The following is a 57,671-nucleotide window of genomic DNA, read 5'->3' as shown; positions in this document are numbered from 1 at the left end:
CGTTGTCGAGCTGACCGGGCGTGCGGTTCGGCCAGGTGAAGGTGAAGCCGTTCCACGTCACCGGCTGCCCCGGCTTGAGCCCGGCCGCCGCCAGGGCCTGCGCGGAGTAGCTCCAGCCGCCGCCGTCGAAGTTGGCCGTCCCCGCCTTGCCGTCGTCGGAGATGCCGGCGTTGTTCTGGTACCACTCGATCGTGCCGCGCTTCGCGACGTTCAGCGAGATGCCGGTGGTGCCCGCCGACCGCCCGGAGGCGGTCAGCTCGAACGGCACCGAGTAGTAGTCCAGCTTCTGGTCGGCGGCCACCGACACGGTGACCTTCTGGTCGGCGTGCCCGGCGTCGGCGACCTTCAGCGTGCCGGAGGACGGCGTGACGGTGATGCCCGTCGGCGGCTTGGCGGTCCAGGTGACGGTGTCACCCGCGCCGACGGCCTGCACGCGCAGGGTGGCCTCGGTGGAGCCGCCGGGCTCGACCGACGCGGTGCCCGGCTGGAGCGCCGACAGGAACGGCCGCGCGCCGGTGCCGAAGGAGGGCGGCGCGTCCTTCGGGTCGCCGCCGAACTTCGTGTTCGGCTGTGCGCCGAGCGTGTAGTCCAGCTTGCCGCCGGAGGCCACGAAGGACTCGGGCAGCCAGGCGCGGCTCGTCGCCGTGCCGCCGACCTTGAGCGACTGGACGTACTTGTTGGTGTCGGAGGCTCCCGGCGCGTTGATCGTGATCTTCTGGCCGCTCGACCGCTTGACCGTGATCTGCGGGAACTCCGGGCTGTTCAACACCATCTCGGCGCGGCCCGGGATCGCCGGGTACATGCCGAGGCCGGCGAACACCCGCCACGCCGACATCGTGCCGAGGTCGTCGTTGCCGACCAGCCCGTTCGGGGTGGACTTGAACAGCTCGGTACGGGCCCGCGCGACGACGTCCTGGGTCTTGTACGGCTGCCCCGCCCAGGCATACAGCCACGGGGACTGCAGGGACGGCTCGTTGCCGAGGTAGGCGTACGCCTCGTGCGAGCCGGCGTTGAGCTTGGTGAAGAACGTGTCGAGCCGCTTGACCGCCTGGTCCCGGCCGCCCATCGCGTTGAACAGCCCGGCCACGTCCTCGTAGACCATCCAGTGGTACTGCGCGCCGTTGCCCTCGACGTACCAGTTGGAGTCGGCGGGGTCGAACGGCGTGAGGAACGAACCGTCGCCGAAGCGCGGCTGGATCCAGTCGTTCAGCGGGTTGTAGATCGTCTCCCAGCCGTGTGCCCGCTTCATGAACTCCTGGTAGGTGTCCTTCTCCCCCAGGCGCTGGGCGAGCTGGGCGATGCCGAAGTCGGCCATGCCGTACTCCAGCGTGGTCGCCGGGTCGCCCGGCACGTAGCCGAGCTTGAGGTAGTCGGCGTTGCCGGGGCGCTCGGTGTATCCGGTGGCCTTGTCCTCGCCGACGCGGTTCGCGCCCTTGACCATGGCGGCCAGCGCGCCGTTCGCGTCGAAGCCCCGGGCGCCGAAGGCGTACATCGTCGCGATGATCGAGTGGTACGGGTCGCCGTTCATCACGCCGGTGATGGTGTTCTGGTGCGACCAGCGGTCCCACACGTCGCCGACCGAGTGCGCGTCGTTGTACATCGACTGGGCGATGTCCGCGCCGACGTCCGGGGCGAGCAGCGCGATGAGCTGCGCCTCACTGCGGTAGATGTCCCACCCGGAGAAGGTCGCGTACTGGTGGTGGCCCTTCTTGACCTTGTGGGTGCGGTAGTCGAACCCGGTGTAGGTGCCGTCCACGTCGTCGAAGACGTACGGCTGCAGCAGGGCGTGGTAGAGCGCGGTGTAGAAGGTCCGCAGCCGGTCGGCGGTGCCGCCGCCGACCTTGATCTGCCCGAGCCGCTTGTTCCACGCGGCCCGTGCGGCGGACCGTACGGAGTCGAAGCCCCGTCCGCCGATCTCCTTCTTCAGGTTCTGCCTCGCGCCGTCGATGCTCACGTACGACACCGCGGTGCGCATCTGCACCGGCTTGGCCTTGCTGGTGTCGAACTGCAGGTAGACGCCCGATCCGGGGCCCTTGACGGTGACGTCGCGGGTCAGGGCCTGCGCGGAGCGCTGCGGCATCGGCCTGCCCTCGGGACCGTTGTTGAGCCGCCCGAAGGTCTTCCGGGTCTGCTGGGGCACCTTCGCCGGGGCGCTGCCGCGCACGGCGTCCTCGCCGGGCTCGACCGAGTCGTCCTTCCATGTGCCGTACGCCTGGAACGGCCGGTCGAAGGTCGCGGTGAAGTAGACGTAGTACTTGGTGTCCGCGCCGCAGAACCCGCCGGTCTTCGCCCAGCCCGACACGGTGTTGCCCTTGACGGTGGCCTCGGCGTCGTCCACGCCGTTGATCGACCCCGTCACGTTGAGCAGCAGCGTGCCCACCTTGTCCGTCGGGAAGGTGAACCGCGCGACGCCGGCCCGCTGCGTCGCGGTCAGCTCCGTCTTCACGCCGCTGTCGAGCGTCACGGCGTACGAGCCTGGGGATGCCTGCTCGTTCTCATGCTTGAAGGTCTGCACGTAGTCGGTGCCGTGGGTGGCCGGCGAGTTCTTGATCGGCCCGGAGAACGGGATGACGGGGAAGTCCTGCGCGCCCGTACAGCCCGGCCCGGAGATGTGGGTCATGCTGAACCCGCGCAGGCGGTTGTCCTCGTACTTGTAGCCGCCGCCGGACGAGCGGACGGTGTCGGGGCTCCACTGCATCATCCCGAACGGCGCGACGGCGCCGGGAAAGTTCATCCCGGCGCCGCCGCCGTGCCCGAAGTCGGGCCCGCCGTCCTGGGTCCCGACGAACGGATTGACGTAGGAGGCGAGATCGGGGGCCGCCGCATGGGCCGGTAGGGCGGGGAGGGCGGGGAGGGCCAGGGAGGTCAGGGCGAGACCGAGCAGGCCTGCCAATCGGGGGCGGACGCGTCTGGACACAGCTGCTCCTCTGGGGGGAGGTCGCGGCGCGCTGGCGGAGGGACCATCGCAGCGCGATGACAACGTTGTCACGGCTACCGGCATTGTCAGTGCCTGTCACTGCGGAGTCAATGGGCAAAACCGGTCACAACTGCATCAACCACTCACTTGACCGCGCTGTCCACTGATCGGGTCAGTCGAACGCGAGCGCGCCGAAGGCGCCGTAGACCGCGGACAACCCGCACCTGCCGGTCCCGCCCGTGCGCAGCCCGGCAGGATCCGGTCACCGTTCCGGTACGGTTCGGGGCCTCAGGAGCCCGGTGGTGGGCCCCAGGGTCGTCCCCCCGGCCCGGACGTACCGTCGCCGCCCTGCGGACCGTACGGGCCCGGCGGCCCGTAGGGGCCCGGCGAGCCGGAAGGCCCCGGAGGAGCCGGTGGCCCCGGTGGTCCGGGTGGTCCGGACGGGCCCGGCGGGCCGTAGGGACCGCCCGGCGCGGCGTACGGGCCCGGTGCCGAGAACGGGCCCGGCGGCGGCGGGCCGTACGACGCGCCCGGGTGGAGGAATCCCGACTGGCCCTGCCCGGTCCACGGTGGGACGAGCGGGCGCGGCTGCCTGCCCTGGAACGCCTGCCGGGCCAGGTGCATGAGGTTCAGCAGGTCCTGGCGGCGCCGGTAGAACCACGCCGGCTCGGCGACGTTCCGCTCGGCCCGCTGGTGCAGCAGGGCCAGCTCCGTCGCGGCCAGTTGGTAGTCGGCCATGGCCCGGCTCGCCCCGGTGCCGCCGGCCATGCGGGCCCACTGGCGGGCCCGGCGGCGCAGCTTGAGGTTGCCGAGCATGTGGACGTCCTGCGGCGTGACCAGCCCCGTGCCGGCGTACATCGGCAGGTGCCGCTGGATCAGCCGGACGGTCTGGCGGCGCTCCCAGCGGACGATGACGATCAGCCCGATGAGGATGCAGAAGTCGATGCCGTAGGCGACCATCAGGCCCTTGAGACCGAACGCGGTGGAGAAGTTCCACGCGCCGTGCAGCAGCATCGCCGTGCAGAGGCCGGCGACGGGCGCCGCGACCCGGGCGGCGCCCCGGTGCAGCGCGGCGTAGGCGACGCCCAGCCCGGTCATCGAGGTGAACAGCGGGTGCCCGAACGGCGAGACCACCCCGCGCATGATGAACACGGCCTCGAGGTTGTGCTGGTGGAACGCCCGGATGTAGTACCCGACGTTCTCCATCATGGCGAAGCCGAGGGCGACCATCGCGGCGTAGATGATCCCGTCGGTCAGCCCGTCCAGCTCGTTGCGCCGGAACCACAGGAACCCGAAGAGCACCGCGCCCTTCAGCGACTCCTCCACCAGGGGCGCGCCGACGGAGGCCGTCACCAGCTCCCCGCGCTCGCCGAAGACCGGCTTGGTGAGCAGTTCGTACCCGGCGGTGTTGAGGATCAGCGCGCCGAGGACGGCGACGCCGGCCCCCCACATGAAGGCGAACAGCAGGGCCCGCCACGGCTCGGGCTCGAGCCGGTCCAGCGTCAGGACGAGCGCGACCAGCAGCGGAACGGGCAGGATCGCCAGAACGAACCCGACGATGAACGGCGCTCCGTTCATCGCGTCGAGGCCCAGGACGACGATCGCACAGGCCGACGAGACGACCAGTCCGATGATCAGCCCGACCGGTGCCCGGCCCGGCATGCGTCCTTCGAGGATCGCCTTCGGATCGACACGCGCCATGCCGGGAGATTAACCGTCAGTGCAGCAGCGGGTCGATCGCCACCGCGAGGAAGAGCAGCGCCAGGTAGGCGTTGGACAGGTGGAAGTAACGCATCGGCTTGAGCACCGCGCCGGTGATGCCGGCCCGGATCCGGCCGAGGAGGCGGTAGGCCTCGACGAGGCAGGCGGCGCCGAGGACGGCCGCGGCGATCGGATAGAAGATCGTCGTGTGCGCGATCGGCCAGAGCGCGAGGGAGCAGGCGATCGTGATCCAGGTGTAGACGATGACCTCGAGGGCGACGCGGCGCTCGGTGGCCACGACGGGCAGCATGGGCACGTTGGCGGCCGCGTAGTCCTCGCGGTAGCGCATGGCCAGCGTCCAGGTGTGCGGCGGCGTCCAGAAGAACACCACGAGGAACAGAACGATCGGGGTCCAGGACACGCTGTTCGTGAGCGCGGACCAGCCGATCAGGACCGGCATGCAGCCGGCGATCCCGCCCCAGACGACGTTCTGCTTCGTGCGCCGCTTCAGCACCAGCGAGTAGACGAAGACGTAGAACAGGATCGCGAACACCGACAGGCCGGCGGACAGCGGGTTCACGGCGAGGGCGAGGAAGACGGTGGAGGCGACGGCGAGGGTGATCCCGAAGACCAGGGTCTCCTTCGGCGTGACCTGCACCATCGGCAGGGGCCGCCGGCGGGTCCGTCGCATCTTCGCGTCGATGTCGCGGTCGATGTAGCAGTTCAGGGCGTTGGCGCTGCCGGCCGAGAGCATGCCGCCGACCAGAGTGGCGACGACGGGCCACAGCGGCGGCAGGCCGCCGGCCGCCAGGAACATCACCGGGATCGTCGTGATCAGCAGGAGCTCGATGATCCGCGGCTTGGTCAGCGCCACGTAGGCGCGCACGAGTGCGCCGAACGGTCGACGGCCGGACGTGGGCGGCGCAGGTGTCCTCGCCGGACGGTTGATGACCACCGTCACCGGATGTTCACCTGCGCGTTCACGACGTTAAGGGACACTGTGTCTGATCCTCGGATTTCCTGCCGCCAGTCGGCTCTGATCGGGCACCGGCCACGTGGGCTCCACCGCGCAATCACTGTAGTGCCGGTCCCCGTGGACCCCGTCACCGGGGTAGGCGCGGCAGATCGGATAACCCCGGCGCCTGCGGGAAATTCGACACAAGGTCGCGGCGTTGAGATAGAGGAGCACCCGTCAAAGCGGTGGGAGCGCGGGCGATAGGCTCGCATTCGGGCCCCGGCATGGCCTGGTCATGGGTTCTTTTCGGCTGGGGTCGGGTCTGGGGACATGACAGAAGTCGAGAGGAGCCTGGAGCGTCTCGTGAGTACGCAATCCAATAAGTCATTCGAGTGGACCGACCTGGACCGGCGGGCGGTGGACACCATCCGCGTGCTGGCCATGGACGCGGTGGAGGAGGCGGGCTCCGGTCACCCGGGCACCGCGATGAGCCTCGCCCCCGCGGCCTACCTGTTGTTCCAGCGGGTGATGCGCCACGACCCGACCGACCCCGACTGGACCGGTCGCGACAGGTTCGTCCTGTCCGCCGGTCACTCGAGCCTGACCCTCTACATCCAGCTGTACCTGTCGGGGTACGGCCTCACGCTCGACGACCTGAAGCACCTGCGCAAGTGGGGCAGCCTGACGCCCGGTCACCCGGAGCACGGGCACACCATCGGCGTGGAGACCACCACCGGGCCGCTCGGCCAAGGTCTCGGCAACGCCGTCGGCATGGCGATGGCGGCCCGCCGCGAGCGCGGCCTGTTCGACCCGGAGCCGGCGATCGGGGACAGCCCGTTCGACCACTACGTCTACTCGATCGTCTCCGACGGTGACATCGAGGAGGGCATCAGCCACGAGGTCAGCTCGCTCGCGGGCCACCAGAAGCTGGGCAACCTCGTCGTCATCTACGACGACAACCACATCTCGATCGAGGACGACACCAACATCGCCAAGTCCGAGGACGTGGCGGCTCGGTACGAGGCGTACGGCTGGCACGTCCAGAAGGTCGACTGGACCGCGGACGGCGACTACAAGGAGGACCCCGAGGCGCTGTACCGCGCGCTCGAGGCCGCCCGCGAGGTGACCGACCGGCCGTCGTTCATCTCGCTGCGCACGATCATCGGCTGGCCAGCGCCGAACAAGCAGAACACCGGCAAGATCCACGGCTCGGCGCTCGGCGCCGACGAGGTCGCCGCCACCAAGCGGGTCCTCGGCTGGGACCCGGAGCAGACCTTCGAGGTCCCGGAGGACGTGCTCGAGCACACCCGCGAGGTCGTCGAGCGGGGTCGCGCGGCGCACGCCGCGTGGGACAAGCCGTACGAGGCGTGGCGGGCGGCCAACCCCGAGCGCGCCGCGGAGTTCGACCGGATCCGCGCGCGGCGGCTGCCGGACGGCTGGACCGCCAAGCTGCCGGAGTTCCCGGCGGGCAAGGACCTGGCGACCCGCGCGGCCTCCGGTGAGGTGCTGAGCGCCATCGGCCCGGTGCTGCCGGAGCTGTGGGGCGGCTCGGCCGACCTCGCGGAGAGCAACAACACGACGATGAAGGGCGAGCCGTCCTTCATCCCCGACGAGTACCAGACCAAGTCGTTCCCCGGCGACCGCTACGGCCGGACCCTGCACTTCGGCATCCGTGAGCACGGCATGGGCGCCATCATGAACGGCATCGCGCTGCACGGCGGCACCCGTCCGTACGGCGGCACGTTCCTGGTGTTCAGCGACTACATGCGCCCGTCGGTGCGGCTCGCCGCGCTGATGAAGCTGCCGGTGACCTACGTCTGGACGCACGACTCGATCGGCCTGGGCGAGGACGGCCCCACCCACCAGCCCGTCGAGCACCTGTGGGCGCTGCGCGCCATCCCCGGCCTCGACCTCGTCCGGCCGGCCGACGCCAACGAGACCGCGGTGGCCTGGCGGACGGTCCTGGAGCACACCGACCGGCCCGCGGGCCTGGCGCTGACCCGCCAGAAGGTCCCGACGTTCGACCGCGAGGAGTTCGGCTCCGCCGAGGGCACCGCCAAGGGCGGATACGTCCTGGCCGACGCCTCCAACGGGCAGCCGGAGGTCATCCTCATCGCCACCGGCAGCGAGGTGCAGATCGCCGTCGAGGCCCGCAAGGTCCTCGAGGAGGAGGGCACGCCGACGCGTGTCGTCTCGATGCCCTGCGTCGAGTGGTTCGAGGAGCAGGACGACGCCTACAAGCAGCAGGTGCTGCCCCCGGCCGTGCGCGCCCGGGTGTCCGTCGAGGCCGGCATCGCGCTCGGCTGGCGCGGCTACGTCGGCGAGGCCGGTGAGAGCGTGAGCCTCGAGCACTACGGCGCCTCCGCCGACTACAAGACGCTGTACCAGCAGTTCGGCTTCACCGCCGACCGGGTCGTGGCGGCCGCGCGCGCCAGCCTCACGAAGGCGAACGCCGGCGGCCGGGGTTCGACGACCGGCAACTGAGGAGAGACATGAGCGACATCCTGAAGAAGCTCTCAGGCGAGGGCGTGTCCATCTGGCTGGACGACATCAGCCGGGAGCGCCTCCGTTCGGGCAACCTCGAGGCCCTGATCCGCGACAAGCACGTCGTGGGCGTGACCTCGAACCCCACGATCTTCTCCAAGGCGCTGAGCCAGGGCTCGGCGTACGACGAGCAGGTCCGTGATCTGGCCGTCCGCGGCGTCGACCTCGAAGAGGCCGTCCGGGCCGTCACGACGTACGACATCCGCTGGGCGGCCGACGTGCTGCGCCCCGTCTACGACCGCACCGAGGGCCTCGACGGCCGGGTGTCGATCGAGGTGGACCCGCGCCTGGCGCACGACACCGAGAAGACCGTCGCCGAGGCCAAGGCCCTGTGGTGGCTGGTCGACCGGCCGAACACCATGATCAAGATTCCGGCGACCCTCGCGGGCCTGCCGGCGATCACCGCGACCCTGGCGCAGGGCATCAGCGTGAACGTGACGCTGATCTTCTCGCTGGAGCGCTACGGCCAGGTCATCGACGCCTTCTTCGAGGGCCTGGAGAAGGCGCGGGCGGGCGGCCACGACCTGTCGAAGATCGCGTCCGTCGCGTCGTTCTTCGTCAGCCGCGTCGACACCGAGATCGACAAGCGTCTCGACAAGGCCGGCCGCTCCGACCTGGCGGGCAAGGCGGGCATCGCCAACGCCCGGCTGGCGTACGCGCTGTACGAGGAGAAGTTCGGCACCGACCGGTGGAAGGCGCTCAAGGACGCGGGCGCCCGCGTCCAGCGTCCCCTGTGGGCGTCGACGGGCGTGAAGAACCCGGACTACTCCGACACGATGTACGTCGACCAGCTCGTCGCCCCGGACACGGTCAACACCATGCCCGAGCCGACGCTCGACGCCGTCGCCGACCACGGTGAGATCACCGGCGACACGATCCACTCCTACGACGACGCGCGGGCGCACATGGCCGCGCTCAAGGAGGCCGGCGTCGACTACGACGACGTCGTCCGGGTCCTGGAGGAGGAGGGCGTCGAGAAGTTCGAGGCGTCCTGGACCGAGCTGCTCGACACGATCAAGGGCGAGCTGCGCGACAAGGCCTGACCGCCGGTACGTCGTACGTGCCCGGCCGGTTCCCGCCATGCGGTGGGTGACCGGCCGGGCACGTTCCGTTATGGGCGCGTACTGTGAGTGACACGCGCCGGGCCGGGTACTGCCGGACGCGAGAAGCGAATCAGGACACGTCACGGCCCGCGTGGCGCGCCGGCGCACGCGGCGGGAGGGACTGCGCCCCGCCGACGGCGCCCACCGCGCGGGGCGGGGCGGAGGCATTGGGGCCAGGAGACGCCGTGACCTTGCGAGTGACCGCCGGACGCCTGTCCGTGACCGTCCAGGACGACGCCGTCGCGCACACCGACGAGGCGCTGGGGCGTCTCACGTACGACGGGGTGCCGGCGGCGCTCATGGCCAAGAACGCCAGCCTCTGGGGACCCGACGCGACGGGCCGGACGGCCGGGCGGCTCGGCTGGGTCGACGCGCCGGAAACGTCCCGCCACCTGCTCCCCGAGCTGGCCGAGGCCGCGGACCGGTTCGCGGATCTGGACCACGTCGTGCTCGCGGGTACCGGCGGTTCCGCGCGCGCCGCCGAGCTCATCGCCGGCGCGGACGGCGCCGGCCTGACCGTCCTCGACGGCACCGATCCGCACGAGGTGCGCCGCGTGCTGGACGACCGGCTGGACCGCACGGTCCTGGTCGTGTCGAGCAAGAGCGGCCGCAGCCTGGAGGCCGACGTGCTACGACGGATCTTCGAGCACGCGTTCCAGGCTGCGGGCGCCGACCCGGCGGACCGCATCGTCGTGGTCACCGACCCGGGCTCGCCGCTGGAGGCCACGGCCAAGGAGACCGGCTACCGGGTGGTCCTGTCCGATCCGGAGGTGAACGGGCGGTTCGCGGCGCTGTCGGCGTCCGGGCTGCTCCCGGCGGCGCTGTGCGGCGTGGACGTCGAGCGGCTGCTCGACGAGGCCGCGGCGATCCTGCCCGCGCTCCGGCTGCCGTACGACAACGCGGGTCTGACGCTGGGTGCGGCGCTCGGCGCGGCCGCGTCCCACGGCAGGGACAAGCTCGTCATCGCCGACGGCGGCTCGGGCATCCCCGGGCTCGCGGGCTGGGTCGAGCAGTTGGTCGCCGCGACGACGGGCAAGGACGGCAAGGGCATCGTCCCGGTCGTCGTCGAGGATCCGGCCGCGCCGGGGGCCCGCCCGGGCGGCGATCTGCTGCCCCTGACCCTGGGCGGGCGGACCGCCGGCGCCGGGTTGGCGGTGGCCGGCCCGCTCGGCGCGCAGATCGCGCTCTGGCAGTTCGCCGTGGCCGTCGCCGCCCGGGTCGTCGGCGTGGATCCGTTCGACGAGCCGGCGCTGCGCGAGTCCCGGGCCGCGGCGGCGTCGCTGCTCCGCGGTTCGGAGGACGGCGCCGCCCCCACGCTGATCGCCGGGGAGCCCGCGCTGGTGGACGGCGACGTCGAGGTGCACGGCGCCGCCGAGCTGTTCCACGGCGTCAAGGACCTGCGCGGCGCTCTCGACGCGGTGATCCGCGCGGTCCCCGACCGAGGCCATCTCGCCGTCGTCGTCCACCTGGACCGGGTCGGGGACGCGGCCGCCGAGCGCCTGCGGCCGCTGCTCGCCCGCCGGCTGCGCGGGGCTCCGGTCGGCTTCGGATGGGGCGCCCGGACCCTGCACTCGACCGGTCAGGCGCACAAGGACGGCCCTTCGGGCGGGGTCGTCCTGCAGCTCACCGGCGCGGCGCGGGAGGACGTGCCCGTGCCCGGCCGGCCGTACGGGCTGACGGCCCTGCAACTCGCCCAGGCGTTCGGCGATCTGCGGGCGCTGCGCTCTCGTGGCCGCACGGCCGTCCGGCTGCACCTGCGGGACCGCGCCGCGGGCCTCGCCCAGTTGGAGAGCGCCCTCGGCGACTGATGGGGAGCCCGGCGTGCGATCCTGGGACCCACCGGGGATTCGCCGGGTCATCGGGGTCTTTCCGGCGTCTCCGGGGACGATCGAAGTATCGTGCCATTTCGGTTCACCGAGCCTCCGGCGGAGAATGAAGCAGTCGAGGAGCCGAATACGGACTGTGTAGATCGTCCGGTGACGGGAAGATCGCGCACCGTGCGAGGGTTACCGAAGGTGGCCGTCGCCTCGCCAGCGCGCGGATGATCGGTCCGAAACGAGAGAATACGAACGCCGAGCGGCCCACCGCCCGGCCGGAGCGCCGCCAGGCGCGCCACTAGGAAGGACGGGGAAGTTGGGCATGAGATGGCCCTCCGGGACACATGAAGCCCATGGAAACGGAGATACGCGATGAACACGGGTCAACAGCCACCGAACCCGCTTCGCGACCCCCGGGACAAGCGGCTGCCGCGGGTGGCCGGGCCGTGTGTGCTCGTGCTGTTCGGCGTCACCGGTGATCTGTCCCGCAAGAAGCTGCTGCCCGCCATCTACGACCTGGCCAATCGCGGCCTGCTGCCGCCGGGCTTCTCGCTGGTCGGCTTCGCCCGCCGCGACTGGGAGCATCAGGACTTCCGCCAGCTCGCGCACGACGCCGTGAAGGAGCACGCCCGCACGCCGTTCCGCGAGGACGTCTGGAACCAGCTCGCCGAGGGCATCCACTTCGTGCCCGGCACGTTCGACGACCCGGGCGCGTTCGAGGCGCTGGCGATGGCGGTCAAGGAGCTGGACGAGCAGCGCGGCACCGGCGGCAACTACGCCTTCTACCTGTCGATCCCGCCGAAGTTCTTCCAGGAGGTCGTCCAGCAGCTGCAGGCCAGCGGCCTGTCGCAGCCGACGGAGGGCTCCTGGCGCCGGGTCGTCATCGAGAAGCCCTTCGGCCACGACCTGGCCAGCGCCCAGGAGCTCAACGGCATCCTGCACGAGGTCTTCCCCGAGGAGTCGATCTTCCGGATCGACCACTACCTCGGCAAGGAGACGGTGCAGAACATCCTGGCGCTGCGCTTCGCCAACAACCTGTTCGAGCCGATCTGGAACCGCTCCTACGTCGACCACGTGCAGATCACGATGGCCGAGGACATCGGCATCGGCGGCCGCGCGGGGTACTTCGACGGCGTCGGCACCGCGCGTGACGTGATCCAGAACCACCTGCTGCAGCTCCTGGCGCTGACGGCGATGGAAGAGCCGGTGTCGTTCGCGGCCGAGTCCGTACGCGCGGAGAAGGCCAAGGTCCTGTCCGCCGTGCGGCTGCCCAAGGACCTGGGCGCCAACACCGTGCGCGGGCAGTACGCCGCCGGCTGGCAGGGCGGCGTCAAGGTGCGCGGCTACCACGAGGAGGAGGGCATTCCGCCGAACTCCCGTACCGACACCTACGCCGCCGTCCGGGTGGACGTCGACACCCGCCGCTGGGCGGGCGTGCCGTTCTACCTGCGGACCGGCAAGCGGCTGGCGCGGCGCGCCACCGAGGTCGCGCTGGTGTTCCAGCGCGCTCCGCACCTGCCGTTCGCCGCGACGGACACCGAGGAGCTCGGCCAGAACGCCCTGGTCATCCGCGTGCAGCCGGACGAGGGCGTCACCATGCGGTTCGGCTCGAAGGTCCCCGGCACCTCGATGGAGGTCCGGGACGTCAACATGGACTTCGACTACGGCGAGTCGTTCACCGAGTCCTCCCCCGAGGCGTACGAACGGCTGCTGCTCGACGTGCTGATCGGCGACCCGCCGCTGTTCCCCCGGCAGGAGGAGGTCGAGCTGTCCTGGGAGATCCTCGACCCGATTGAGGAGTACTGGGACAAGCACGGCAAGCCCGAGCTGTACAAGTCGGGCAGCTGGGGGCCGAAGGCTGCGGACGAGATGATGGCCCGCGACGGCCGGGCGTGGAGGCGGCTCTAGATGAACATCGATCTCACCGACACCACGACCCGGAAGGTGCTGGACGCGCTCAGCGCGGCCCGGCACCGGATGGGCGGGCCCGCCACCGGGAAGGTCCTCACCCTCGTCGTCTACACCGAGGAGGCCGCCCAGTACGACGCCGTGCGCGCCTCGACCGAGGCCGCCCGTGAGCATCCCTGCCGGATCATCGTCGCCATCCCCCGCAGCCCGCACGGGGAGTCCCGCCTCGACGCGGAGGTCCGGGTCGGGGAGACCGGCCCGGGCGAGACCGTGGTCCTGCGGCTGTACGGCCAGCTGATCGAGCACGCCGACTCGGTGATGCTGCCGCTGCTGGTGCCCGACACGCCCGTCGTGACCTGGTGGCCCGGCCTCGCTCCGCACAAGCCCGCCGACGAGCCGCTCGGCGCGCTGGCACAGCGGCGCGTCACCGACGCCAAGGGCGGCACCGACCCCCTCGCCACCCTGCACCGGCTGGCCGAGGCCTACCAACCGGGCGACACCGACTTCGCCTGGACCCGCATCACCGGGTGGCGCACGCTGCTGGCCGCGACCCTCGACCAGCCGCACGACGACATCACGCGCGCCAGCGTCGAGGCCGAGTCGCAGAACCCGAGCGCCGCGCTGCTCGCCGCGTGGCTGTCGGTGCGCCTCGCGGTGCCGTGCACGGTGACCGAGTCGCACGGGCCGGGCATCACCGGCGTCCGCCTCACCACGACCGCCGGCGACATCGCCATCACGCGCCCCGACGGCCGCGTGGCGACGCTGTCCCGTCCCGACCAGCCGGACCGCCAGGTGGCGCTGCACCGCCGGCCGACGTCCGAGCTGCTGGCCGAGGAGCTGCGCCGCCTCGACCCGGACGAGGTCTACCGCGACGCCGTCCTGCGGTTCGCCAAGGGTCTCGACGAGCCCGCGGGGACGAAGGAGACCGCCGAGGCCACCGAGACCGCCGAGGCCACCGAGACCGCCGAGGCGACCGAGGCCCCGGCCGCTCCGGCCAAGGCCTCGCGCGGCGGGGGCAGGGGCAAGAAGTCGTGACCGCTCCGTCCGTTCTGATCCACCGCGACCAGTCCCTGCTGGCCAAGGCCGCCGCCGCGCGCCTGGTGACCCGGCTGGTCGACGTCCAGGCCGCCGCCGGAGGGGCGCATCTCGTCCTCACCGGCGGCGGCGTCGGCACCGCCGTGCTGGAGGAGATCGCGGCGACCCCGGCGCGGGACGCCGTCGACTGGGGTCACCTGGACATCTGGTGGGGCGACGAGCGCTACCTGCCGTCGGGTCACGAGGAGCGCAACGAGACCGGGGCCCGCAGGGCCCTGCTCGACCATGTCGACGTCGATCCGAAGCGGGTGCACCCGATGCCCTCCTCGGACTCGGGTCTGAGCCCCGAGGACGCGGCGGAGCAGTACGCCGCCGAGCTGCGGGCCGCGACCCGGCCGGAGGACCACGGGGTCGTCCCGTCCTTCGACGTGCTGATGCTCGGCCTCGGCCCGGACACGCACGTGGCCTCGCTGTTCCCCGGCATGCCCGCGCTGTACGAGGAGGAGCGTCCGGTGGTCGCCGTGCACGGCGCGCCCAAGCCGCCGCCGACCCGCATCAGCCTGACCCTGCCCGCGATCCGTACGGCACGCGAGGTCTGGATCGTCGCGGCGGGCGAGTCGAAGGCCGGCGCGGTGCACCTCGCGCTGTCCGACGCCGGTCCGGTCCAGGTCCCCAGCGCGGGCGCTCGCGGCCGGCAGCGCACGCTGTTCCTGCTCGACCGGGCGGCGGCGGGCGGGCTGCCGCCTGAGATGGGCCGCATCGCCTCACCCTGAGCCGCGTGCGGCTCGCCTGGCTCTCGCGCTCTGACGCGAGCGCGAGAGCCCTCCCGCACGCCGGCGGCCTCGTGCCCCTCGTACCGTGCGGCCATATCTCGGAAGACCGATGAAACTGTCCATTACCATTCACCGAGCACGTCTCGGAGCAGTGGAGTTCAAGGTCATCCGACCCGCCCATCCGCTGGTCCACGCCGTGCTGGTCGACCACGATCGGCATCTGGACGCCTATCTCGATGAGGACGCCGCACGTCGAATCGGCGGCCTATGGACGCTCGCCGCCTCTTCACCGCGCTCGCTGATCCACCTGCCGATGCGCGGCAACCAGGCCCCCTCTCTCGAACTGCCCGAGAACGGCACCCGCCGGCTTGATCTCGTCTTGCTTCATCATTCGCTCCAGTTCGCGCCCGCCCGCTGGAAGGAAGTCCGCCGGCGACTCGGCCCAGGCCGTCCGAAGACCGTGACGCTGCCCGACTCAGGACGCACCACCGATGCCGTGATCGACCACGAGGCACGGCGTTACCGGGAGAATCGGGATTTGTTTCACCAGCACCTCCACGCCGAGACCCTGTTCATGACCGGCAGCGCGAACGTGTTCGGGGAGACCGCCCGCCATTTCCACGATGTCGCCCGAAACGGTCCCGGCTACGTCCCCGTCCATCCGAGCTACCCGCACTTCTGCGCGGAGCTCCACTCCAACGACGGCATCCTCGGCAACGCGCGAGAGATCCACATCGAGTACTGCGACCAGTGGGACTCATGATCCAACAGCCTCACCGGCCTCGGGCGGCGTCAGCCGGATGAGGGCCCCAGGCCGGGCGCTCTGCGCAGCAGCGTGAGCATGCGCCAGGCCTCGGGAGAGTCCAGCGGCACGCCCGGGTCGAAGTCGCCGAACTGCGCCTCCACCGTCAGCCCGCCGGCGAGGCGGAGGGCGGCCTCCAGCTCGGTCGCCGTCCAGAACCGGTAGGGCACCACGCCCTGAATGACGTCACCGCCGTCGATGGCGATCGTCACGTGGTCGCGCACGATCTGGGTGATCGGGTCGATCTCGTCCGACGGCTCGCCCCACCGTACGCGGGCGCTGACGCCGTCCTTCTCCACCGCCCAGGCCGCCGAGACCCGGGGCGTCTCGCTGAGCCGGTCGGCCGGGTGGCTCATCTCGATCACCGCCAGTCCGTCGTCGGCGAGGTGTGCGGCGACGCACCGCAGGTACGCGACGAAGGCGTCCAGCGTCATCAGGTGCGCCGTCGAGTCGAGCATGGTGATGACGAGGTCGAAGCGGCGGCCGAGCCGGAAGTCGGTCATGTCGGCCTCGACGACCTCCAGGGGGAGCCCGCTCCCCCGCTCCCGGGCGTAGGCGCACATCTCCGGGCTGAGGTCCAGGGCGGTCGCCGCCACGCCCCGGCGGGCGAACTCCCGGGCGTGCTCGGCGGGGCCCGCCGCGAGTTCGAGGACGTCGCGCGCGTCACCGGCCCAGCGCCGCAGCACGTCCACCTCGGCGCGCACGTCACGGAACGAGCAGGCCAGCTCGTACGCCCATGGATGGTCGTAGATCACCACTCCATGCTCCCAGACCCATGGGGTGGCGCGGTTTGACCGGGTCCGGCGCGCCCGGCAGGCTCGACCCCGATGGAACGCCCCGCGCACCTGACGACGGACACCGCCCTGGCCGACGTGGCCCGGGTGGGGCCGTACTTCGCCGTCGACACCGACCCCGGCATCCCCGACCATCCGCTGTGGCGGCCGCTGACCGCGCTGTACGGCCCGGCGCTGCCCGACCAGGTCGCGGCCGTACGCCTGCGGCTGGGCACGGCCGAGGACCGGGTCGCGGCCTCCCTGTTCTTCCAGGGCGTCGCGGGCCGCCTGTGGTCCCCGGCGCTGGCGACGGCCGTCCTCCACGGCCGCGTCCCGGAGCTCGATCCGGCCCGGACGTACTGGCGGGCCGCCTCTCCCGGCCCGGTCCTGCTGGCGGCGCCGGGCGCACCGGCCCTCCCCGCCGACGCGGCCACGCTGCGCCGCGTCGTCGTGGACGGTCACCTGGCCCCGCTGGTGAGGGCCGTCCGCGCGGTGATCCCGGTCGCGGAAGGGCTGCTGTGGGGCAACGCCGCCTCCGCCCTCGTGGGCGCGCTCACCGTTCTCGCCACGGCCCGCCCGGCGCAGTCGGCCGCGGCGTCCCGGCTGGTCGAGGAACTGCTGGGGACGCCGCCGCTCCAGGCCGCCGGCGACCTCGGCCCGTACGGCTTCCGCCGCCGGAGCTGCTGCCTGTACTACCGGGTCCCCGGCGGCGGCAAGTGCGCCGACTGCGCCCTCCTGTGAGCCGACAGCGCTGATCCGCTCCCGATCCGGCGGAGGGAGATCTGGAAGAGGCTTTGTTCTCCAAGAGAACAAAGTCTGCATGGATGGGAAGATAAGTCTTCCCGAACCGGATAAAGCTCTGTAGCGTGCAGGCCACCAGCTCCTGGAGGACGGCGTGACACGCATGACGGCCCGGCCGGAGAACGCGCACCAGACCCGACTCCTGCGACTGCTCCGCGATGACGGCGCCCGGTCGCGCGCCGAGCTCGGCGAGGTCGTCCGGCTCTCGCGGTCCAAGCTCGCGGTCGAACTCGATCGGCTCGCCGAGCTCCGGCTGGTCGAGCCGGCCGGTCTCGCGGCGTCCCGCGGGGGCCGGCGGTCGAGCATCGTGCGGCTCTCCCCTCGGCTGCGGGTCGTCGGCATCGACATCGGCGCCACGTCGATCGACGTGGCGGTCACCAACGGCGAGCTGGAGATCCTCGGCCACGTCTCCGCTCCCTGCAACGTGCGCGAGGGCCCGGACGTCGTCCTCGATCGGGCGCTGGACCTCCTCGGCAAGCTGCGCGGCGAGGGTCTGGCCGAGGAGATCCACGGAGCGGGGATCGGCGTGCCCGGCCCGGTCAGCTTCCGCGACGGGGTGCCGGTGGTGCCGCCGATCATGCCGGGCTGGGACCGGTTCCCGGTCCGGGAGGCGATCAGCCAGCGACTCGGCTGTCCCGTGCTCGTCGACAACGACGTCAACCTCATGGCGCTCGGCGAGATGCACGCCGGGCTGGCCCGCTCGGTCGACGACTTCCTCATGGTCAAGATCGGGACCGGGGTCGGCTGCGGCATCGTCGTCGACGGCAGGATCTACCGCGGGATGTCCGGCAGCGCCGGCGACATCGGGCACATCGGTGTCGACGACGACGGGCCGACGTGCGTGTGCGGCAACGCGGGCTGTCTGGAGGCGCACTTCAGCGGCGCCGCGCTGGCACGGGACGCGGTGGCGGCCGCCCGCGCGGGAGGCTCCGCGTTCCTCGCGCAGCGGTTGGAGCAGGCGGGCACGCTGACCGCGGTCGACGTGGCGGACGCCGTGGCGGCCGGCGACTCGGTCGCGGTGCGGATGGTCCGCGAGGGCGGGCGGCGGGTCGGTCAGGTGCTCGCCGGTCTCATCAGCTTCTTCAATCCCGGCCTGGTCGTCATCGGCGGGGGCGTCGCGGGACTCGGGCACATCCTGCTCGCCGAGATCCGCGGCGTCGTGTACCGCCGGTCCGCGCCGCTGGCGACGGGCAACCTGCCGATCGTGCTGTCCGAACTCGAGAACACCGCCGGGGTCATCGGGGCGACCCGGCTCATCAGCGACCACATCTTCTCCGCACCGTAGGCCGCCGCGACCGTAGGCGGCCGAAGAGGAGGCCCCGTGCCCGCACCGCCCCTGCTCGTCATGCGCGACATCGTCAAGGACCACCCGGGAGTCCGGGCACTGGACAGAGTCGACCTGGAGGTGCTCCCTCGACGCGCTGTGGAACCACGACGACGACCAGGGCATCGGCGCGCTGCAGGCGATCCGGCAGGCCGGCCGCAAGGACTTCCCGATGGTGGGCGGCGCCGGCTCCAACAGCGCGATGGACGCCATCAAGAAGGACGACAGCGTGCTCAAGGCGACGGCCCTGTACCCGCCGACGATGGCGGCCCCGGCGGTACGCCTCGGCCGCCTGCTCGGGCAGAGCAAGGGCCTGGCCGACCTGGCCGAGCAGGAGATCCCCGCGTCGGTGACGCTGTTCTCGGCCGTGGTGACCAAACAGAACGTCGACACCTACCTTCCGCTGGCGTTCGAGTGAGGCGGACGTCCGGTCCGCCGCCCGTCGGCGGCGGGCCGGCGCCCGCGGAGGTCCCAGGCGAGACGGCGAACGGAACAGGACGGCAATGCCCATGACACAGGAAAGCAGGCCGACGCTGGGCGTCGGCATGGTCGGCTACTCATTCATGGGGCGGGCGCACTCCCATGCCTGGCGGAACGTCGGCGCCTTCTTCGACCTGCCGTACACCCCCGCGATGGTCGCGCTCGCCGGCCGGTCCCGCGACCAGGTCGTCGCGGCGGCGGACCGGCTCGGCTGGCGATCGGCCGAGACGGACTGGCGTGAACTGATCCGCCGCGACGACGTGGACGTCGTCGACATCTGCACACCGGGCGACACGCACGCCGAGATCGCCATCGCGGCGCTGGAGGCGGGCAAGCACGTCCTGTGCGAGAAGCCGCTCGCCAACACGGTCGAGGAGGCCGCCGCGATGGCCGAGGCGGCCGAACGCGCCCGGGCGAACGGCGTGCGCTCGATGGTGGGATTCAGCTACCGCCGGGTGCCCGCCCTCGCCCTGGCCCGCAAGCTCGTCGCGGACGGCCGGCTGGGAGCGATCCGGCACGTCCGCGCGCAGTACCTGCAGGACTGGATCGTCGACCCGGACTTCCCGCTCGTCTGGCGGCTCGACAAGGACAAGGCCGGCTCCGGCGCGCTCGGCGACATCGGCGCCCACATCATCGACGCCGCGCAGTTCGTCACCGGAGAACGGATTCTGGGGGTGTCCGCGCTGATGGAGACCTTCGTCAGGGAACGCCCGCTGGCGGAGGCGTCCACCGGCCTCAGCGCCGCCTCGACCGGCGATCCCGGACGCGGCGAGGTCACCGTCGACGACGCGGCGCTCTTCATCGGCCGGATGTCGGGCGGGGCGGTCGCGTCCTTCGAGGCCACCCGCTTCGCGAACGGCCGGAAGAACGCGCTCCGCCTGGAGATCAACGGATCGGCGGGCAGCCTGGCGTTCGACCTCGAGTCGATGAACGAGCTGTTCTTCTACGACGGCACCGAGGGCTCCGAGGCCGCCGGGTTCCGCCGGATCCTGGTCACCGAGCCGGCGCATCCGTACGCCGGCGCCTGGTGGCCGCCCGGGCACCTGCTCGGCTATGAGCACACGTTCACGCATGAGGTGAGGGACTTCCTGGACGCGATCGGCACGGACACCGACCCGTCGCCGTCCTTCGCGGACGGTCTGCGGGTCCAGGAGGTCCTCGACGCCGTCACGCGCAGTGCGGACCGGAACGGGACCTGGACGACCGTGGGCGGCCCCCGAACCACGCCCGAGACCTGAGACGACTGGAGGAACCCATGCCCCGTCCGATCACCCTGTTCACCGGCCAGTGGGCCGACCTTCCGTCCGTTCGAGGAGGTGTGTCGGCTCGCCTCCGGATGGGGGTACGACGGCCTGGAGATCGCCTGCTGGGGCGATCACTTCGAGGTCGACAAGGCGCTCACCGACGACTCGTACGTGCCGCGCAGGCTGGAACTCCTGGACAAGTACGGCCTCCGGGTCTGGGCGATCTCCAACCACCTCGTCGGCCAGGCGGTCTGCGACCATCCGATCGACGAACGGCACAAGGGCATCCTGCCCGCGCGTGTCTGGGGCGACGGTGAGCCCGAAGGCGTGCGGCGGCGGGCCGCCGAGGAGATGAAGGACACCGCGCGGGCGGCCGCCCGGCTCGGCGTCCGCACGGTCGTGGGCTTCACGGGCTCGTCGATCTGGCACACCGTCGCGATGTTCCCGCCGGTTCCCGAGTCGATGATCGAGGCCGGGTACCGGGACTTCGCCGACCGCTGGAACCCGATCCTCGACGTTTTCGACGACGTCGGCGTCTCCTTCGCGCACGAGGTGCACCCGAGCGAGATCGCCTACGACTACTGGACCACGGTACGGGCGTTGGAGGCGATCGGTCACCGGCCGGCGTTCGGGCTGAACTGGGACCCGTCGCACTTCGTCTGGCAGGAGCTGGATCCGGTCGGCTTCCTGTTCGAGTTCGCCGACCGGATCCGCCATGTCGACTGCAAGGACGCCAAGGTGCGCACCGGAGACGGCCGGCGCGGCCGCCTGTCGTCCCACCTGCCGTGGGCCGACCTGCGCCGTGGCTGGGACTTCATCTCGACCGGCCGCGGCGACGTGCCGTGGGAGGACTGTTTCCGGGCGCTCAACGCGATCGGGTACGACGGGCCGATCTCCATCGAGTGGGAGGACGCCGGCATGGACCGGCTGATGGGCGCGCCGGACGCCCTGGCCTTCGTCCGCCGGCTGGCCGCCATCGAGCCGCCGGCCGCGTCCTTCGACGCGGCCTTCGGCTCCGGGGACTGAGCCGTCCGGCGAGGAGAGCCGCGAGGACGCGCGGGCGCGAGGCGGACCAGGGCGCGGCGGACCGAGACCGGGCGGGCTCTACGGGACGGACGGGCTAGGGCCGGGCGGCCACGGCCTCGACGAGGCCGTAGGCGACCGCCTCGTCGGCGGTCAGGAGACGATCCCGCCGGGCGTCCTCGCGGATCTCCTCGACCGCGCGGCCGGTCGTCTCGGCGAGCCGGACGTAGAATGCGTCGACCTGCCGCCGGTGCGCCTCCTCCCGGGCCGCGACGTCCGTGGCGTCCCCGTGGAAGCCCGCCGACGGCTCGGTCAGCCGCAGCGTCGCGTGCGGTGTCATCTCGCGTCGCCGGGCCGCGGCGAGCACGGCGAGGGCCGGCCCGCCGGTCTGCCCCGCGACGAGCACGTGCACCGGGCAGGAGATGACGCCGATGGTGTCCGCGACGGCGAAGGCCGCCTCGATCTCACCGTCCGGCGTCCACAGGTGGAGCCGGACCGGCTCCTCTCCCGCCGCGTCGAGCGTAACGAGTCTCCCGCACAGCTCGGCGGCGCGGGTGCCGTCGAGCCGGCCGTTGGCCAGGATGATCCGATGCTCGAGCAGCCGGTCGCCGAGGGGGTCGGCCTCGTCCGACGAGGACGGCGAGGACGGCGACCCCGGCCAGGACGGCAGCCCCGGCTGGGACGGCGGCGCTGGTGGGGACGGCGGCCGGTCCGGCCAGGACGGGCGTGCCGGCCGGGCCGGATCACCGGGGAACTCCGGCGGGAACGGCGGCATCGTCATCGGGGACCTCCTCCGCGGGCTCCCTACGACGATAGCCGCCGCGTCACCGCGCCGATCGGACCCGGACCGGCCGCGGGTCGTCCGTACGGTCGGGGCCGAGGGCGATCCGCGCCTCGAGCAACCGCGGGTCGTCGGACGGGCGGAACCGGCCGCCGAGGCCGCCGAGCAGGGCGCGCACGCGGGTGTTGTCCGCGAGCATCGTGGCGCGGACCTCGGCCAGCCCCTGCTCGTGCGCCACGGCGACCAGGTGACGGGCCAGGGCGGCCCCGATGCCCCTGCCCTGCCAGCCGTCCTCGACGAGGAACGCCAGTTCGCCGACGCCCGGGTCCAGCGTGTACATGAGGTGGGCCAGCGCGAGGATCGACCCGTCGGGTCCTTCGGCGGCCAGGGTGAGACCGTGCGCCCGGTCGCAGAAGACCCGCAGGAGCCGCTCGGGGATGTCGTGCCGCGCGCCGAAGTAGCGGCGCCGCCGACTGTCCGCCGAACAGCGGGCGTGCAGGTGCCGTACCGCCTGCGCGTCGAGCGGCGTCAGCGGCCGTACGGTGATCTCGGTGCCGTCCCCGAGGACCAGCCGCCGCCGGGTCGGGGCGGAGCCCTGGGCGGGCAGCAGCGAACGGACCAGGGCGTTGGCGCGGGCGATCTCGGTGAGCGTGAACGGCAGGCCCTCGCGGCGCAGGAGCACCCCGTGAAGGTGCCCGGCGGAGACGGTGAGCGTCGTCGGATCCGGGTCGTCATCGAGCGCGGCGGGCCCGGCGGTCCACTCCGCGCTGTCGGCGCGCAGCAGTTCGGCGAGGATCTCCGGCAGGGCGCGCGGGTTGGACCGCAGGCGTACGGCAAGGGAGAGCGCGCGGCTGGGCTCGTCGATCAGTTCCTGCGGGGTCGCCGGAACGACGCTGGTCCGGCGACCCGATGCCACCGTGACGGCCTCGGTGAGCGCCGCCGCGGTGAGTCCGGTGGGCACGTCCACGACGAACTCGTCCACCACGCCGTCCGCGTCGACCTGGACGGACAGGTCGAGGATGTTCGCGCCCTGCGCCGCCAGCGCGGCGGTCAGGACGGCGAGCCGACCCGGCCGGTCGTCGATCTCGGTGCGTACGCGGAGCAGCGGCATATCATCCCCTTAAGCGACTGAACGCGGCAAGCCTCCCGCACGACTGTTACGCGGTTGCTACACGGCCGTTTCAGCCGGATCAGCGCATCTTCGGGGCGAAAAGGAAGAATCCGGCGCCCCGTGGGTCACCGGATTCTTCCCGTCGGTCGTGGGTCAGGGCGTCGCGGCCCAGCCGGGCATGGGGAAGCCCCCGAGCAGCTCACGGATCTCCGCGGCGACCTTGTCGAGGGCCGCCTCGTCGTCGGCGGCCGTGACGGCCTGGTCGATCGACGCCGCGACGAACGGCATGTGCTCCTCGGTGAGGCCGCGGGTCGTGATCGCGGCGGTGCCGAGCCGGATGCCCGACGGGTTCCACGGCTTGCGCGGGTCGAAGGGCACCGTGTTGAAGTTCAGCTCGATGCCCGCGCGGTCGAGCGCCTTGGCCGCCGGCTTGCCGCCGATCTCCTTGTTCGTGAGGTCGATCAGGATGAGGTGGTTGTCGGTTCCACCGGAGACCAGGTCGAACCCGCGCTCGTTCAGCGCGGCGGCCAGCGCCCGGGCGTTCGCGACGATCTGGCGGGAGTACGCCTTGAAGTCCTCCTGGGCGGCCTCTTTCAGCGCCACCGCGATCGCGGCGGTCGTGTGGTTGTGCGGGCCGCCCTGCAGACCGGGGAAGACCGCCTTGTCGATCGCGGTGGCGTGCTCCTCGGTCGTCAGGATCATGGCACCGCGCGGGCCGCGCAGGGTCTTGTGCGTCGTCGTGGTGATGACGTCGGCGTGCCCGACCGGCGACGGGTGCGCGCCGCCCGCGACGAGCCCGGCGATGTGCGCGATGTCCGCGACGAGGACGGCGCCCACCTCGCGGGCGATCTCGGCGAACGCCGGGAAGTCGATCGTCCGCGGGATCGCGGTGCCGCCGCAGAGGATGACCTTCGGGCGTTCCGCACGGGCGAGGTCGCGTACCTCGTCCAGGTCGATCCGGCCGGTCTCGCGGCCCACGCCGTAGTGCACCGGCCGCAGCCACTTGCCGGTGATCGACACGGGCGACCCGTGGGTGAGGTGGCCGCCGTGGGCGAGTTCCAGCGACAGGAACGTGTCCCCCGGGTTCAGGAACGCCAGGTGGACGGCCAGGTTGGCGGGCGAGCCGGAGTACGGCTGGACGTTGGCGTGGGCGGTGCCGAACAGCTCGCGGGCACGCGCCTTGGCCAGTTCCTCGATGGGGTCGACGACCTGCTGACCCTCGTAGTAGCGCTTGCCGGGATAGCCCTCGGAGTACTTGTTGGTGAGGACGGAGCCGGTCGCCTCCAGCACGGCGGGCGAGACGTAGTTCTCCGAGGCGATGAGACGGATCTTGTCGTGCTGCCGGCGCGCCTCGGCCTCGATCAGCCCGGCCAGGTCGGGATCGGCGGCGGCGAGGTGGGACAGGGGCGGCTGATGCATGGGGCCCTCCAGGTAGAGGCTCGGCTCCCAGCACCCAGGCGCGCGGTGCCAGATCTCTATCGCTCCCCGGTGGTGAACTCCACCTCATGCGCCAGTCGCGGATCACATCCTAACGGACGGCTCCCCCGCCGATCGGGATTCCACGCGGGATGCGATCGGCCCGGTTCCGCCGAGGCGGGACCGGGCCGATCGGTGCTGCGATACGCGGAGCTAGTTGCGAGCGCGCTGCATCGCCGCGTGGATGGCGGCGCGCTCGGCGCGCAGCTTGGCCAGCGCCTCCTCGAGGATGGCCTCGCCGTCGGCGTCGCTGCGCCGCTCCTTCACGTAGGCGAGATGCGTCTTGTAGGGCTCATTGCGCGGCGGCGCCGGCGGGTTCTCGGGGTCCTTACCGGCGGGGAACCCGCACCGAGGACAGTCCCACTGGTCGGGAACCGCGACGTCGGTCGCGAAACTCGGCCGGGACTCGTGCCGGTTCGCGCAGTAGAAGCTCACCCAGACGCGCGGGGCCGCCTCGCCACGCTCGGCCTCTCCCATCGGGCCAGCACCGACTCGGCTACCCCGAATAGCGTTGCCACTACCCACGGACTACTCCTCGCTTCCTTTGCCGCCGCTGCGCGAAGCGGCGGCCGTCAACACACTGCGGGTTCTGCTCGTACTCAGCCGTGATGGCCGTGCTTGAGCAGCAGACCCAGCGCGATGATCGACGCGAACCAGATCACGCCCGCGCCGATCGTGAACCGGTCGAGATTCCGCTCGACCACGGACGACCCGCCGAGTGACGAGCTGATGCCGCCGCCGAACAGGTCCGACAGCCCACCGCCCTTCCCCTTGTGCAGGAGGACGAGCAGCACCATCAGCGCGCTCGTGATGATGAGCACGATGGAGATTGTGATGATCACAGCAGTTCAGCGCTTTCGTGATTCACCCCGCTGCTCGCGGGGAATGTTCGCGTATTCAGGTCATCCGCTACCGAGGGTACGACGTTCCACCGCGTGGTTCAGCAGAAACGCGCAGTCTGATGCGCAAGATCACACGGGTAGCTCGCGATACCTGCAGATCTTGACGAACTCCCCCGCGTCCAGGCTCGCTCCACCGACGAGCGCTCCGTCGATGTCCGGCTTCGCCATGATGCCGGCGATGTTGCCGCCCTTGACGGAGCCCCCGTAGAGGACGCGGACCTGATCGGCGAGGTCTCCACTGTACAGCTCGGCCAGCCGCGTGCGGATCGCGCCGCAGACCTCCTGCGCGTCTTCCGGGGTGGCGACCTCGCCGGTGCCGATCGCCCACACCGGCTCGTACGCGATCACGATGCGCTGCGCCTGGTCGGCCGGAACCTTCTGCAGACCGCCCTCGACCTGGGCGAGCGTGTGGGACAGGTGCTCGCCGGCCTTGCGGACCTCCAGACCCTCGCCGACGCACAGGATCGGCGTCAGGTCCTCCTTGAGGGCCGCCTTCACCTTGGCGTTGACGAGCGTGTCGTCCTCGTGGTGGTACTGGCGGCGCTCGGAGTGCCCGGCCAGGACGTACGTGCAGCCGAGCTTGGCGAGCATCGCGGCGGAGATCTCGCCGGTGTAGGCGCCCTTCTCGTGCGGCGAGATGTCCTGCGCGCCGTACACGAGCTTGAGCTTGTCGGCGTCCACGAGCATCTGGATGCTGCGGATGAAGGTGAACGGCGGCAGCATCGCGACGTCCACCGCCTCGTAGTCGGCGTCCTTGAGGCCGAAGGCGACCTTCTGGACGTGCGCGATGCCCTCGAAGTGGGTGAGGTTCATCTTCCAGTTGCCGGCGATGAGCGGCTTCCGCTGCTGCGGAGCGGGTTTCGATGCCACGATCAGTCCTCCAGGACGGACAGGCCGGGCAGCGTCTTGCCCTCGAGGTACTCGAGGCTCGCGCCGCCACCGGTCGAGATGTGGGAGAAGCCGTCCTCGGGGAGGCCGAGCTTGCGCACGGCCGCGGCCGAGTCGCCGCCGCCGACCACGGTGAACGCGTCCGAGGCGATGAGTGCCTCGGCCACCGCGCGGGTGCCGCCGGCGAAGGCGTCGAACTCGAACACGCCCATCGGGCCGTTCCAGAAGACGGTGGCCGCGTCGGCGAGCTTGCTCGCGAACAGCTCACGGGTGCGCGGGCCGATGTCCAGACCCTCGCGGTCGGCCGGGATGGCGGTGGCGTCGACGGCCTCGTGCTCCGCGTCGGGGGCGAACTCGGTGGCCGCCAGCACGTCGACCGGCAGGACGAGGTCGACGTCGCGCTTGGCCGCCTCCTCGATGAACCCGCGGACCTGGTCGAGCTGGTCCTCCTGCAGCAGCGACCTGCCGACCTCGTGGCCCTGGGCCTTCAGGAAGGTGTACGCCATGCCGCCGCCGATGATCAGGCGGTCGACCTTGCCGAGGAGGTTGGCGATGACGCCGAGCTTGTCGGAGACCTTCGCGCCGCCCAGGACGACGACGTACGGCCGGGCGGGGTCGCCGGTGAGGCGGTGGAGCACGTCGACCTCGGCGGCGATGAGGCCGCCGGCCGCGTGCGGGAGCCGCTGCGGCACGTCGTAGACGCTGGCGTGCTTGCGGTGCACGGCGCCGAAGCCGTCACCGACGTACAGCTCGGCGAGCGCGGCCAGGCGGTCGGCGAACTCGCCGCGCTCGGCGTCGTCCTTGCTGGTCTCGCCGGCCGCGAAGCGGAGGTTCTCCAGGAGGGCGACCTCGCCGTCCTGGAGCGCGTCGACCGTGGCCCGCGCGGAGTCGCCGACGGTGTCGGTGGCGAAGCGGACCTCACGGCCCAGCAGCTCCCCGAGCCGCTCGGCGACGGGCGCCAGCGAGAACTCCGGCTTCACCTGCCCCTTGGGGCGGCCGAGGTGGGCGCAGACGATGACGCGCGCGCCCTTGTCGGCGAGCTTGTTGATGGTCGGGACGCTGGCCCGGATCCGGCCGTCATCCCCGATCACGCCGTCCTGCAGCGGAACGTTGAGGTCCGAACGGACCAGCACCCGCTTACCGCGCACGTCGCCGAGATCGTCGATCGTGGACATGCTCATTGATCGCACTCCTGGTCGTGTCGGAACGAGCGCAGCAGGTCCGGGACCTGCTGCGCTCGTTCGTGGGTTCGCCGTCACCGGCTCACGGCGCGCTCACGCCCGCCGCTCTCGGCTCAGAGACGGGAGCCCACCAGCTTGGTGATGTCGACGAGGCGGTTGGAGTAGCCCCACTCGTTGTCGTACCAGCCGACGACCTTGACCTGGTCGCCGATCACCTTGGTGAGCCCGGAGTCGAAGATGCAGGACGCCGGGTCGGTGACGATGTCGCTGGAGACGATCGGGTCCTCGGTGTAGGTGAGGATCCCGCGCAGCGGGCCCTCGGCCGCGTCGCGCAGCGCCGCGTTGACCTCCTCGACGCTGGTCTCGCGGCCCACCGTGACGGTGAGGTCGGTGGCCGAGCCGGTCGGCACCGGAACACGCAGCGCGTAGCCGTCGAGCTTGCCCTTGAGCTGCGGCAGCACGAGGCCGATGGCCTTGGCGGCGCCGGTGCTGGTCGGGACGATGTTCAAGGCGGCGGCGCGGGCGCGGCGCAGGTCCTTGTGCGGGCCGTCCTGGAGGTTCTGGTCCTGGGTGTAGGCGTGGATCGTGGTCATCAGACCGCGCTCGATGCCGAACGTGTCGTGGATGACCTTGGCCATCGGGCCCAGGCAGTTGGTGGTGCAGGACGCGTTCGAGATGACCGTGTGGAGCGCCGGGTCGTAGGCGTCGTCGTTCACGCCCATCACGATCGTGACGTCCTCGTTCTTGGCCGGCGCGGAGATGATGACCTTCTTCGCGCCGTTCTCGACGTGGACCTTCGCCTTGTTGGCGTCGGTGAACAGGCCGGTCGACTCGATGACGATGTCGACGCCCAGGTCGCCCCAGGGCAGCTTGGCCGGGTCACGCTCGGCGAAGGCCTTGATGGACTTGCCGCCCACGGTGATCTCGTCCGCGCCGGCCTTCACCTCTTCGGGCAGCCGGCCGAGAATGCTGTCGTACTTCAGCAGGTGGGCGAGCGTGGCGTTGTCGGTGAGGTCGTTGACCGCCACGATCTCGACATCGCCACCGGCGGCGTTCAGCGCTCGCCAGAAGTTGCGGCCGATGCGGCCGAAGCCGTTAACGCCAACCCGGATGGTCACGGCACCGATCTCCTCATGCTTCGCGCCCCCGGAGGCACCCAGGGGCCTGTGAACCTGACGTGTGCTCTCGTGGTCGACCCTACCGAACCCGTCGTGACGTGACTGTAACCACCGGGCCGGAACGACCGGTCCGCCGCCCTGCCGGGAGCCAACATCCGAATGGCGGGCGGCGGACCATGCCCAGCGTAATTGGTCTAGACCTAATGGTCTAGACCAAATCGATACAGATCACCCCATATGCCCCCGAGTGATTCGCATCACTCCAGACCGCCGCCGACGAGGGCGGCGACGGCACCGAAGATCGCCCGTCACCGCGGTACCTCGCCGGTACGACCATCGCCCCGACCCGGCGTGGGCCATCCGCCGGGGCCGGCGGACGCGAGCCGGCCCGCGCGGGCGTCGAGACGGCGGGGGGTGGTCATCGGGTTCGGCGCTATCACCGTGATCGGCTGATCCGCCGGATCAGGGCGCGCACGGCCCGTCGGCGAGGTGCGGGCACCGTCCGCGCGACCGTTCAGGGCGTCCACGGGCCCGTCAGTGAGCTGCGGGGATACGCCCGGCCGATCAGGGCGCGAGCATGTCGGCGGTGACGTTCGCCTCGGTGCCCGCGATGCCCTGGTCCATGGCGCGCTTGTCGGCCATGGCCAGCAGGCGCCGGATCCGGCCGGCGATGGCGTCCTTGGTCAACGGCGGGTCGGCGAGCTGTCCGAGCTCCTCCAGCGACGCCTGCTTGTGCTCCAGCCGCAGCCGGCCGGCGGCCACGAGGTGCTCGGGCGCGTCGTCGGAGAGGATCTCCAGGGCGCGCGCGACCCGCGCTCCGGCCGCGACCGCCGCCCGCGCGGAGCGACGGAGGTTCGCGTCGTCGAAATTGGCCAGGCGGTTCGCGGTCGCGCGCACCTCCCGGCGCATCCGGCGCTCCTCCCAGGCGAGCACCGAGTCGTGCGCGCCCAGCCGGGTCAGCAGCGCCGAGATCGCGTCGCCGTCGCGGACGACGACGCGGTCCACGCCCCGCACCTCGCGCGCCTTGGCGTGGATCCTCAGCCGCCGCGCCGCGCCGACCAGCGCCAGGGCCGCCTCCGGCCCCGGGCAGGTCACCTCCAGGGACATGGAACGACCGGGCTCGGTCAGCGAGCCGTGCGCCAGGAACGCCCCCCGCCACGCCGACTCGGCGTCGCAGGCGCCGCCGGCCACGACGTGCCGGGGCAGGCCGCGGACCGGGCGGCCGTTGTTGTCGATCAGCCCGGTCTGGCGCGCCAGGGACTCACCGTCGCGGAACACTCGGACGACGTACCGGTTGCCCTTGCGCAGGCCGCTCGGCGCCAGCACCACCACGTCGGAGCTGTGCCCGAAGACCTCCGCCAGGTCCTTGCGCAGACGTCGCGCCGCGGCTCCGGTGTCGAGCTCGGCCTCGATCACGATGCGCCCGCTGACAATGTGCAGTCCTCCGGCGAAGCGCAGCAGCGTCGACACCTCGGACTTGCGGCAGCACGGCTTCATGACGGACAGCCTGCTCAGCTCGTCCTTCACCACGCCGGTCATCGCCATGGATGTGATCCTCCCCCTGTAGCCATCATCCCGTCAGGGCAGTCTCGCCGAATCTTGCCGGGGACAGTGGCCGCTGACAAAGATCTGTGCGAACGCTTGGGCCAACCGTGCCGGATCATGCCGTGGAGATCCATCTCCCGCCGCCACGTCGGCCAGCACCAGCGTCCCTCCGAGGGTACGTGCCGCCTTTTCTACGACATCGCGCTCCTCGACGACATTCCGGTCGGCGAGGACGATATCGACCCTGAGGTCGGGGGCGTGCGCCCGCAGCACCTCCAGGTGCCGCTGCGGCGAGAAGTCGTCGGTCTCGCCGGGCTGGGGTTCGAGGTTGAGCGCGACGATCCGCCGGGCCGGCGTGCGCAGCAGGGCACTCGCCAGCTCCGGCACCTTCAGGTGGGGCAGCACGCTGGTGAACCAGGAGCCGGGCCCGAAGACGACCCAGTCGGCCTCCTCGATGGCGCGCAGGGCGTCCGGGGACGCGGGCGGGTCCGGCGGGACCAGCGAGACGCTGAGCACCTGTCCCGGCGTCTTGGCGCAGGCGACCTGGCCCCGGACATGCGTGATCTCCTGCGGCCGCTCCGGGTCGGCGCCCCGGACCTCCGCGACGATGTCGAGCGGCACGGACGCCATGGGCAGCACCCGGCCCTGCGCGCCCAGCAGCCGTCCCATCCAGTCCAGGCCCGCGACCGGATCGTCGAGCAGCTCCCACAGCGCGACCATGAGCAGGTTGCCCATCGCGTGCCCGTGCAGCTCGCCCTCGCTGCGGAAGCGGTGCTGGACGACCTCGCTCCAGGTGCGCCCCCAGTCGTCGTCGCGGCACAGCGCGGCCAGCGCCATGCGCAGGTCCCCGGGCGGCAGGACGCCGAGCTCCCGGCGCAGCCGGCCGCTGGAACCACCGTCGTCGGCGACGGTCACGACGGCCGTGAGCCGGTCGGTCACCCGGCGCAGCGCGGACAGCGAGGCGAACAATCCGTGCCCTCCGCCGAGGGCGACGACCTTGGGGGAAGTCACGTGTGGTTATTCCCGTCCCAGATCCCGGTGGACGACCCTTACCTCGAGCCCCTCATCGCCCAGTCGGGCGCCGAACTGCTCGGCCATCGCGACACTGCGGTGCTTGCCGCCGGTACAGCCGACGGCGAGCGTGACGTAGTGCTTGCCCTCGCGCTCGTACCCCTCCGCGAGCAGCCGCAGCACCTCGGTGTAGGCGTCGAGGAACTCCTTGGCCCCCGGCCGGGACAGCACGTAGTCGCGTACCGCCGTGTCCCGTCCGTTCTGCGGGCGCAGCTCGGGGATCCAGTGCGGGTTCGGCAGGAACCGGCAGTCGACGACGAGGTCGGCGTCGACGGGCAGGCCGTACTTGTAGCCGAAGGAGACGACGGTCGCGCGCAGGCTCGACTCCCCCGCCTCGCCGCCGAAGAACTCCACGATCTTGGCGCGCAGCTCGTGGACGTTCAGCGCGCTGCTGTCGAGGACGAGATCCGCCTCGGCACGGACGTCGCGCAGCAGCTCGCGCTCGCGGGCGATGCCGTCGACGATCCGGCCGTCGCCCTGCAGCGGGTGCGGCCGGCGTACGCTCTCGAAGCGGCGGACGAGGACATCGTCGGACGCCTCCAGGAAGACCACCCGGGGGTGCGCGCCGCGCGCCTCCAGATCGTCGAAGGCCGACTGCAGGTCGGTCGTGAAGGCCCGGCTGCGCACGTCGACGACGACCGCGATGCGCGGCACCGCCCCCTGGCCGCGCTCGGCGAGGTCGGCCATCGTCGCCAGCAGACCGGGCGGCAGGTTGTCGACGACGAACCAGTCCAGGTCCTCCAGTGACTTGGCGGCCGTGCTCCGCCCCGCACCGGACATCCCGGTGATGATCACAATGTCGGGCACTTGTGGGCCGCCCGGCAGATTGGCCCCTGTCGCGTGGTTCACGTCTCTTCTCCCCCGTCCTGCGCGCCGGTCACCGCCCCGTCGTGGGCGTGCAGCGCCGCGACGATGTTCTCAGCCGTGCGGCGCCCGATGCCAGGAACCTCGGCGATCTGGTCGGGGCCGGCCTGCTTGAGCATCTTCACGGATCCGAAATGCTTGATCAGCGCCTTGCGACGGCCCGGCCCCAGGCCGGGGACGTCGTCGAGCTCGCTGACGAGCATGCCCTTGCTGCGCTTGGTCCGGTGGTACCGGATGGCGAAGTCGTGCGCCTGGTCCCGCAGCCGCTGAACGAGGTACATCGCCTCGCTGTTGCGCGGCAGGATGACCGGGTCCTCCTCGTCGGGCAGCCAGAGCTCCTCCAGGCGCTTGGCGATGCCGCACACGTCCACGTCGTCGATGCCGAGCTCGTCGAGCGCCCGCTGGGCGGCCGCCACCTGCGGCGGGCCGCCGTCGACGACCACGAGGTTGGGCGGGTAGGCGAACCTGCGGGGCCGGCCCGTCTCCGGGTCGATCGGCCCGCCGGCCTCCGGCTCGCCCAGGACGTCCAGCTCGCCGGTCTTCTCGGTCTCCTCCAGGTAGCGCTTGAACCGGCGGCGGATCACCTCGTGGATCGAGCGGACGTCGTCCTGGCCCTCGACCGTCTTGATGGAGAACCGCCGGTATTCGCTCTTGCGCGCCAGACCGTCCTCGAAGACGACCATCGACGCGACGACGTTGGTGCCCTGGAGGTTCGAGACGTCGTAGCACTCCATGCGCAGCGGCGCCTGGTCCAGGTCGAGGGCGTCCTGCAGCTCCTGCAGGCCCTTGCTGCGGGTCGTCAGGTCGGTCGCGCGGCGCGTCTTGTGCTGCTTGAACGCCTCGACGGCGTTGCGCTCGACGGTCTCCATCAACGTCTTCTTGTCGCCCCGCTGGGGCACGCGCAGGTCGACCCGGCCGCCCCGGTGCTCGGCCAGCAGCTCCACGACCGCGTCGGTGTCGGGCGGCAGCGCGGGGACCAGGATCTCGCGGGGCACCGCCTCCGGCGCGGCCTCGCCGTACATCTGCAGCAGGAACTGCTCGACGAGCTCGCCGGTCGTGACGTCGTCGACCTTGTCGACCACCCAGCCGCGCTGGCCGCGGATGCGCCCGCCGCGCACGTAGAAGACCTGGACGGCGGCCTCGAGCTGGTCGTCGGCGAAGGCGACGACGTCGCAGTCTGTCGTGTCGCCCAGCACCACCGCCTGCTTCTCCAGCGCCCGCTGCAGGGCCCGGATGTCGTCGCGCAGGCGGGCCGCGCGCTCGTACTCCTGGTCGGCCGCGGCCGCCTTCATGTCCTTCTCGAGCGCCTTGATGAACCGGGCCGTGTCGCCCGCCATGAAGTCGCAGAAGTCCTCGGCGAGCTCCCGGTGGGCCTGCTCGGTCACCCGGCCGACGCACGGCGCGGAGCACTTGCCGATGTCGCCGAGCAGGCACGGCCGGTCCATCCGGCGCTGCCGCTGGAAGACCCCGGCCGAGCAGGTGCGCACCGGGAAGACCCGCAGCAACTGGTCGACGGTCTCGCGGATCGCCCACGCGTGGGAGTAGGGGCCGAAGTAGCGGACGCCCTTCTTCTTCGCGCCGCGCATGACCTGCACGCGCGGGACGTCCTCGTGCATGGTCACCGCGAGGTACGGATAGGACTTGTCGTCGCGGTACTTGACGTTGAACCGCGGGTCGAACTCCTTGATCCAGGAGTACTCCAGCTGCAGCGCCTCGACCTCGGTGCGCACGACCGTCCAGTCGACGCCGGTGGCGGTCTGCAGCATGGTCTGGGTGCGCGGATGCAGGCCCGCGAAGTCGGCGAAGTAGGAGTTGAGCCGGGCGCGGAGGCTCTTGGCCTTGCCCACGTAGATGACCCGGCCGGTCCCGTCGCGGAAGCGGTACACCCCGGGAGACTCGGGGACGGAGCCGGGCGCGGGCCGATAGGTCGCCGGATCTGCCACGTCGCCAGCCTAGTCCGCGCGGCGGACAGGGTGGCTTCTGTGACGAAATGTGGTGACTCGGGTCACTTGTGCGGATTGGCGATTTGTGGGAACGACGGCGTCACGGGGCCAAGGGTTCAGTCATCGACCTGAAGGGGGACCTTGATCGTGTCGACCGTCACCGCGCTGGCCGTACTCGTCGGATCGGTACTGCTCGGCCTGCTGGTGGTGGAGATCCTTCGCCGTGCGCTCACGAGCCGGCTCGTCTCACGCTGGCCGCTGGCCCCACCGATCGTCCGGCGCTGCGTCAAGCCCGGCTTCACCCTCGCGTTCGCGGCCGGCGCCACGGCCGGACTGCCGCCGCGCGAGGTTCTCGGCCGGTCCGCGCCCGACGTCCGCCACGCGCTGTCACTCCTCGTCATCGCGTCGCTGACCTGGCTGATCATCCAGGCGGCCTACGCCACGACCGACGTGGCCCTCGACCACCTCACCAAGATCGAAGGCGACCGGAACGTCCGCGCCCGGCGGGTGCGCACGCAGGTGATGCTCCTACGCCGCACCTGCGCGGCGGTCGTCGTGATCATCGCGGTGTCGTCCATGCTGTTCACGTTCCCGGCCGTACGGGCGGTGGGCGCGGGCCTGCTGGCCTCGGCGGGCATCGCCGGCATCGTCGCCGGCATCGCCGCCCAGTCGACGCTGAGCAACGTCTTCGCCGGACTGCAGCTGGCCTTCAGCGACGCCCTGCGGATCGACGACGTCCTCGTCGTGGAGGGCCAGTGGGGCCGCATCGAGGAGCTGACCCTCACGTACGTCGTGCTGCGGCTGTGGGACGAACGGCGGCTCGTGCTCCCCGTGTCGTACTTCGTGCACAACTCCTTCGAGAACTGGACCCGGCACACCTCACGGGTGATCGGCACGGTGCTGCTGCACGTGGACTGGAGCGTTCCCGTCGAGGAGCTGCGGACGGAGCTGTACGGGTTCCTGCGCGACCATCCCCTCTGGGACCAGAAGGACTGGGTGTTGCAGGTGACCGACGTGCTGCCGAACGGCCTGGTCCAGGTACGCGCGCTCATGAGCGCGCACGACTCGGCCAGCGCGTTCGACCTGCGCTGCGACGTCCGCGAGCACCTCATCGCCTACATCCGGGAGAAGTACCCGTCGGCGCTCCCCCGCTTCCGCGCCGACACCGGGGCCCTTCCGCAGAACGCCGCGTGGACCGACGATCAGTCCGCCCCGCACGCCTGAGTTCGACCAGGCCTGACGGGGCGTCAGGCCCGGCCGGGCCTCGGGCGGCGTTCAGGCGAGCTTGATCTCGCCGTTCTCCACCTTGACGGACTTGCGCGGCAGCGGCGTCGCGGCCGGGCCGTTCGCGACGGAACCATCGCTGATCTTGAACTTGCTGCCGTGGCAGGGGCAGTTGATGGTGCCGCCGTTCACCGAGTCGACGGTGCAGCCGCGGTGGGTGCAGATCGCGCTGAACGCCGCGAACTCCCCCTGCTTCGGCTGGGTGACGACGACCTTGCGGTCCTTGAAGACCTTCCCGCCGCCCACGGGGATGTCGGCGGCCTTGCCCAGCGCTCCGCCGTCGCCGCCGCCCGTCGGGGCCGCTGCCCCGCCGCCACCGTGTTCGGAGCCGCCGGAGCCGTTCGACGAGCTCCCGCAGGCGGCGAGTGTTCCGGCGACGCCGACCAGACCGACGCCGAGCAGCATCCCGCGGCGCGTCGCCCCGGGTTCGACGCGGGTCTCGGTCTCTTCGGCGTCGGCCGGCGCGGCCGAGGGATCGAACGGCATGTGGTCCTCCTCGTGTTCGGGCCTACATCCGGGTTCCACGAAGGAGCGATGCGTTCGGTTCAACGCTAGTCGACGATTATTCCGTCGCCCTGCAGCCGTACCGTGAACTCCTGCAGCGGCGCGCCGGCCGGGCCCTGCTTGACCGAGCCGTCCGTCGCGTTGAACTCGCTGCCGTGACAGGGACAGGTGATCACGCCGTTCTCGGGGCTGCCGACGGTGCATCCCTGGTGCGTACAGGTCGCGGTGAACGCCTTGAACGTCCCCTGTGACGGCTGCGCCACGACGATCTTCCACTTGTCGATGACCTTGCCGCCGCCGACGGGGATCTCCCCGGTCCGGGCGATCACCTTGCCTTTGATCCCGGGCGGCACGATGGCCTTCGCCGATCGTGTCCCGCACGCGCCGAGGCCGAGCATTCCCGCCCCCGCCAGACCCGCCGTGCCCAGCAACCGCCGCCGCGAGCAGCCGACCGCTTCGTCAGTCATCGATCTCCCCGGAAAGATCATCTACTACACGCTGTAGTACTTCTCCGTCATGCTATCGCCCGGTTCGGGAGGGGATGAGCAGGTGCCCCCTTCCCCAGAAGAACGACGTTCCGGGCAGCCCAGGGCGGTCTCCGGCGGGTCGCGAGTCGTCCCGCCGGGGACCGGGCGGCCGTCTCGTCGTCCGGCCGGACCTTACGGCTGGATATCGAGGATCTTGGCGAGGAACTGACCGGTGTGGCTCTCTCCGACCCGCGCGACGTCCTCCGGGGTGCCGGACGCGACCACGGTGCCGCCGCGGGAGCCGCCCTCCGGACCCATGTCGATGATCCAGTCGGCGGTCTTGATGACGTCGAGGTTGTGCTCGATCACGATCACCGAGTTGCCCTTGTCGACCAGGCCGTTCAGCACGCCGAGCAGCTTGCGGATGTCCTCGAAGTGCAGACCGGTGGTGGGCTCGTCGAGCACGTAGATCGTGCGACCGGTGGAGCGCCGCTGCAGCTCGGAGGCGAGCTTGACCCGCTGTGCCTCACCGCCGGACAGCGTCGGCGCGGGCTGGCCGAGCCGGACGTAACCGAGGCCGACGTCGTTGAGCGTCTGCAGGTGGCGGCGGATCGCCGGGATCGCGTCGAAGAACTCCAGGGCCTCCTCGATCGGCATGTCGAGGACCTCGGAGATCGTCTTGCCCTTGTAGTGGACGTCGAGGGTCTCCCGGTTGTAGCGGGCGCCGTGGCAGACCTCGCAGGGGACGTACACGTCGGGCAGGAACTGCATCTCGATCTTGATGGTGCCGTCGCCGGAGCACGCCTCACAGCGGCCGCCCTTGACGTTGAAGGAGAAGCGGCCGGGTTGGTAGCCGCGCACCTTCGCCTCGGCGGTCGCCGCGAACAGCTTGCGGACGTGGTCGAACACGCCCGTGTAGGTCGCCGGGTTGGACCGTGGGGTGCGGCCGATCGGCGACTGGTCGACGTGCACGACCTTGTCGAGCTGGTCGACGCCGTTGATCCGCTTGTGCCGGCCGGGCACGGTGCGCGCGCCGTGCAGGTGCTTGGCCAGCGACGTGTAGAGGATGTCGTTGACCAGCGTCGACTTGCCCGACCCGGACACGCCGGTGACGGCGGTGAAGATGCCGAGCGGGAACGTCACATCGATGTCGCGCAGGTTGTGCTCGCGTGCCCCCTTCACCACCAGCTCGCGCCCGCGCTGACGCTTGCGGCGGCTCACCGGGACGGCGATCTCCTTGCGGCCGGAGATGTACGCGCCGGTCATCGAGCTCTCGTGGGCCAGAAGCTCCTCGACCGGGCCGCTCACGACCACCTGGCCGCCGTGCTCGCCCGCGCCGGGACCGATGTCGACGACCCAGTCGGCGGCCCGGATGGTGTCCTCGTCGTGCTCGACGACGATGAGCGTGTTGCCGATGTCGCGCAGCCGGATCAGCGTCTCCAGCAGGCGGTGGTTGTCGCGCTGGTGCAGCCCGATCGACGGCTCGTCCAGGACGTACAGCACGCCGACCAGACCCGAGCCGATCTGCGTGGCCAGGCGGATGCGCTGCGCCTCACCGCCGGCCAGGGTGGCCGACGCGCGGTCGAGGCTGAGGTAGTCGAGGCCGACGTCGAGGAGGAAGCCGAGCCGGGCGTTGATCTCCTTGAGCACCGCCTCGGCGATGTGCTTCTCCCGCTCGCTCAGCTCCATGTTGAGCAGGAACTTCGCGCACTCCCCGATCGGCATGGCGGCGACGTCGGCGATCGACCGGTCGTTGACCGTGACGGCCAGCACGACGGGCTTGAGCCGCTTCCCCTCGCACGACGGGCAGGGGATCTCCCGCATGTACCCCTCGAACCGCTCCCGGCTGGAGTCGCTCTCCGCCTCCGAGTGCCGCCGCTGGACGTAGGGGATCACGCCCTCGTACGTCGTGTAGTACGACCGCTGCCGGCCGTACCGGTTGCGGTAGCTCACGTGCACCTGGGTGTCGTGACCCTGCAGGATCGCCTTGCGGGCCTTGGCGGGGAGCCGCTCCCAGGCCGTGTCCAGGTCGAAGCCCATCGCGTCGCCGAGCGCGCCGAGCAGCCGCAGGAAGTAGTCGCTGATGTGGCCGTTCGACCAGGGGGAGATCGCGCCCTCGCCGAGGGTCTTCTCCGGGTCGGGGACGAGCAGCTCCGGGTCGACCTCCATGCGGGTGCCCAGGCCGGTGCAGTCGGGACAGGCGCCGTACGGGGAGTTGAACGAGAACGACCGCGGCTCGAGCTCGTCGAACGACAGGTCGTCGTACGGGCAGTAGAGGTGCTCGGAGAACATCCGCTCGCGCTGCTCGTCGTCCTCGGGGAGGTCGACGAAGTCGAGGATGACCGTGCCCCCGGAGAGGCCGAGCGCCGTCTCGATCGAGTCGGCGAGCCGGCGGCGGGCGCTCTCCTTGACGCTCAGCCGGTCGACGACGACCTCGATGTCGTGCTTCTCGTACTTCTTCAGCTTCGGCGCCTCGTCGAGGCGAACGAGCCGGCCGTCGACGCGGGCGCGGGAGAAGCCCTTGGTCTGCATCTCGCGGAACAGCTCGAGGTATTCGCCCTTGCGGCCGCGGATCACCGGGGCGAGCACCTGGAACCGGGCGCCCTCGTCGAACTCCATGACCCGGTCGACGATCTGCTGCGGGGTCTGCTTGGAGATCGTGCGGCCGCAGACCGGGCAGTGCGGGTGGCCGATGCGGGCCCAGAGCAGCCGGAGGTAGTCGTAGACCTCGGTGATGGTGCCGACCGTGGAGCGCGGGTTCTTCGAGGTCGACTTCTGGTCGATCGACACGGCCGGGGACAGGCCCTCGATGAAGTCGACGTCGGGCTTGTCCATCTGGCCGAGGAACTGACGCGCGTACGCCGAGAGGGACTCGACGTAGCGGCGCTGGCCCTCCGCGAAGATCGTGTCGAACGCGAGGCTCGACTTACCGGAGCCGGACATGCCGGTGAACACGATCAGCGCGTCGCGCGGAAGATCGAGTGAGACGTCTTTGAGGTTGTGTTCACGCGCTCCGCGCACGATGAGACGGTCAGCCACGGCGTATCGCTATCCCCTAGAGCCTGGTGGAGGCAGTCAGCTTCAGGCTAACGAGCGGACAGGCCGGTTTTCTTCCGAAAGCCCTCGCACGGCGGTCCCTCGTCGCACCGAAACCGTACACGTGTTCGAAGAGAGATCGCCACCGAAACGCCTGAGGCCCCTGTGGTTTTACTCGGACCGGCGGCTTTACCCGGACCGGCGGCTTTACCCGGACCGGCGGCTTTACCCGGACCGGCGGCTTTACTCGTGCCCGTCGTCGAGGGCGTGCTCGAGGTAGCGCGCGGCCGACCGCCGTACGGCGGCGGCGCCGTCGGCGGCGACGACCCGCCCCCACCAGCCGCCGTACACGCGCTCGAACGCGAACGGCTCCATCCGGCGCAGCGCGCGGCGGATGATCCGAGGGCGCTCGGGGATCAGATTGGGGTAGCTGTACATGAAACTCACGTACCGGCGGTCGGGAACGACGGTGAAGATGTCGCCGGTGAGCAGCGCTCCCCCGCCGTCCTCGCCGTCGCGCCAGTGCAGCACCTGGCCGCCCGCGAAGTGCACGCCCGCGTTGACCAGCGTCAGCCCGTCGCCGATCTCCCGGGTCTCGCCCTCCCAGAAGACGATCGAGTCGTCCGGCCGGGCCACCCAGTCCCGGTCGGCGGCATGGATATAGACGGGCGCGTCGAACGCGTGCGCCCATTCGATCATCGAGCCGTAGAAATGCGGGTGGCTGATCGCGATGGCGTCGACGCCGCCGAGCGCGGCGACCTGTGAGAGAAGGTCCTCGTCGAGATAGGTGATCATGTCCCAGAGGACGTTGCCCGACGGCGTCCGCACGAGCAGGGCGCGCTGACCGATCGAGGTCGGCGGCTCGGCGCCGATCCCGACGATGCCGGGCCCCTCCTCGGCGACCCTGCCGCGGTGCCCGGCGGCGCGGAGCTCGGCGAGGGTCGTCCACCGCTGGCCGTCCCACCCGACGTACTGCCGCTCGTCCTCGCAGATCGGGCAGTCCGGTCGGGGAGCGGCGTACTGCACCCCGCAGGTGCGACAGATCGGCAGGTCGTCCTCCATGATCGGGATCCTACTTCCGGGCGCACCCGCAGGCCGTCTTCCGGGTCCGCCGAGCGCGCGGCGCGTGGTGGGAGTGAAAGGATGGCAGGCAGGTGCGGTGCGCCCGAGCGCCGATGGGAGGAGAGTGCGTGTCCTACACAGGCAACGTCGAGGTCGGTGGCCCGCCCGACGTACGCGAGCTGCCCGGTCTGACCGTCACCAAGCTGGCGGTCGGGCCCTTCGACAACAACGCCTACCTCCTGCGCTGCACGGCCACCGGTGAACAGGTACTGATCGACGCCGCCAGCGAGCCGGAGCGCCTGCTCGAGCTCCTCGGTGACGCCCCGCTCTCCCGGGTCGTCACCACCCATCGGCACCAGGACCACTGGGGCGCGCTCGGCGCGGTCGTCGACGCGACCCACCCGTCGGTCGTGGCCCACCCCGACGACGCCGAGGCCCTGCCGTTGCCGGTGACCGAGCCGGTCCGGCACGGAGAGACCGTCCGGGTCGGGCAGCACACCCTGTCCGTGATCCACCTGCGCGGGCACACGCCCGGATCGATCGCGCTGCTGTACGACGACGGCGACACGCCGCATCTGTTCACCGGCGACAGCCTGTTCCCCGGCGGGCCGGGGAACACCTGGGGAGACGCGACGCTCTTCAACCGCCTCATGGACGATCTGGAGAAGCGCGTGTTCGGCGCGCTCCCGGACGAGACGTGGGTCTACCCCGGCCACGGCAAGGACACCACCCTCGGCCGCGAACGCCCGCACCTCCCGGAGTGGCGCGCGCGGGGATGGTGATCCCGATCACATTGCGCCACGATCACCGTTCCTGAGACGTTTCCCCGATACATCCCGCCGACCTCTGCGGATCGGCGTGTTCGACGTCGTCCCGATGGTTTCGCGGACGTTCGGGCATACCGGCCGCCGCGGGGTGGGGATGATGGAAGGAGACGCGCGTGACCAGCGCGTCCGGGACGCGAGCCGGGTAAGGAACAGATGACGGGCGTGACCAGGCCGGCGGCCGAGACCGAGGGCATGACGGACGTGGAGCTCGCGGCGCGGCTGCGCATGACGCTGGGCCGGCTGAGCCGTCGCGTCCGCCAGTACGGCCCCCGGACTCTGACGTCGAGCCAGGCGTCGACCCTGTCGAGCCTGGAGGCGCTGGGTCCGGTGCGTCTCGGCGACCTGGCCGCCCACGAAGGCGTCAGCGCGCCCACGCAGAGCCGGTTGGTGGCCTCCCTGGAGGCGCAGGCACTGCTGCGTCGTACTCCCGACGTCGACGACCGGCGGGCGACCCTGCTGGAGATCACCCCGGAGGGCCGCAGCCAGCTCGAACGGCTGCGCACCGAGCGGTCGGCGTTCCTGGTCGAGCGGCTCGGCACCCTGTCGCCCGAGCAGCGCGCGGCACTGGTCGCCGCCCTCGACGTCCTCGAGGACCTGGCCGCCAGCCCGGGCGACTGATCCGGCCGGGCCAAGGCGGCGCCCACACGCCCGGATCGCCGGTCACCCCGGCCGGCCCCGGCTCGCCCACACGCCCGGATCGCCGGTCACCCCGGCCGGCCCCGGCTCGCCCACACGGCCGGATCCCCGGTCGCCCCGGCCGGGCCAAGGGGGCGCCCACACGGCCGGAACGTCGGCCGCCGTCCGGCCGGGCCCCGGCGGCCCGCGCTATGCCTTGCGGTAGGTCCGCTGGGTGCCGGCGAAGAACAGTTCCCTCCCGCCGCTGACGAGTTTGACCTGCCAGTAGGAGGCGCCCTGGCCGCTCCGGTCGGAGAGGTCGAACGTCGTGGCGTCGCGCGGGGTGGCCTTGCCGCTCCAGAGCTTCTGACCGAACGCCACCCACTCACCGGTGCCGTCGGGCTGGAACTGGAAGTAGTTCTTCTCCGTGTCCTGGGTCCACTTGCCGGCCAGCGCCCGGAGCCAGGTCTTGGCGTCGGCGGAGCGTACCCGGGGCGTCGCCGGCGCGCTGGTGGGCGGCAGGTCGATGCTGCCGGGCATCGTCGACTCGGCGACCGGCGTCGCGGGTCGGGACCGCGCCGCGGCCGGTCCGCGGCCGCCGTGCCCGCGATCGCGGTCGGCGAGGGCGGTGAACGCCAGGATGCCGACGGCGGCGACCGCCAGCACGATCGAGATCGTCCGCGTCACCGCGGGCACCACCGAGGGCGAGCGCATGCGAACCTTCCCCAGAGTCATCCCCTGTGATCACGTTACAGGGGCCGGGAGGTGATCCGCCCGAAAAGGCGCGGAGGTTACGGCCGCCGGTCAGCGACGGGTACGTCCCGCCCCCGTGTCGGTGTCGGCCTGGGCGTCGCGCGCGTCGGCCTCCGTCTCGGGGGCCGGGGGGAGGCTGCCGTTCGGATGCGGGCCGGCGTCCGGTTCGGGATCCCGCCCGCGTCCAGCCGCGTCCGGGAGCGCCTGGCCGGGGACGACGGGCCCACCGGCGCCGGTCTCTCCGGCCTTCCCGGACGGCTCGGCGCCCTCGACCTTCCCGGACGGCTCGGCGTCTTCGAGCGGCCCGGTCTCTCCGGGCTTCTCGTCCGTGTCCGGCCTCCCGGCCTGACTCGTCTCGGGATCCTCGGCGGTGTCCGGAGCGCCGGGCGCGGCGCGGCGTTCGGTCTTGATGAGGCTGGCCACGGTGGTGACGAGCATCGTCACCCCGATGACGGCGAGAGAGGTGAGAGTGGAGATCTCCGGGACGCTCTCGAACCAGGTCGTGTGCATGGCCTCCATGACGAGCTTCACGCCGATGAACGCCAGGATGACCGCGAGCCCCTTGCTGAGGTACACGAGCCGGTCGAGCAGTCCCCGCAGGAGGAAGTAGAGCTGCCGCAACCCCATGAGCGCGAAGGCGTTGGCGGTGAAGACCAGGTAGGACTCCTTGGTGAGCCCGAAGATCGCCGGGATGGAGTCCAGCGCGAACAGCAGGTCGGTCGACCCGATCGCGATCATCACGATCAGCATGGGCGTCATGAGGCGCTTGCCGTCGATGCGGACGGTCATCCGGTGCTCGTGATAGTCCTCGGTCGTCGGGACGACCCGGCAGATCCAGCGGACCAGGATGTTCTCTTCGTACTCGTCCTCGTCGGGCTCGCCGCGCACCAGACCGTAGGCCGTCCAGATGAGGAAGGCCCCGAAGATGTAGAACAGCCACTCGAACCGGGACAGCGCGGCGGCCCCGACCGCGATGAAGATGCCCCGCATCACCAGCGCGATCATGATGCCGATCAGGAGCACCTTGTGCTGGTTGGCGCGGGGCACGGCGAACCGCGCCATGATGACGTAGAAGATGAACAGGTTGTCGACGCTGAGGCTGTACTCGGTGAGGTAACCGGCGAAGAACTGGGCCGAATAGTCGGCGCCGACGGCGAACAGCAGGCCGATGCCGAAGATGATCGCCAACAGGACGTAGAACGTCACCCAGGCGCTCGCCTGCCGCAGCGAGAAGTCCCGCGGCTTACCCCGGTCGACCACCCACAGGTCGAACAGGATGAACGCGAGAAGACCCAGCAGCGTGAGGCCCCAGGCCCAAAGCGTGACGTTCACGAGAGATTTTCCTCCGGTGGCAGGCAGCAGCCCCGGAGGTCTCTTCCGCCCTCACTCATCGGTGCGGGCCGACAGCACCGGGCCGCATGACACTCCTGGGACCGTGGTGACGACACTGCCGCGAAGGAATACTCCCCTCCTGCGCACTGACTATATACAAAGGCAAACCTTTCTCGTACCCGAGACGTCGTCAGCGGGCGGTCCGGATGACGCGGGCGTAGACCGACAGCAGTTGTTCGACGGCGTCGTCCTCGGTCGGCAGCCGGGATGCCCGCTCGGCCGCGGCGGACGCGAGCCGATCGGCGAGGGCCCGGTCCTCCAGCACCCGGCGCACCGCGCGTTCGAGTTCTCCGGCGTCCCCCGGAGGCACCAGGAGCGCCGCGTCGTCCACCATTCCGGGGACTCCGCCCACCCTCGTGGCGACGAGCGGCCGTCCGGCGCGCAGCACCTCCTGCACGATCAGCGGCTGGCCCTCCCAGACGCTGGGCAGGACGGCGACGTCGGCCGCGGCGAGGAGGGACGGGACGTCTGTACGGCGGCCGAGCAGGCGGACCGGGAGGTTCTCCTCCGCGATCCGGTGGCGCAGTTCGCCCTCCAGCGGTCCGTCACCGGCGATCACGACGAGCGCCGGCGGATCGAGCCGGGCCCACCCGGCGGCGGCGTCCAGCAGGGTGGGCAGCCCCTTCTGCTCGGCCAGGCGCGCCACCGTGAGGACCAGCGGGCTGTCCCCGGCGGCGAGCTCTGCGCGGATCCGCTTGGGCGCCGCGGGGTCCTCGGAGGGCGGCATGGCCGGGGCGGGCACCAGGGCGGGGCCCACCGAGCGCGCGCCGAGCGCGCGCATCCGCTCCTCCAGGTCCGGGGAGACGCCCAGGACCTCGGCCGCGCCGCGGGCGACGACGCGTTCGAGCGTCGTGTACGCCGCGCCGGTCAGGCCGCCCGCGATCGACGCGTTGTGCAGGGTGACGACGAGCGGCGGGCCCGCCGAGCCGAGGCGCAGCGGGCCCGGCACGGTACGGAGGCGGGCGAGCGCCGCCAGCCCTCCGGCCCGCAGCCCGTGCGCGTGGACGACGTCGGCGTCCTGGGTCAGGCGCCGGATCCGGGCCACGGCCCGCACGTCGCCGACCGGGTGCGGGCGGTCGGCGATCTCTACCGGGGCGAAGCCCGCCCTGGACTCGGTGTAGCCGAACAGCGTGTCGGCCGAGGCCGGCCCGAGCACGACGACCTTCACGCCGCGCGCTCGCAGGCCGTCGGCCATCGACCGGACGTGCCGTCCCACGCCGCCGGCGCTGGTGGCGAGCACGAGCGCGACCTTCAATCCGTCCATCACAGCCTCCGCCTGATCAGTCCTCGCAGATCATCCGGATCCCCCAGGTAGGCGACGACCGCGAACGCCGCGGCGGCCGCCACCGCGGCGAGCACGCCCACGCCCAGGCTGGCGGCCAGGCCGGTGGCGCCGAACACGGCGACCACACCCGCGCCCGCGGCGTATCCGGCCGCCGCACCGGCCAGTCCTGTCACCGCTGCCCGGCCGACGCCGCGCAGCGCGGCGCCGCCCCTGGTCCGCGCCAACATCAGCAGCAGGAGGGCGCCGGCGACCGTCATGCCGATCGAGTTGCCCAGTCCGAGCGCGGCGACGGCGTCGCGCCGCCCGGCCGCCAGCACCAGCGCCACCTCGGCCGCGATCACCGCGGCCCAGCCGGTCACCTGGGCGGCCGCCGAGACCCGGCCCTTCCCGACGGCGAACAGGGTGCGGCCGACATGCGCCATCAGCCCGTAACCGAGCAGGCCGGGGGCGAACGCCACGATGGCCCGCGCCAGGTCGATGGGCGGCACCTGCCCCTTGGCGCCCAGCAGGAACACCCGGGCGACGGGGAGCGCGGTCGCGGCCAGGACGGCGGCGCCCGCGCACGACAGCAAAACGATCGCCCGCGTCGTGCGCGCGGCGGTGCGGTCGAACGCCTCGTGGTCCCCCTCGCTCGCGCGGGCCGACAGAAGCGGGAAGGCGCTGGTCGCGACCGGCACGGCCAGGACGGCGTACGGCAGCTGGAACAGCGCCCAGGCGTACTGGTAGACCGGCAGCGCGCCGCCGCCGCCCTTCTGGTTGGCCAGCAGGATCGCCAGGCCCCAGGCCGCCTGCTGGGCGACGAGGGTGGCCAGCCCGGCGAGGGCCAGCCGCCGGATGCGCACGGCGACGCCGGGCGGGAAGGTCAGGGCCGGCCGCAGCCGGAGCCGCAGCCGCGCGGCGGGGCCGACCACCGTGGCGACCAGGGCGACCACGCCGAGGGTCGTCCCCACCGACAGCGTGAGCTCCGCCGCCCTGGTCACGGTGGACAGGTCGTGCTGGTTCGGGGCCTGCCGGTAGGCGGCGCCGGTCGACAGGAACATCAGGTACGCGCCGATGACGACGAGGCTCGACACGAGCGGCGCGAGCGCGGGGCCGAGGAACCGGCGGTGCGCCTGCAGGACGCCGTACATCACGACGGCGAGCCCGTAGAACAGGATCTGCGGCGCGAACGCGACCAGCATCCGGGTGCCCGCGTCGACCACCTGCTCCTTCGAGCAGCCCGGCACGTGGCGGCCGGCCAGGAACGTGATCACCGGCCGGGCCGCCAGCGCGGCGGCCAGGCTGAGCGGCACGAGGACCAGAACGGTCCACGTCATCAGCGCGGACGCGATCCGGCGGGCCTCGGGCGCCCCGCGCGCCGCCGGGCCGGCCAGCACGGGCACGACGAGACCGGCGAGCGCTCCCCCGGCCACGACCTCGAACAGGATGTTCGTCACCTGGTTGCCGGTGAAGTACGCCGTGGCGAGGCAGTCGTTGCCGACCGTGTGGGACAGGACGAGGCTGCGGGAGAAGCCGACGACGCGGGCGAAGACGGTGATGACGCCGATGAGCACGGCGGCGCCCGCGATGCCCGCGCCCCGGCCGGCGGCGGTGGGCTCGGCCTCCTTCGTCACATCAGGTCTGGTCACGAGGTGTCCGCTGAACGCGCCTCCGGCACGACGGGTCGGCGGCCCAACTGGTCGAGCCGGTTCAACGGCGGCGTCGCCTGGATGACCTTGGTGAAGCTGACGAACTCGCTCGCGGCGTTCAGCGCCGTGACCCCGGCGAGGACGCCGAGGCGGGATCGCCTGCTCAGGCCGGTCGCGGCCAGGCCGATCAGCGCGCCGAGGGAGTTCGCCCCCGCGTCGCCGAGCATGGCCCGCTCGCCGAGGTCCTCCGGCAGCAGTGCGAGCGCCGCGCCGAGCGGCGCGGCGGCGACGGCCGAGCCGCTGAGCAGGCCGGCGAACCTGCCGCGCGGCGCTCCGGGCGCCGGCGGGGCGAACACCAGCGGGCTCGCCAGCAGCCCGGCCTTGATGGCCCGGCCGGGCCGCAGGTCGAACAGGTTGAGCAGGTTCGCGGTGCCGGCGATGAGCGCGCCGTTGATCAGGATGTCGAGTGCCGCGCCGCGGCGGGTCGGGGCGCCGGTGCCCGCGACGACGGCGGCCGCCAGGCCGACGGCGCCGATGCCCAGGATCTTCACCGCGCCGGTGGTCACCTCGCCGCGGGCCAGGGCCGACAGGTGTCCCTTGAAGCCACGGGAGCCGCCCGATCCGGCGAGGTCGTCGTAGCCGCCGAGGGCGCCGGTGACACCGCCCGCGAGGATCGCGGCGGCCCGCATCCGCGCCGGCACGCCCGGCGCGACGGCGATCCCGGTGACCGCGCCGACCGCGAACGCCGGTCCTTCGAGCAGCGTCACCGGCTCACCGCGGTGGTTGGTCCGCACCCAGAGCTTCTCGTCCCGGGGCGGGCGACGGGTCAGCGCGATGTACGCGGCCCGTGCCGCCGCCGCGCCCAGCACGGCTCCCGCCACTGCCTTACGCATGCCGCCTCACTTCTTCCTCGTCATCGTGGGCGTGGGCGTCGGGATCGGGGTCGGAAGCGCACCGTCCGCCTTGGACCCGATGCCGTAGTCGCCGACCTTGCCCTGCTTCGCGGCGGCCAGCGCCAGGACGGCCGTGAGCCGCCCGGCCGGAATGTCGCCCGTGTCGACCGTGGCGACGTGGCCCTTCACGTCGTCGTCGTCGCGGAGCGCCTTGATCATCCCGCCCTCGGTCGCCGAGTCCGGATCGCCCACCACGACCGTGCCCCCGCCGTAGGTGTAGAGGGCCATGGGCAGCGCGCCGAGCGCCTTGTTGTCGGCGTCGGCGTTCTTGTCGCTGCTCGCGGCGGCGGGCGCGATCACGATGGCGAGTGTCGCACGGGTCGCGGGCTGCCCGCTGTAAGTCAGGAAACCCGCCTCCTTGAACCCGGACAGCACCTGCCCGGCGGCCGGGTCCTCCTGGCCGTTGCGCGCCGCCTGCTTGGTCACCAGGACCCAGGCCAGCTCGTCGGCGGTGCGGTCGTACGACGTCGCGTCCGCGGAGAAGGTCAGGCCCGCCGGCTTGAGCCGGTCGGTCAGCTCGTTCAGCGTGGCCTGCTGGTTCGGGTCGAGGTACTTGTTCTGCAGGGTGACGTAGCCGCTGATCCGCGCGCCGGCCTTGCTCACCATGTCGGCCGTCTGCGCCCGCATCTGGTCGTCCGCGCCGGGGGCCTCCACGAACACGACGCTCTGGTCCTTGAGCCGGCCGGCGACGACCTGCCCGGCGGCCGCGCCGATCACCTGGTTGTCGTAGGTGCTCACCTGCCCGGCCGCGTTGTTCTGCCGCCGTAGCGCCTCGTTGCTGTTCTTGAGGCGGTTGGAGGTGTCCTTGAGCTGGTCGACCAGCGGGCCCCGCAGCGCCGAGGCGCCCACGACGAGGCCGAGCGCCAGCGCGAGGAAGACCGCGATGATGGAGACGAGGTGGTACCGGAAATCGATCACGTGAAGAGTCCGTTTAGCCAGTAGACGAATTGGTGCCACCAGTCGGCGACGGCGGGCTCGAAGGCCTCTCCGGCCGGCGAGGAGACGATCGCGGCGACCATCGCGACGAGCGTGGCGGCGATCAGCAGGATCAGCGAGGACCCCTTGATGCGGCTGCGGTACAGCCGGCTCACGCCCTTGGCGTCGACCAGCTTGCTGCCCACCCGCAACCGGGTCAGGAACGTGCTGGCCATGCCGGCGCGTCCCTTGTCGAGGAACTCCACGAGCGTCGCGTGGGTGCCGACGGCGACGATCAGCGTGGCGCCCTTGTCGTCGGCGAGCAGCATGGCGATGTCCTCGCTGGTCCCGGTGGCGGGGAAGACGACGCCCTCCCGCCCCAGGTCGTGGACGCGGCTCAGGCCCGGCGCCCGGCCGTCGCGATAGGCGTGCACGACGAGCTCGGCGCCCGACGTGAGCGCCTCGTCCGACACGGAGTCCATGTCGCCGACGATCATGTGCGGCCGGTAGCCGGCCTCCATCAGCGCGTCGGCCCCGCCGTCCACGCCGATCAGCACCGGGCGGTATTCGCGGATGTAGGGCCGCAGGGTCGCGATGTCCTCGCGGTAGTGGTAACCCCGCACGACGATCAGGACGTGCCGGCCATCCAGGTCCGTCGTGATGTCGGGCACGCCGACGCCGTCGAGCAGCAGGTCGCGTTCGCGCTTGAGGTACTCCATCGTGTTGGCGGCGAACGCCTCGAGCTGGGCGGGCAGCTCCGCCCGGGCCTCGGTCATCGCCGCCTCGACCGACTCCTCGGTCTGCCGGATGCCCTTGGCGGCGACCTGCTCACCGAGGTAGACGGCCTCGCCGTCGACGCGGACGACGTCGCCCTCGTGCACCTTGGTGAACACGTCGGGCCCCACGTCGTCGATCAGGGGGATGCCCGCCTCGACGAGGATCTGCGGGCCGAGGTTGGGATACCGCCCGGAGATGCTGCGCGCCACGTTGATCACGGCGGCGACGTGGCAGGACGCCAGCGCCTCCGCGCTGACCCGGTCGAGGTCGACGTGATCGATGATCGCGATGTCGCCCGGTTCGAGGCGCTTGGTCAGCTTCTTGGTCCTGCCGTCGAGGCGGGCGACGCCGGTGAGCCCGGTCTCCCCGTCACGACGGTCACGGCGCAGCCCACGCCGAAGCGGCACCCGCAGGCGGGCGCCGCTCTTGATCTTCGGGGAGACGTCGTTCATCGCTGCCAATCCTGCCAGAGCCCGGACAGTGCCATCGGTAACGACGACCGTTATGGCGTGTTCGTTCGCCCACCGCCGGTGGTCGTACCGACGACGTGGTTCAGCGCTCCGCGACCGCGATGGCCAGCAGTTCCTCGGCGTGCGCCCGCCCCAGCTCGGAGTCCTCCATGCCCGCGAGCATCCGGGACAACTCGCGGACCCGTGCATCGGCGTCCAGGGCGGTCACGCCGCTGCGGACCACGCGCCCGTCGTTGGACTTCTCCACCACCAGGTGCTGGTCGGCGAACGCCGCGACCTGCGGGAGATGAGTGACCACGATCACCTGGGCCGACCGGGCGAGGCGGGCCAGCCGCCGCCCGACCTCCACGGCGGCCTTGCCGCCGACCCCCGCGTCGACCTCGTCGAACACGAACGTCGGCACCGGGTCTGCGCCGGCGAAGACGACCTCGATCGCCAGCATCACCCGGGACAGCTCACCACCGGACGCGCCCTTGTGCAGCGGCAGCGGCGGCGCCCCCGGGTGGGAGGCGAGCCGCAGTTCGACCTCGTCCACGCCGTACGGGCCGAACTCCTCCTGCGGCGTCACGGCGACGACCACACTGGCATGCGGCATGGCCAGCGCGGCCAGCTCCGCCGTGACCGCCTCGGACAGGCGTTCGGCGGCGGCCGTGCGCAGCGCGGTCAGCTCTGCGGACAGTTCGCCGAGCTGCCGGGTGAGGTCCTCGTGCTCGGCGCGCAGCTCGTCGATGCGGTCGTCGTCGGAGTCGAGCTCGGCCAGGCGCAGGGCGGACCGCTCCGCCCATTCGAGAACCTCGGCGATGGTCGCGCCGTACTTGCGGGTCAGCCCGGCCAGGGCGGCGCGGCGCTCCTGCACGCTCGCGAGGAGGGCCGGATCGGCCTCGATCGACTCGGCGTAGCCGGCGAGCTCGGCGGCGACGTCCGACACGACGTACACGGCCTCGGACAGCCGGTCGGCCTGCCCGGCGAGCGCCTCGTCGTGGGCGCGGACGGCCTCGAGGGCCTGGCGGGCCGAGCTCAGCAGCCCGATGGCGTCGACGACGCCGGTGACGGCCGTCGGGTCGCCCTGCAGCGCCTCGTGGGCGGTCGTCGCGGCCGTACGGAGCGCGTCGGCGTGCGCCAGCCGCTCCTCCTCCGCCGCCAGGAGCTCGTCCTCCCCCGGCTTCGGGTCGGCCTTCTCGATCTCCTCCAGGCCGAACCGCAGCAGGTCGGCCTCCTGTGCCCGCTCCCGGGCCCGGGTGGTCAGCTCCTCCATGAGCGCGGAGACCTCCCGGTGCCGCCGGTACGCGGCAGTGTAGGCGCGCAGCGGCTTGGCCAGGTCGTCGCCGGCGAAGCGGTCCAGGGCCGCCCGCTGGCGGCCGGGCTGCAGGAGCCGCTGCTGGTCGGACTGGCCGTGCACGGCGACGAGGTCGTCGGCCAGGTTGATCAGCACCGAGACCGGCGCCTGCCGGCCGCCGACGTGGGCCCGCGACCGGCCCTCCGCCGACACCGACCGGGTGAGGATCAGCGCGCCGTCGTCGAGCTCGCCGCCGGCCTCCTCGACCCGCGCGGCGACCCTGCCGTCCTCGTCCAGGACGATGCGGCCCTCGACGGTCGCCCGGTCGGCCCCGGGCCGGACCCGCTGCGGGTCGGCGCGGCCGCCGAACAGCAGGCCCAGGCTGGTGACGACCATCGTCTTACCGGCCCCGGTCTCGCCGGTGACCACGTTGAAGCCCGGTGACAGCTCGAGGACGGCCTCCTCGATCACCCCGAGGTTCTGAATCCGTACTTCCTCGACCATGGGCCGTACCCGGCTGGTTGCGTCGGTCACGAAGGCCCTCCTGTCCGCAGACACCCGGCGCGCCCGAGGCTACTCGGTCATGATGCCTCCTTCGTCGGCCTCATGACCAAGGTGCTCTGCTTATTGATGTCCTCGCTTCGCTCGGCCATGAGCCCGTCGGCCCCGATGCGCGGGACCGTGATCGGACCTCCCCAGGCGAACACGTGTTCGGCTCAGCGTAGAGGGCACTTCGCCGCGGAGGAAACCGCCGGGCGTGTCGCCCCTCCTCGCCGTCCGCCTCTCAGCGGCACGAAATCCCAGGTCAGCGGGGACGGCATCCGTTGCCCGACGCGGCGTCACTCATCGCGGACACGGCCGCGCCAGCCGGCGACCGGCAGGCCGAACTTCGTGACGAGCCGGTCGGTGAACGGCGTCTGGTGCAGCCGCGCCAGCCGGACCGGCCGCTCGCCGCGCCGGACCTCGACCCGCGCGCCGGCGGGCAGGTCGATCGGCCGGCTGCCGTCGCACCACAGCACGCCGCCGGAGCTCGTCGGAATCAGCTCGATGGCGACCACGGACCGGGGCGAGACCACCATGGGCCGGGAGAACAGCGCGTGCGCGCTGATCGGCACGACCAGCATCGCCTCGACCTCGGGCCACACGACGGGACCGCCGGCGGAGAAGGCGTACGCCGTCGACCCGGTCGGGGTGGCGCAGACCACGCCGTCACATCCCCAGCTCGACAGCGGCCGCCCGTCGATCTCGGCGACGACCTCCAGCATCCGCTGCCGGGAGGCCTTCTCGACGGCCGCCTCGTTCAGCGCCCAGCCGGTGCTCGTGACGGTGCCGTTCTGCCGGACGACCACGTCGATCGTCATGCGCTCCTCGACGTCGTACCGGCGCGTGGCGACCTTGTCGACCGTGGCGGCGAGATCCTCCCGCTCCGCCTCCGCGAGGAAGCCGACGTGCCCGAGGTTCACGCCGAGCAGCGGCGTGCCGGAACGCCTGGCCAGGTCGGCGGCCCGCAGGATCGTGCCGTCGCCACCGAGGACGATCACCATCTCGGCGCCCTCGGCAGCCGCCGCGGAGACCGGCATGACGTCCGCGCCGGCGCACTGCAGGTCCTCGGCCTCGCTGTCCAGCACCCGCACGCAGATGCCGGCCTCGCTCAACCGGCTGATCACCAGCTGCGAGCTGCGCACCGCCGCGCTGCGGCCCGTGTGCGTCACGACCAGGACGGATCTCTTGTCTGTCATGCGGGCCCTTCTGCCACGGCCTTGTCCAGCAGGACGTCATCGAGGGGCGGGGCGCCCGCCCGTAGCCACAGAAAGTATTCGACGTTCCCGGAAGGACCGGGCAACGGGCTCGCCGTCACGCCGCGCACTCCCAGGCCGAGCGTCTCGGCGTGCCGGGCGACGTCGCGCACCGCCTCGGCGCGCAGCGCGGGATCCCGTACGACACCGCCCGCGCCGACGCGCTCCTTGCCCACCTCGAACTGCGGCTTGACCATCATCGCGTAGTCCGCGTCGGCGGCGACGCAGCGCTGGATGGGGGCCAGCACGAGACGGAGCGAGATGAACGACAGATCCGCCACCACCAGGTCCGGCGGCTCGCCGTCGCCGGTGACGACCTGCTCCGGCGTCAGGTCGCGGATGTTGACGCGTTCGAGGACCGTCACGCGCTCGTCCGTGCGCAGGGACCAGGCGATCTGGCCGTACCCCACGTCGACCGCGACGACGTGCGCCGCGCCCGCGCGCAGCAGCACGTCGGTGAAGCCGCCGGTCGACGCGCCCGCGTCGAGGCAGCGCCGGCCCTCGACCCGCAGGTCGGCGAACGCCTCGAGGGCCCCGGCGAGCTTGTGGCCGCCGCGTGAGACGTAGTCGGGACCGGTCTCCGCCGGCCGCACGACGATGGCCGCGGAGGTCTCGACCTGGGTGGCGGGCTTGGCGGCGGTGCGGCCGGCGACGGTGACGCGCCCCTCGGCGACCAGGTCCACCGCGTGCTCGCGCGACCGGGCCAGGCCCCGCCGGACCAGCTCGCTGTCCAGCCGCCGGCGAGCGCTCACGGGGCGACCACCTCGTCGAGGCCCGTCAGGGCCTCCTGCAGCCGCCGGTGGACGTCCGCGAAGACCGCCGGGTGCTCGGTCAGGGGCGCCTGGTCCAGTTCGGTGAGGCGGGCCAGCGCGGCGTCGACCCGCTCGTCGCCCGTGGTGTCCCCTTCGATGCCGTTCACCTGTACCCTTCCCTTCGCCGCCGGTCGCGTCCGGCTCAAGAAGAACGCTACCGTCCGTTGACGACACCGGTGTCGAGGACGATGACGGGGGAACTGACCTGACGATGGCCACCGCCCAGGAAGCGCGCTCGGCGCTCGAGCGCATCGCCGCCCGGCTCACCGAGGTGGACGCCGACGACCTCGCCAAGCACGTCGTCGAGCGGACCATCAGCTGCCGCGTGCCCGATCTCGGACTGATCTTCCTCACCCGGATCCACAAGGGCGGCCTCGACGAGTTCCAGACCGTCGGCGACGCCGACTCCGCCCAGGTCCGGCTCACGGTCAGCAGCGACGACCTGGTGGCGCTGGCCACCGACGAGCTCCACGTCGCCAAGGCGTGGGCGACGGGCCGGCTCAAGATCGAGGCCAGCCTGGGCGACCTGTTGCGGCTCCGGAAGATCCTCTAGCCCGCGGCCGGCGCCGGGTCACGACAGGCGGTCCCAGACCTCCTGCGCCGTCGCGGCGTCGCCGGACTCCCAGGCCGCGACGCAGAGCGCGCGCAGGGCGTCGACGCGGTCCCCCGAGCCCTCGACCGAGAAGCCGGGCCCGACCGTCCAGCCTCCGCAGTGGTACGAGCCGTCGGCGCGTCGTACCTCCGGGTGCGGTACGAGGAGGCCGGCCAGGTCGTCGGCGACGTAGGTCGGGCGTTCGCGCGGCGGCGCGGCCAGCAGCGCCCGCGCGTCGGTGACGCCGGTCAGCACGAGCAGACTGTCGGCCCCGCCGTTGTTGGCGCCCTCGATGTCGGTGTCCAGGCGGTCCCCGACGATCAGGGGCTGCCGCGCGCCCGTGCGCAGGATCGTCTCGCGGTGCAGCGGCAACTCGGGTTTGCCGGTGACGATGGGATCCACGCCGGTCGCGGTACGGATCACCTGCACCAGCGCTCCGTTGCCCGGCCTCGGCGGTCCGCCCGGGCTCGGGATCGTGCGGTCGGCGTTGGACGCGACGAACAGCGCGCCCGCGGCGACCGCGCGCCCCCCCTCGGCCATCAGCTCGTACGACAGCCCCGGCGCGAAGCCCTGGACGACGGCCGCGGGCCGCTCGGCGGCCGTCGACACCGGCCGCAGGCCCACGGCCCGCACCGCGTGCCGCAGGCCGGTGCCGCCGACGACGAGGACCTTCGAACCGGCCGGCAAACGCTCCGCAAGGACGCGTGCGGCGGCCTGCGCGGACGTCACGACGTCCTCGGCCGCCGCGGGCACCCCGACCTCGGTGATGAGCGCGGCCGTCGCGCTCGGCGTGCGTGACGCGTTGTTGGTCGCGAACGCCAGGCGCATGCCCTCCGCCCGCGCCTTGGCCAGCGCGTCGGCCGCCCCCGGCACCGGGTGGCGGCCGATGTAGATCACCCCGTCCAGGTCCAGAACGGCCACGTCGTAGACCTCGGCGAGCGGCCGGTCGCTGCCTCGCATCTCATCCCTTCCGGGCTCGCGCGTGCCGCAGCGCGGTCGCGTAGTGCTTGTTCTCCGGACGCATCGCGCAGGCGAGCGCCAGGTGCTCGACCGCCTCCGCGAGGTCGCCCGTACGGGTCAGGGCCATGCCCAGGCCGAACAACGCGTAGTCCTCGGCCGGATCGGCCTCGACGATCATACGGAAGTTCGCGGCGGCCTCGGCGTACCGCTTCGCACCGTACTGGGCGCGGGCCAGCGCCTCCCGGACGCTCCGGGACGACGGCTCGGCGGCCGCCGCGTGCTCAAGGATCTGGATCGCGGCGGCCGGGCTGCCACCGTTGAGGAGTTCGAGACCGCGCTGGTACCACTCGTAGACGCCGCCGGCCGGGACACCCGGGGAATCAGGACCGTGATCCGCACCTTGAACCATGTGTGACTCCGTTCGTCGACTCCACTTGTGTCCCAACAACGGCGCGGTATCTAACATGCCCGATGTGACGATTGATCCCGGACTTGCGCTGCGTCCGTTCCGAGCCGTGCGGTACGACACGGCGCAGGTGAGCTCGCTCGCCGCGGTGACGTCTCCCCCGTACGACCTGATCGACGAGGAGTCGCTGGCGCGGTTCATGGCCGAGGAACCGCACAACGTGGTCCGGCTGATCCTCCCGCAGGACGACTACCGGGAGGCCGCCGAGACGCTGCGCTCGTGGCTGGCGTCCGGCATCCTCACCGTCGACGACGAACCCGCGCTGTACGTCTACGAGGAGGTCTCCGGCTCGGTCGTCCAGCGGGGCCTGATCGGAGCGGTCGGCGTGCACGAGGACGGGTCCGGCGTGATCCTGCCGCACGAGCACGTCTACCCCGGCCCCGTACGGGACCGGCTGGCCCTGATGACGGCGACCGAGGCGAACCTCGAGCCGATATTCCTGCTGTACGAGGGCGGCGCCGACTCGGCCGCCGCGCGGGTCGTCGACCAGGTCGCGTCCTCCCTGCCGCCGATCCTGGAGGCGAGCACGGGCGATGACGTGCGCCACCGGCTGTGGGCGATCCGGGACCCGGCCGAACAGGCGAAGATCGCCGAAGACCTGCGCGGGCGGCAGGCGCTCATCGCCGACGGCCACCACCGCTACGCCACCTATCAGGCGCTTCGCGGGCACTACGCCGGGCAGGGGCCGTGGGACTACGGGCTCGCGCTGCTCGTGGACTCCGTCGCGTACCCGCCGCGGCTGAGCGCGATCCACCGGGTGCTGCCCGGACTGCCCCTCGCCGAGGCCGTACGGCGGGCGAAGGCGGCCTTCCGCGTCGAACCGGTCGGCCCGGACCTGGCGGCCGGGCTGCAGCGGCTCGCCGCCCACGACGACACGGCCTTCCTGCTGGCCGGCGCAGAAGGTTTCTTCCTGCTCACCGACCCGGATCCGGCGCAGGTGGCACACTCCATGCCCGAAGGGTCCTCCGAGCTGTGGCGGCGCCTGGACACCGCCGTGCTGCATCGGCTGCTCATCCCGCGGCTGTGGGGCGTCGAGGACGACGAGAGCAACGTACGGATCGTCCACCACGACGCCGCACGCGCGGTCGCGAAGGCCCGGCGCGGAAACGGCACGGCCGTGATCCTCAACCCGCTCAAGGTTCCGGACGTGCTGGCGGTCGCGGCCAACGGCGAGAAGGTGCCCCGCAAGTCCACGTCTTTCGGCCCGAAGCCCCGTACGGGCCTGGTCATGCGGACCTTCGCCGCCGGCTGACGGACCACGGCTCGCCGCGGGCGCAACCGTGGTCCCGGGCCGGTCGGGCCGGCCCGGGATCCGTCGGCTAGCGCCGGGCGGCGAGGAGCTGCCCGGCCTCGTACTTGTCGATGATCAGGCCGAGCTGGGCGTACTTCTCGCTGTAGGCCACTGGGTGCGCGCCCGGCTGCGTCGGCGGCCGGTTCGGGTCCTGGTACTGGTCACCGAGGTTGGAGAAGACCGCGATGATGTAGTTGCGGCCGTTCTTGCCCGGCAGGGACCGGACGATGCCCGCGTCGCTGCCGGAGTTGGAGACCAGGCCGGTCTTGTGGGCGAAGGTGACCTCGGCCTTGGCGTTGCAGGGCCGCACGTCGTGCTGGTAGGCGTCCCCATCCACGGTCACGGTGCCGTCGGCGGCGATCCACCGGGACGGGACGAGCTGCGGGATGCCGGGGGCCGGGTAGTCCGCCCCACACCAGTTCGTGGTGGA

50 protein-coding genes, 1 pseudogene and 1 riboswitch (1 of these 52 running past the window's edge) are annotated in these 57,671 nt (G+C 71.8%); of the genes and pseudogenes, 17 read left to right on the top strand and 34 right to left on the bottom strand.

The genetic code is table 11. The features are described from left to right. The 3 genes from AB0K82_RS26535 to AB0K82_RS26525 all read right to left on the bottom strand — a co-directional run. Positions 1-2,917: the 5' portion of a GH92 family glycosyl hydrolase gene (locus AB0K82_RS26535; protein WP_364401712.1), read on the bottom strand. 380 nt of this gene lie to the left of the window's left edge; 2,917 of the gene's 3,297 nt are visible here — the first part of the coding sequence; it begins with the start codon at positions 2,915-2,917; its stop codon lies off the left edge, out of view. Positions 2,918-3,205: 288 nt separating this feature from the next. Then, positions 3,206-4,618, bottom strand: coding sequence for a PrsW family intramembrane metalloprotease (locus tag AB0K82_RS26530; RefSeq protein WP_364401709.1), 1,413 nt, complete (start codon positions 4,616-4,618; stop codon positions 3,206-3,208). A 16-nt stretch (positions 4,619-4,634) separates the two neighbouring features. Next, a complete protein-coding gene (locus tag AB0K82_RS26525; RefSeq protein ID WP_364401806.1) occupies positions 4,635-5,573 on the bottom strand; it encodes a heme o synthase in 939 nt (312 codons plus the stop codon). Positions 5,574-5,936: 363 nt separating this feature from the next. Here AB0K82_RS26525 and tkt point away from each other — a divergent pair, with 363 nt between their 5' ends. The 7 genes from tkt (at position 5,937) to AB0K82_RS26490 (ending at position 15,516) form a co-directional block, all read left to right on the top strand. Further along, positions 5,937-8,057 carry a transketolase gene (gene tkt, locus AB0K82_RS26520; RefSeq protein ID WP_364401707.1) on the top strand — a complete coding sequence of 707 codons (2,121 nt, stop codon included), beginning with the start codon at positions 5,937-5,939 and terminating at the stop codon, positions 8,055-8,057. A gap of 8 nt (positions 8,058-8,065) precedes the next feature. Continuing rightward, positions 8,066-9,160, top strand: coding sequence for a transaldolase (gene tal / locus AB0K82_RS26515; RefSeq protein ID WP_364401704.1), 1,095 nt, complete (start codon positions 8,066-8,068; stop codon positions 9,158-9,160). 245 nt (positions 9,161-9,405) lie between these two features. Next, positions 9,406-11,028 carry a glucose-6-phosphate isomerase gene (locus AB0K82_RS26510; protein ID WP_364401701.1) on the top strand — a complete coding sequence of 541 codons (1,623 nt, stop codon included), beginning with the start codon at positions 9,406-9,408 and terminating at the stop codon, positions 11,026-11,028. A 381-nt stretch (positions 11,029-11,409) separates the two neighbouring features. Continuing rightward, the gene (gene zwf, locus AB0K82_RS26505) at positions 11,410-12,945 is read left to right on the top strand and encodes a glucose-6-phosphate dehydrogenase (RefSeq protein ID WP_364401699.1); all 1,536 of its coding nucleotides are present in this window, start codon (positions 11,410-11,412) and stop codon (positions 12,943-12,945) included. Then, the gene (locus tag AB0K82_RS26500; protein ID WP_364401697.1) at positions 12,946-13,980 is read left to right on the top strand and encodes a glucose-6-phosphate dehydrogenase assembly protein OpcA; all 1,035 of its coding nucleotides are present in this window, start codon (positions 12,946-12,948) and stop codon (positions 13,978-13,980) included. Further along, positions 13,977-14,753 carry a 6-phosphogluconolactonase gene (pgl, locus tag AB0K82_RS26495; RefSeq protein WP_364401694.1) on the top strand — a complete coding sequence of 259 codons (777 nt, stop codon included), beginning with the start codon at positions 13,977-13,979 and terminating at the stop codon, positions 14,751-14,753. Before AB0K82_RS26500 ends, pgl begins: the two co-directional genes overlap by 4 nt. 109 nt (positions 14,754-14,862) lie before the next feature. Further along, the gene (locus AB0K82_RS26490) at positions 14,863-15,516 is read left to right on the top strand and encodes a hypothetical protein (protein WP_364401691.1); all 654 of its coding nucleotides are present in this window, start codon (positions 14,863-14,865) and stop codon (positions 15,514-15,516) included. 29 nt (positions 15,517-15,545) lie between these two features. Here AB0K82_RS26490 and AB0K82_RS26485 read toward each other — a convergent pair whose 3' ends face one another. Continuing rightward, the gene (locus tag AB0K82_RS26485; RefSeq protein WP_364401690.1) at positions 15,546-16,310 is read right to left on the bottom strand and encodes a class I SAM-dependent methyltransferase; all 765 of its coding nucleotides are present in this window, start codon (positions 16,308-16,310) and stop codon (positions 15,546-15,548) included. A 72-nt stretch (positions 16,311-16,382) separates the two neighbouring features. On the opposite strand from AB0K82_RS26485, the gene AB0K82_RS26480 reads away from it, so the two are divergent. The 5 genes and pseudogenes from AB0K82_RS26480 to AB0K82_RS26460 all read left to right on the top strand — a co-directional run bounded on the left by AB0K82_RS26480 (position 16,383) and on the right by AB0K82_RS26460 (position 21,203). Further along, a complete protein-coding gene (locus tag AB0K82_RS26480) occupies positions 16,383-17,069 on the top strand; it encodes a (2Fe-2S)-binding protein (protein ID WP_364401688.1) in 687 nt (228 codons plus the stop codon). Positions 17,070-17,232: 163 nt separating this feature from the next. Then, positions 17,233-18,414, top strand: coding sequence for an ROK family transcriptional regulator (locus tag AB0K82_RS26475; RefSeq protein WP_364401803.1), 1,182 nt, complete (start codon positions 17,233-17,235; stop codon positions 18,412-18,414). 211 nt (positions 18,415-18,625) lie between these two features. Beyond that, a complete protein-coding gene (locus AB0K82_RS26470) occupies positions 18,626-18,871 on the top strand; it encodes a hypothetical protein (RefSeq protein WP_364401685.1) in 246 nt (81 codons plus the stop codon). A gap of 91 nt (positions 18,872-18,962) precedes the next feature. After that, on the top strand, positions 18,963-20,171 hold the full coding sequence (locus AB0K82_RS26465; protein WP_364401683.1) for a Gfo/Idh/MocA family oxidoreductase: 1,209 nt from the start codon (positions 18,963-18,965) through the stop codon (positions 20,169-20,171). 17 nt (positions 20,172-20,188) lie between these two features. Beyond that, a pseudogene (locus tag AB0K82_RS26460) lies at positions 20,189-21,203 on the top strand (sugar phosphate isomerase/epimerase family protein). 94 nt (positions 21,204-21,297) lie between these two features. Here AB0K82_RS26460 and AB0K82_RS26455 read toward each other — a convergent pair. From AB0K82_RS26455 to uvrC, 12 genes are all read right to left on the bottom strand, one after another. Next, on the bottom strand, positions 21,298-21,981 hold the full coding sequence (locus AB0K82_RS26455; protein WP_364401681.1) for an ATP-dependent Clp protease proteolytic subunit: 684 nt from the start codon (positions 21,979-21,981) through the stop codon (positions 21,298-21,300). Positions 21,982-22,024: 43 nt separating this feature from the next. Beyond that, positions 22,025-23,092 carry a GNAT family N-acetyltransferase gene (locus AB0K82_RS26450; RefSeq protein WP_364401678.1) on the bottom strand — a complete coding sequence of 356 codons (1,068 nt, stop codon included), beginning with the start codon at positions 23,090-23,092 and terminating at the stop codon, positions 22,025-22,027. Positions 23,093-23,245: 153 nt separating this feature from the next. Continuing rightward, entirely contained in the window at positions 23,246-24,511 is a 1,266-nt protein-coding gene (gene glyA, locus AB0K82_RS26445; protein ID WP_364401675.1) for a serine hydroxymethyltransferase, read from the bottom strand. Positions 24,512-24,536: 25 nt separating this feature from the next. Continuing rightward, positions 24,537-24,620: riboswitch (ZMP/ZTP riboswitch) on the bottom strand. Between the two features lie 101 nt (positions 24,621-24,721). Beyond that, entirely contained in the window at positions 24,722-25,093 is a 372-nt protein-coding gene (locus tag AB0K82_RS26440) for an RNA polymerase-binding protein RbpA (RefSeq protein WP_345347324.1), read from the bottom strand. Between the two features lie 74 nt (positions 25,094-25,167). Beyond that, the gene (secG, locus tag AB0K82_RS26435) at positions 25,168-25,410 is read right to left on the bottom strand and encodes a preprotein translocase subunit SecG (RefSeq protein WP_345347327.1); all 243 of its coding nucleotides are present in this window, start codon (positions 25,408-25,410) and stop codon (positions 25,168-25,170) included. Between the two features lie 129 nt (positions 25,411-25,539). Continuing rightward, entirely contained in the window at positions 25,540-26,346 is an 807-nt protein-coding gene (gene tpiA / locus AB0K82_RS26430) for a triose-phosphate isomerase (protein WP_364401801.1), read from the bottom strand. Beyond that, entirely contained in the window at positions 26,343-27,533 is a 1,191-nt protein-coding gene (locus AB0K82_RS26425) for a phosphoglycerate kinase (protein ID WP_364401798.1), read from the bottom strand. The genes tpiA and AB0K82_RS26425 overlap by 4 nt, the downstream gene beginning before the upstream one ends. A gap of 119 nt (positions 27,534-27,652) precedes the next feature. Further along, positions 27,653-28,657 carry a type I glyceraldehyde-3-phosphate dehydrogenase gene (gene gap, locus AB0K82_RS26420; RefSeq protein WP_364401672.1) on the bottom strand — a complete coding sequence of 335 codons (1,005 nt, stop codon included), beginning with the start codon at positions 28,655-28,657 and terminating at the stop codon, positions 27,653-27,655. Positions 28,658-29,221: 564 nt separating this feature from the next. Continuing rightward, positions 29,222-30,202, bottom strand: a complete 981-nt coding sequence (whiA, locus tag AB0K82_RS26415; protein WP_364401669.1) for a DNA-binding protein WhiA — start codon at positions 30,200-30,202, stop codon at positions 29,222-29,224. Positions 30,203-30,235: 33 nt separating this feature from the next. Then, positions 30,236-31,213 carry a uridine diphosphate-N-acetylglucosamine-binding protein YvcK gene (gene yvcK, locus AB0K82_RS26410; RefSeq protein WP_364401666.1) on the bottom strand — a complete coding sequence of 326 codons (978 nt, stop codon included), beginning with the start codon at positions 31,211-31,213 and terminating at the stop codon, positions 30,236-30,238. Positions 31,214-31,219: 6 nt separating this feature from the next. Beyond that, a complete protein-coding gene (gene rapZ / locus AB0K82_RS26405; protein WP_364401665.1) occupies positions 31,220-32,122 on the bottom strand; it encodes an RNase adapter RapZ in 903 nt (300 codons plus the stop codon). Beyond that, complete coding sequence (gene uvrC / locus AB0K82_RS26400; protein ID WP_364401662.1) at positions 32,119-34,080, bottom strand: excinuclease ABC subunit UvrC; 1,962 nt, start codon at positions 34,078-34,080, stop codon at positions 32,119-32,121. Before uvrC ends, rapZ begins: the two co-directional genes overlap by 4 nt. A 147-nt stretch (positions 34,081-34,227) precedes the next feature. Here uvrC and AB0K82_RS26395 point away from each other — a divergent pair, with 147 nt between their 5' ends. Further along, a complete protein-coding gene (locus AB0K82_RS26395) occupies positions 34,228-35,304 on the top strand; it encodes a mechanosensitive ion channel domain-containing protein (RefSeq protein ID WP_364401795.1) in 1,077 nt (358 codons plus the stop codon). A 51-nt stretch (positions 35,305-35,355) separates the two neighbouring features. On the opposite strand, the gene AB0K82_RS26390 is transcribed toward AB0K82_RS26395, so the two are convergent. The 4 genes from AB0K82_RS26390 to AB0K82_RS26375 all read right to left on the bottom strand — a co-directional run bounded on the left by AB0K82_RS26390 (position 35,356) and on the right by AB0K82_RS26375 (position 40,433). Further along, positions 35,356-35,850: a Rieske (2Fe-2S) protein gene (locus tag AB0K82_RS26390; protein ID WP_364401660.1), complete on the bottom strand. Its 495-nt coding sequence runs from the start codon at positions 35,848-35,850 to the stop codon at positions 35,356-35,358. Positions 35,851-35,915: 65 nt separating this feature from the next. Next, positions 35,916-36,335 carry a Rieske (2Fe-2S) protein gene (locus AB0K82_RS26385; protein WP_345347351.1) on the bottom strand — a complete coding sequence of 140 codons (420 nt, stop codon included), beginning with the start codon at positions 36,333-36,335 and terminating at the stop codon, positions 35,916-35,918. Between the two features lie 192 nt (positions 36,336-36,527). Next, positions 36,528-39,374 (bottom strand): excinuclease ABC subunit UvrA, encoded by a 2,847-nt coding sequence (gene uvrA, locus AB0K82_RS26380; RefSeq protein ID WP_364401656.1) that lies wholly within the window; start codon positions 39,372-39,374, stop codon positions 36,528-36,530. A gap of 240 nt (positions 39,375-39,614) precedes the next feature. Beyond that, complete coding sequence (locus AB0K82_RS26375; RefSeq protein ID WP_364401653.1) at positions 39,615-40,433, bottom strand: MBL fold metallo-hydrolase; 819 nt, start codon at positions 40,431-40,433, stop codon at positions 39,615-39,617. Positions 40,434-40,561: 128 nt separating this feature from the next. Between AB0K82_RS26375 and AB0K82_RS26370 the strand changes: the two genes are divergently transcribed. Both AB0K82_RS26370 and AB0K82_RS26365 read left to right on the top strand, forming a co-directional pair. Beyond that, positions 40,562-41,215, top strand: coding sequence for an MBL fold metallo-hydrolase (locus AB0K82_RS26370; RefSeq protein ID WP_364401651.1), 654 nt, complete (start codon positions 40,562-40,564; stop codon positions 41,213-41,215). Between the two features lie 207 nt (positions 41,216-41,422). Continuing rightward, positions 41,423-41,878: a MarR family transcriptional regulator gene (locus tag AB0K82_RS26365; RefSeq protein WP_364401649.1), complete on the top strand. Its 456-nt coding sequence runs from the start codon at positions 41,423-41,425 to the stop codon at positions 41,876-41,878. 207 nt (positions 41,879-42,085) lie between these two features. On the opposite strand, the gene AB0K82_RS26360 is transcribed toward AB0K82_RS26365, so the two are convergent. The 11 genes from AB0K82_RS26360 to AB0K82_RS26310 all read right to left on the bottom strand — a co-directional run bounded on the left by AB0K82_RS26360 (position 42,086) and on the right by AB0K82_RS26310 (position 54,039). Continuing rightward, the gene (locus tag AB0K82_RS26360) at positions 42,086-42,589 is read right to left on the bottom strand and encodes a hypothetical protein (RefSeq protein WP_364401646.1); all 504 of its coding nucleotides are present in this window, start codon (positions 42,587-42,589) and stop codon (positions 42,086-42,088) included. 90 nt (positions 42,590-42,679) lie between these two features. Continuing rightward, complete coding sequence (locus AB0K82_RS26355) at positions 42,680-43,960, bottom strand: TerC/Alx family metal homeostasis membrane protein (protein ID WP_364401643.1); 1,281 nt, start codon at positions 43,958-43,960, stop codon at positions 42,680-42,682. Positions 43,961-44,150: 190 nt separating this feature from the next. Beyond that, positions 44,151-45,284: a glycosyltransferase family 4 protein gene (locus tag AB0K82_RS26350; RefSeq protein WP_364401641.1), complete on the bottom strand. Its 1,134-nt coding sequence runs from the start codon at positions 45,282-45,284 to the stop codon at positions 44,151-44,153. Further along, positions 45,284-46,933 carry a lipid II flippase MurJ gene (locus tag AB0K82_RS26345; protein WP_364401638.1) on the bottom strand — a complete coding sequence of 550 codons (1,650 nt, stop codon included), beginning with the start codon at positions 46,931-46,933 and terminating at the stop codon, positions 45,284-45,286. The genes AB0K82_RS26350 and AB0K82_RS26345 overlap by 1 nt, the downstream gene beginning before the upstream one ends. Then, a complete protein-coding gene (locus AB0K82_RS26340) occupies positions 46,930-47,826 on the bottom strand; it encodes a hypothetical protein (protein ID WP_364401636.1) in 897 nt (298 codons plus the stop codon). The genes AB0K82_RS26345 and AB0K82_RS26340 overlap by 4 nt, the downstream gene beginning before the upstream one ends. 6 nt (positions 47,827-47,832) lie before the next feature. Further along, on the bottom strand, positions 47,833-48,804 hold the full coding sequence (locus AB0K82_RS26335) for a copper transporter (RefSeq protein ID WP_364401633.1): 972 nt from the start codon (positions 48,802-48,804) through the stop codon (positions 47,833-47,835). Next, a complete protein-coding gene (steA, locus tag AB0K82_RS26330) occupies positions 48,801-50,030 on the bottom strand; it encodes a putative cytokinetic ring protein SteA (RefSeq protein ID WP_364401630.1) in 1,230 nt (409 codons plus the stop codon). Before steA ends, AB0K82_RS26335 begins: the two co-directional genes overlap by 4 nt. 100 nt (positions 50,031-50,130) lie before the next feature. Next, positions 50,131-51,828, bottom strand: coding sequence for a DNA repair protein RecN (gene recN / locus AB0K82_RS26325; protein ID WP_364401792.1), 1,698 nt, complete (start codon positions 51,826-51,828; stop codon positions 50,131-50,133). Positions 51,829-52,163: 335 nt separating this feature from the next. Beyond that, entirely contained in the window at positions 52,164-53,063 is a 900-nt protein-coding gene (locus tag AB0K82_RS26320; protein WP_364401627.1) for an NAD kinase, read from the bottom strand. After that, positions 53,060-53,872 (bottom strand): TlyA family RNA methyltransferase, encoded by an 813-nt coding sequence (locus tag AB0K82_RS26315; RefSeq protein WP_364401624.1) that lies wholly within the window; start codon positions 53,870-53,872, stop codon positions 53,060-53,062. The genes AB0K82_RS26320 and AB0K82_RS26315 overlap by 4 nt, the downstream gene beginning before the upstream one ends. After that, positions 53,869-54,039, bottom strand: a complete 171-nt coding sequence (locus AB0K82_RS26310; protein WP_364401621.1) for a hypothetical protein — start codon at positions 54,037-54,039, stop codon at positions 53,869-53,871. The genes AB0K82_RS26315 and AB0K82_RS26310 overlap by 4 nt, the downstream gene beginning before the upstream one ends. Before the next feature lie 104 nt (positions 54,040-54,143). Between AB0K82_RS26310 and AB0K82_RS26305 the strand changes: the two genes are divergently transcribed. After that, positions 54,144-54,485 carry an SCP2 sterol-binding domain-containing protein gene (locus AB0K82_RS26305; protein WP_345347396.1) on the top strand — a complete coding sequence of 114 codons (342 nt, stop codon included), beginning with the start codon at positions 54,144-54,146 and terminating at the stop codon, positions 54,483-54,485. Between the two features lie 18 nt (positions 54,486-54,503). Here AB0K82_RS26305 and AB0K82_RS26300 read toward each other — a convergent pair whose 3' ends face one another. Then, entirely contained in the window at positions 54,504-55,484 is a 981-nt protein-coding gene (locus AB0K82_RS26300; protein ID WP_364401618.1) for an HAD-IIA family hydrolase, read from the bottom strand. A 1-nt stretch (position 55,485) separates the two neighbouring features. Continuing rightward, positions 55,486-55,893, bottom strand: a complete 408-nt coding sequence (locus AB0K82_RS26295) for a tetratricopeptide repeat protein (RefSeq protein ID WP_364401616.1) — start codon at positions 55,891-55,893, stop codon at positions 55,486-55,488. 55 nt (positions 55,894-55,948) lie between these two features. On the opposite strand from AB0K82_RS26295, the gene AB0K82_RS26290 reads away from it, so the two are divergent. After that, entirely contained in the window at positions 55,949-57,202 is a 1,254-nt protein-coding gene (locus tag AB0K82_RS26290; RefSeq protein ID WP_364401613.1) for a DUF1015 domain-containing protein, read from the top strand. A 67-nt stretch (positions 57,203-57,269) separates the two neighbouring features. On the opposite strand, the gene AB0K82_RS26285 is transcribed toward AB0K82_RS26290, so the two are convergent. After that, positions 57,270-57,671 (bottom strand): hypothetical protein (locus AB0K82_RS26285; RefSeq protein ID WP_364401611.1); only part of this gene is annotated, 402 nt, incomplete at its 5' end.

The sequence above is a fragment of the Actinoallomurus sp. NPDC052274 genome (assembly GCF_040679475.1).
GTDB classification, from domain to species: Bacteria; Actinomycetota; Actinomycetes; order Streptosporangiales; family Streptosporangiaceae; genus Actinoallomurus; species Actinoallomurus liliacearum.
The sequence above is the reverse complement of the archived record's forward strand: the minus strand, read 5'-3'. Positions and strand labels throughout refer to the sequence as shown.

Coding starts and splice junctions, on each gene's coding strand:
- AB0K82_RS26300 (WP_364401618.1), bottom strand. CDS start 55,484: ATGCGAGGCAGCGACCGGCCGCTCGCCGAGGTCTACGACGTGGCCGTT.
- AB0K82_RS26390 (WP_364401660.1), bottom strand. CDS start 35,850: ATGCCGTTCGATCCCTCGGCCGCGCCGGCCGACGCCGAAGAGACCGAG.
- AB0K82_RS26470 (WP_364401685.1), top strand. CDS start 18,626: ATGGTGGGCGGCGCCGGCTCCAACAGCGCGATGGACGCCATCAAGAAG.
- AB0K82_RS26295 (WP_364401616.1), bottom strand. CDS start 55,893: ATGGTTCAAGGTGCGGATCACGGTCCTGATTCCCCGGGTGTCCCGGCC.
- AB0K82_RS26475 (WP_364401803.1), top strand. CDS start 17,233: ATGACGGCCCGGCCGGAGAACGCGCACCAGACCCGACTCCTGCGACTG.
- AB0K82_RS26385 (WP_345347351.1), bottom strand. CDS start 36,335: ATGACTGACGAAGCGGTCGGCTGCTCGCGGCGGCGGTTGCTGGGCACG.
- recN (WP_364401792.1), bottom strand. CDS start 51,828: ATGGTCGAGGAAGTACGGATTCAGAACCTCGGGGTGATCGAGGAGGCC.
- AB0K82_RS26530 (WP_364401709.1), bottom strand. CDS start 4,618: ATGGCGCGTGTCGATCCGAAGGCGATCCTCGAAGGACGCATGCCGGGC.
- AB0K82_RS26340 (WP_364401636.1), bottom strand. CDS start 47,826: ATGCGTAAGGCAGTGGCGGGAGCCGTGCTGGGCGCGGCGGCGGCACGG.
- AB0K82_RS26500 (WP_364401697.1), top strand. CDS start 12,946: ATGAACATCGATCTCACCGACACCACGACCCGGAAGGTGCTGGACGCG.
- tal (WP_364401704.1), top strand. CDS start 8,066: ATGAGCGACATCCTGAAGAAGCTCTCAGGCGAGGGCGTGTCCATCTGG.
- AB0K82_RS26360 (WP_364401646.1), bottom strand. CDS start 42,589: ATGCGCTCGCCCTCGGTGGTGCCCGCGGTGACGCGGACGATCTCGATC.
- AB0K82_RS26455 (WP_364401681.1), bottom strand. CDS start 21,981: ATGACGATGCCGCCGTTCCCGCCGGAGTTCCCCGGTGATCCGGCCCGG.
- AB0K82_RS26450 (WP_364401678.1), bottom strand. CDS start 23,092: ATGCCGCTGCTCCGCGTACGCACCGAGATCGACGACCGGCCGGGTCGG.
- AB0K82_RS26465 (WP_364401683.1), top strand. CDS start 18,963: ATGACACAGGAAAGCAGGCCGACGCTGGGCGTCGGCATGGTCGGCTAC.
- AB0K82_RS26480 (WP_364401688.1), top strand. CDS start 16,383: ATGGAACGCCCCGCGCACCTGACGACGGACACCGCCCTGGCCGACGTG.
- AB0K82_RS26305 (WP_345347396.1), top strand. CDS start 54,144: ATGGCCACCGCCCAGGAAGCGCGCTCGGCGCTCGAGCGCATCGCCGCC.
- AB0K82_RS26290 (WP_364401613.1), top strand. CDS start 55,949: ATGCCCGATGTGACGATTGATCCCGGACTTGCGCTGCGTCCGTTCCGA.
- zwf (WP_364401699.1), top strand. CDS start 11,410: ATGAACACGGGTCAACAGCCACCGAACCCGCTTCGCGACCCCCGGGAC.
- whiA (WP_364401669.1), bottom strand. CDS start 30,202: ATGGCGATGACCGGCGTGGTGAAGGACGAGCTGAGCAGGCTGTCCGTC.
- glyA (WP_364401675.1), bottom strand. CDS start 24,511: ATGCATCAGCCGCCCCTGTCCCACCTCGCCGCCGCCGATCCCGACCTG.
- steA (WP_364401630.1), bottom strand. CDS start 50,030: ATGAACGACGTCTCCCCGAAGATCAAGAGCGGCGCCCGCCTGCGGGTG.
- AB0K82_RS26350 (WP_364401641.1), bottom strand. CDS start 45,284: ATGGACGGATTGAAGGTCGCGCTCGTGCTCGCCACCAGCGCCGGCGGC.
- AB0K82_RS26375 (WP_364401653.1), bottom strand. CDS start 40,433: ATGGAGGACGACCTGCCGATCTGTCGCACCTGCGGGGTGCAGTACGCC.
- AB0K82_RS26320 (WP_364401627.1), bottom strand. CDS start 53,063: ATGACAGACAAGAGATCCGTCCTGGTCGTGACGCACACGGGCCGCAGC.
- AB0K82_RS26490 (WP_364401691.1), top strand. CDS start 14,863: ATGAAACTGTCCATTACCATTCACCGAGCACGTCTCGGAGCAGTGGAG.
- AB0K82_RS26425 (WP_364401798.1), bottom strand. CDS start 27,533: ATGTCCACGATCGACGATCTCGGCGACGTGCGCGGTAAGCGGGTGCTG.